Here is a 54,478-nt window from a genome sequence, read left to right on the forward strand (position 1 = left end):
GACGAGGAGCAGTTCCGCAAGGACGCCAAGGTCCTCGACGGCGTCGCACTGATCGGTTCCGGCACGGTCGCCGACCGCATCTGGGCCCGCCCCGCGGTCACCGTCCTCGGCATCGACTGCCCGCCGGTGGTCGGCGCGACCCCGTCGGTGCAGTCGAGTGCCCGGGCGCTGATCAGCCTGCGGGTGCCGCCGGGCGTCGACGCGGCCGAGGCGACGAAGCTGCTCCAGGCCCACGTGGAGGCGCACACGCCGTGGGGCGCGCGGGTGCGGACCGAGCAGATCGGCCAGGGCCAGCCGTTCAGCGCCGACACCACGAGCCCGGCGTACGCGGCGATGGCCGAGGCGATGGCGGTCGCCTACCCCGGCCAGGAAATGAATTACGCCGGCCAGGGCGGCTCCATCCCGCTGTGCAACACCCTCGCGTCGCTGTACCCGCGCGCGGAGATCCTCCTCATCGGCCTGAGCGAGCCGGAGGCCCAGATCCACGCGGTCAACGAGAGCGTCTCACCGGAGGAGCTGGAGCGTCTGTCGGTGGCGGAGGCCCTGTTCCTGCGCACGTACGCGGCGAGCTGAGCCGCGCGCTCCGCTCTCGGCAGAGGGCCTCGCCCGCCTGGTGGGGCCCTCTCCACGGTCGTCCCACGGACGTCGTCGCACTCATCCCCCGTCTGCACCTGCTGCGCTTCCCGGTCGGCCGGGCCCGTCCCCGCGACGGCGTCGACGGGTTGACGCTCTTCGACGCCGGACCACCCGGCTCCGGCCGCGCGATCGCCGACGCGGTCGCCGCCCTGGGGCACGGCCCGGCCGCCGTACGGCGTGCGGTACTCACCCACTTCCACGAGGACCACGAGGAGCACGCGGGCGGCGCGGCGGCGTGACGGTCATCCGAGGGGGACGCCGGCCTCCAGGTAGAGCGCGGCGCCCCGCTCCCGCGCCCGCAGGGCCCAGCGCAGCCGTTCGTAGCGGACCGGGGGCAGCAGGCCGGCGGCCTCCTCCTCGGTGGCGAAGCGCCAGCCCCGCAGTTCGGGGCCCGGCAGCAGCAGCCCCTCGGCCGCCGCGGAGTCGAGCCGGCCGCCGTCGAAGAGCAGGCGCAGCCCGCCGTATCCGGGAGGCGTCGGCCGCTCCCAGTCGACGACGAGCAGCCGCGGTACGTCGGCCAGCCGGACGCCGGTCTCCTCCTCCACCTCGCGCATGCCCGCGCGCGCGGGCGCCTCGCCCGGTTCCACGACACCGCCGGGGAACTCCCAGCCGGGCTTGTAGGTGGGGTCGACGAGCAGCACCCGGTCCCGCTCGTCGAAGAGGAGCACCCCGGCTGCCAGCGTCTCGGCGGTCGGTTCGGGGGTCTGCACGATGTCGCAGGCGGTCACCGCCCCGCTGCCGACCGCCTCCGCGATGCGCAGGGCGGTCTCGTACGGGGTGAGGTCGCTGGAGTCGACGGGGTGGGCGTCCGCGGTGAGCCAGCCGGCGAGGGCGGCGCGGTACGGCTCGATGTGGTCGTACGACCACTGCCGTACCCGTATCTCGCCGTCGGGGAGGCCGGGCGGGAGGTCCCGCCCGGCTATTCGTTCGCGCAGGATCGTTTCCGCCGGGGTCAGCAGCACGTGCCGGACGGCGATCCGGCGGGCGGCGAGGCCGCCGAAGATCTCGTCGCGGTACTCCTGGCGCAGCAGGGTCATGGGGACGACGAGGGTGCCGCCCAGTTCGCCGAGGAGCGCGGCCGCGGTGTCGATCACGAGCCGGCGCCAGATCGGCAGGTCCTGGAAGTCACCGACCTCGGCGAGGCGTTTGGGCGGCAGCAGGTGCGTGAGCGCCGCCCCCACGTCCTCGGGGTCGAAGAGCGTGCTGTTCGGGATCAGGTCGATCAGTTCCCGTGCGGCGGTCGTCTTTCCCGCGCCGAACGCGCCGTTGATCCAGACGACGGTCACGTCTCCCCCTCTGCTGTCGGCCCCCTGTGGCTTGCCCGCTCCACCCTGCCACGGAAACCACCTCCCGTTGAGGGCGCCCGGACGGCGCGGCGCCGGTCCCCGGGCGGTGGGGACCGGCGCCGTGACCGCGGCCGGAAGCCGTCAGCCGGTCCCGCCCAGGGCGTTCTCGTCGAGGGCCAGGCTGTCGTCGGCGATCGTGTGGTCGAGGCTGCTGAGGGTGTCCCCCACGTTCAGTCCGTCGAGGTCCTCACCGCCGGCACCGTGCGAGGGAGTGATCGCCGCGACGACGAAACCGGTGGCGAGGGAGGCGATGGCGAGCATGCTGCGCTTCTTCATGCCCTGATCAACTGCGCAGCCCGCGTGAGGTCACGCGCCGACCGCGATCCCTTCGCGGGCGGAGGGCGGGCACTCGAGAGGGAACGTTCCTCCTGGCCGTCCGTCCCGGGCTCCTCAGACCCCCGCCGCCGTCCTCTCCGGCCCGCTCGCCAGCGCCGCGGCGGCCGCTCCCACCAGCCCGGCGTCGGTGCCCATCTGGGCGGGCACCACGGTCAGCCGCCGTACGAAGGACAGCGTGGCGTAGTCGGCGAGGGACCGCCGCAGGGGCGTGAGGAGGACGTCGCCCGCCTTGCCGACGCCGCCGCCGATCACCGCGATGTCGATCTCGACGAGGGTCGCGGTGGCGGCGATGCCCGCGGCCAGCGCCTGGGCGGCACGCGCGAACGAGGCCACGGCGACGGGGTCGCCCGCGCGGGCGGCGGCGGCCACGGCGGCGGCGGAGGAGTCGCCGTCCGGGCCGGGCCGCCAGCCGTTCTCCAGGGCCCGCCGGGCGATGTTGGGTCCGCTGGCGATGCGCTCCACACAGCCGCGCGCACCGCAGGGACACGGGTCACCGTCGAGATCGACGCTGATGTGACCGATGTGACCGGCGTTGCCGGTGGGTCCGGGATGGAGACGGCCCCCCAGGACGAGACCCCCGCCGACGCCGGTGGAGACCACCATGCACAGGGCGTTGTCGTGGCCGCGGGCGGCGCCCTGCCAGTGCTCGGCGGCGGTGATCGCCACACCGTCGCCGATCAGCTCGACGGGGAGGTTCCCGGTGGCGGCCCGGACCCGCTCGACCAGCGGGTAGTCGCGCCAGCCCGGTACGTTGACCGGGCTGACCGTGCCGGTGGAGGCGTCCACCGGACCGGCGCTGCCGATGCCGAGGGCACGGGCGCGCTCCCACAGCGGCGAGGCCGTGAGGTCCCCGAGCACCTCCTCGACGGCCCGCATCACGGTGTCGCCGTCCTGCTGGGCCGGTGTGGGCCGCTGGGCGCGGACCAGGATCGTGCCGCCGCCGTCCACCAGCGCGCCGGCGATCTTGGTGCCGCCGATGTCCAGCGCGGCCACGAGGTCGGTGTGCATCAGTCTCGGTTCTCCCCGTCAACCATCGAAAAAAGGGCTGGCCGGTCCAGCGGTGGGGACGTGGGCCGGGATTGCGGTGGACAGTCTCCCCCGCATCTGACAACGTTGTCCAGGCCCTATGCTCGTCGGCACATCCTCAACCGCCTCCAGGGACGCCCGCACCGCACGCGTCTCCGTGGACAACAGGACAGGACCCGCCCCGTGCCCGAGACGCCCCGCCGCGCAGTCGGCATCTCCGCGAACCGCTACGGCAATCGTCCCACCATGAAGGACGTGGCGGCACGCGCGGGGGTGGGGCTGAAGACCGTCTCCCGCGTGGTGAACGGCGAACCGGGGGTCACGCCGGAGACGGAGCGGCGTGTCCAGGAGGCCATCGAGGCGCTCGGCTTCCGCCGCAACGACAGCGCGCGGGTCCTGCGCAAGGGCCGTACCGCCAGCATCGGCCTGGTCCTCGAGGACCTCGCCGACCCCTTCTACGGTCCTCTCAGCCGAGCCGTGGAGGAGGTGGCACGGGCCCACGGCGCGCTGCTCATCAACGGCTCCAGCGCCGAGGACCCGGACCGGGAACAGGAGTTGGCGCTGGCCCTGTGCGCGCGCCGGGTCGACGGGCTGGTGGTCATCCCGGCCGGCGACGACCACCGCTACCTGGAACCGGAGATCAAGGCCGGCGTGGCGACGGTGTTCGTCGACCGGCCCGCGGGGGGCATCGACGCCGACTGCGTCCTGTCGGACAACTTCGGCGGGGCCCGGGAGGGCGTGGCCCACCTCGTCGCGCACGGGCACCGCAGGATCGGCTTCATCGGGGACATGCCGCGCATCCACACCGCGGCCGAGCGGCTGCGCGGTTACCGGGCGGCGATGGAGGACGCGGGGATAGCCGTGGAGGACGCCTGGATGTCCCTGGGTGTCACCGATCCCGCACGGGTGCGCCGGGCGGCCCGGGAGATGCTCTCCGGGCCCGCCCCGGTCACCGCGGTCTTCTCGGGCAACAACCGGGTGACCGTCACCGTGATCCGGGTGCTCGCCGAGCAGAGCCGCCCCGTCGCCCTCGTGGCCTTCGACGACCTGGAGCTGGCCGACCTGCTCGAGCCGGGCGTCACGGTGGTCGCGCAGGACGCAGCCGCCCTGGGCCGTACCGCCGCCGACCGCCTGTTCCGGCAGCTGGACGGCACCCTGATCGCCCCGGAGCGCATCACCCTGCCCACCCGGCTCATCGCCCGCGGCTCGGGCGAACTGCCGCCGGCGGACTGAACCCGGCCCGGACGGACACACGGAGCACCGCGCCCGGAAGGCCAAGGACCCGGCCGAAGCGGCGCGGCGGCCGTCCGGTGACTGCGGCACGTCGCCTCTCGCGGGTGCCGGACGCCGGTGAGGCACTCTGCGGCACGGCGGGGCGGGACGGCCCCGGTACCGGTCGGTTCCGGTGATCGGCCGCGGACCCCCGAGCCGGCGGACACCGGCGGTGTGGCCGCATCGAGCCGGGACGGGGGCCCGGAAGCCTCTTCCTGGCTAGGATCGCCGTACGGCATCGCGTGTCGGTCACCGGCCGGGTGAGGCATGGAGGTGCCCGTGAGTTTGCCTTATGGAGGCATTCCACACATGTCAGTACAGCTGAACCACACGATCGTCCACTCCCGTGACAACCGGGAGTCCGCCGAGTTCCTGGCCCACGTCCTGGGACTCGAAGTCGGTTCCGAGTGGGGCCCGTTCGTCCCGGTCGGCACCGGCAACGGGGTCACCCTGGACTTCGCCACCGTCCCGGCGGAGTCCATCACCGTGCAGCACTACGCGTTCCTCGTCTCCGAGGAGGAGTTCGACGCCGCGTTCGGGCGGATCAGGGAAGCCGGGATCACGTACTTCGCCGACCCGCACGGAAAGCGGCCGGGTGAGATCAACCACCATCACGGCGGGCGGGGGCTGTACTTCATGGACCCCGCCGGGCACGGGATGGAGATCATCACCACGCCCTACACCTTCCCCGAGCAGCAGCGGAAGCAGTAGCAGTCGCAGGAGTAGTCACGGTCAGGACCTGAAGTCCTGCGGCCGGCCGGGGCACCCCTCCCCGGCCGGCCGTACCGCCCGCCCACTCGCTCGCCGCGGCTACTGCCCGGATGCCGTCAGGCCGCCCCGGCGCGGTGCCGCGAAGCCCTCCAGGGCGGTCCGTGTCAGCCCGGTGGCGGCGGTCACCTCGGCCGCATCGAGGGCGCCGCAGTCCAGACCGCGCAGGAGATGGCCGCTGAGGGCCTTGGCGGTCGCCGGCTCGTCCATCACATCGCCGCCGGTCCGGCCGGCGTACCGGGAGAGGCGCTCGGCGGCCTGCGCGAAGCCCTCGCGGTAGAAGGCGAAGACGGCCGCGTAGCGGGTCGGGAGGTGGCCGGGGTGCATGTCCCAGCCCTGGTAGTAGGCGCGGACCAGCGCGCGGCGGGTGAGGCCGTAGTGCAGGCGCCAGGCGTCGTGGACCTGGGCGGTGGGGCCCACCGGCAGGACGTTGGTGGACCCGTCGCAGACGCGTACGCCGGTGCCGGCGGCGGCGACCTGCATGACGGCCTTGGCATGGTCGGCGGCGGGATGGTCGGCGGCCTGGTGGGCGGCGGACACGCCGAGGCAGGCGCTGTAGTCGAAGGTGCCGTAGTGCAGTCCGGTGGCGCGCCCCTCGGCGGCCTGGATCATCCGGGCGACGGTGGCGGTGCCGTCGGCGGCGAGGACGGCCTGGCTGGTCTCGATCTGGATCTCGAAGCCGAGTCGGCCGGGGGTGAGCCCGCGCGCCCTCTCGAAGGCCTCCAGGAGCCGGACCATCGCGGTGACCTGCTCGGCGTAGGTCACCTTCGGCAGGGTCAGCACCAGCCCGTCGGGCAGGCCGCCCGCGTCCATCAGGCCGGTGAGGAAGATGTCCAGGGTGCGGATGCCCCGGTCGCGGACGCCGGCCTCCATGCACTTCATGCGGATGCCCGTCCAGGGGGCCGCCGTGCCCTTGGCGTACGCCTCGGCGATCAGCCGGGCGGCGCGGGCGGCCGCCTCGTCCTCCTCGGCGTCGGGGCGGGGTCCGTACCCGTCCTCGAAGTCGACGCGCAGGTCCTCGATCGGCTCACGCTCCAGCTTGGCGCGCACACGCGTGTACACGGGCTCGGCGAGTTCGCCGGGAAGGCCGAGGACGGCGGCGAGGGACGCGGCGTCGGGGGCGTGCTCGTCGAGGGCGGCGAGGGCGCGGTCGCCCCAGGAGCGGACGGTGTCGGCGGCGAAGGCGTCGCCGGGGACGTAGACGGTGTGGACGGGCTGGCGGGTGCCGGGGTCTCCGGGGTAGCGGCGTTCGAGTTCGGCGTCGACCGGGGCGAGGGAGGCGCCGATCTCCTCGCCGACGGCACCCGCGAGGCTCGTCGCCACGGTCTCCTGCTGGCCCTGGCCCATTCCCGCACCCTCCTGTTTTCCGCTGTACGGAATCAACAATCCGTTGAAGGAAGCTAACCGTGGGGCTTCCCCGGGGTCAACACCCTGTCCACGCCCTGGCACCTGTGCCCCCTTCCGCGGCGAGGCCCTCTTCCGTCCGCCCGTTCGTGCACTCACCCTGGCGTGAGGGCGGAAAGGGGGGCCACTTGGCGGACAACGCAGGACTCACGCGGCGTACGGGGCTGCGGACGGTGCTGGCCGCCGCCGTCGGCGTTCCCCTGATCGGGGCGGTCCGGGCCTCCTCGGCCGACCGGGCCCCCTCGGCCGGCACGACGTCGCTCAGGAGGGCCGCCGCCGTCCCGCGCCTGGAGGTCATGACCTTCAATCTCCGGTTCCCCAGCACCGAGGAACCCCACAGCTGGGCGGCCCGCCGTCCGGCGATGCGCGCCCTGCTGCGTGCGGCGGCACCCCATGTCATCGGCACCCAGGAGGGCGAACCACCCCAACTGCGGGACATCGAGGCCGACCTGGGACCCCACTACGACTGGATCGGCACCGGCCGAGGCGGCGGCGACGAGGAGTCGATGGCCGTCTTCTACGACACCCGGCGGCTCGCCCCGGTCGAGCACGCCCACTTCTGGCTCTCCGACACCCCGGCGGTGCGCGGCTCCAACACCTGGGGCGGAGCACATCCCCGGATGGTCACCTGGGTCCGTTTCCGTGACCTGAAGGCGTCCGGGCGCCAGTTCCGCCTCGTCAACACCCACCTCGACAACGCGGGTCAGTACGCCCGTGAACGTGCCGCCGCGATGATCGCCGAACGCCTCGCCGCGTTCGGTCCCGGCCTGCCCGTGCTGGTCACCGGCGACTTCAACGCCGCCGCCCGGCGCAGCGCGGTCCACGACACGCTGCTGGCCGCCGGTCTGGTCGACACCTGGGACACGGCGAGGTGGCGCGGTGCCGCGTACGGGACGTTCCACGCGTACCGGGGGCCGCAGCCGGGCGGGGACCGCATCGACTGGATCCTGGCGACGCCGGACGTCCCGGTCCACCGGACGTGGGCGGACACCTTCTCGCTCGACGGCCGGTACCCGAGCGATCACCTGCCGGTGTGCGCCTCGGTGTCCCTGGGATGAGCCGAGGCCCCCGCGACCGGTCCGGTCGTGAGGGCCTCGCACAGCGGCGGCCGGGGATCAGCCCTTGCGGGTGTTGATCTCCTCGGTGAGCTGGGGGACGACGTCGAAGAGGTCGCCGACGACGCCGTAGTCGACCAGGTCGAAGATCGGGGCCTCGGCGTCCTTGTTGACGGCCACGATCGTCTTGGAGGTCTGCATGCCGGCGCGGTGCTGGATCGCGCCGGAGATGCCGTTGGCGATGTACAGCTGCGGCGACACACTCTTGCCGGTCTGGCCGACCTGGTTGGTGTGCGGGTACCAGCCGGCGTCCACCGCCGCGCGCGAGGCGCCGACGGCCGCGCCGAGGGAGTCGGCGAGGGCCTCGATGAGTCCGAAGTTCTCGGCGCCGTTGACGCCGCGGCCGCCGGATACCACGATCGCGGCCTCGGTCAGCTCCGGGCGGCCCGTCGACTCGCGCGGGGTGCGCGCGATGACCTTGGTGCCGGTCGCGGCGGCGGAGAAGGTCACCGCGAGGGCCTCGACGGCGCCGGCGGCCGGAGCGGCCTCGACGGCGGCGCTGTTGGGCTTGACGGTGATGACCGGGGTGCCCTTGACGACCCGGGAGGTGGTCGTGAAGGACGCGGCGAACACCGACTGGGTGGCCACCGGGCCCTCCTCGCCGGCCTGCAGGTCGACGGCGTCGGTGATGATGCCGGAGGCGGTGCGCAGCGCCAGGCGGGCGGCGATCTCCTTGCCCTCCGCGGAGGACGACAGCAGCACCGCGGCCGGGGACACCGCCTCGACGGCGGCCTGGAGCGCGTCGACCTTCGGTACGACCAGGTAGTCGGCGTACTCCGGCGCGTCGTGGGTCAGGACCTTGACCGCGCCGTGCTCGGCGAGCACGGCGGCGGTCTTCTCGGCGCCCGCGCCCAGGGCGACGGCGACCGGCTCGCCGATCCGGCGGGCCAGGGTCAAAAGCTCCAGGGTGGGCTTGCGGACGGCACCGTCCACGTGGTCGACGTAGACGAGGACTTCAGCCATGGGAATGCTCTCCTGCGAAACGAAGGTGAAGGGGCGGTCGGCGACTGCGGGGCCTTAGATGAACTTCTGGCCCGCGAGGAAGGCGGCGAGCTGCTTGCCGCCCTCGCCCTCGTCCTTGACGATCGTGCCGGCGGTGCGGGCCGGACGCGCGGCCGCGGACTCGACCCTGGTCCAGGCGCCCTCCAGGCCGACCTCGTCGGCCTCGATGTCGAGGTCGGACAGGTCCCAGGACTGAACCGGCTTCTTCTTGGCGGCCATGATGCCCTTGAAGGACGGGTACCGGGCCTCGCCGGACTGATCGGTGACCGACACCACGGCCGGCAGGGAGGCCTCGAGCTGCTCGGAGGCGGTGTCGCCGTCACGGCGGCCCCTGACGGTGCCGCCCTCGACCGAGACCTCGGACAGCAGGGAGACCTGCGGCACGCCCAGGCGCTCGGCCACCAGGGCCGGGACGACGCCCATGGTGCCGTCGGTGGAGGCCATGCCGGAGACGACCAGGTCGTAGCCGGCCTTCTCGATCGCCCTGGCCAGCACCAGCGAGGTGCCGATGGCGTCGGTGCCGTGCAGGTCGTCGTCCTCGACGTGGATCGCCTTGTCCGCACCCATGGACAGGGCCTTGCGCAGCGCGTCCTTGGCGTCCTCGGGGCCCACCGTCAGGACAGTGACCTCGACGTCGTCGTCGGAGTTCTCGGAGATCTGCAGCGCCTGCTCGACGGCGTACTCGTCGAGCTCGGAGAGCAGACCGTCCACGTCGTCCCGGTCGACGGTCAGGTCATCGGCGAAGTGCCGGTCGCCAGTGGCGTCGGGCACGTACTTCACAGTGACAACGATCCTCAAGCTCACGCCGGCTCTCCTACTGCATCGTCAGTTCTGGCTGCCTTCTTTCAGGCAGCATAGGCGCCACAAGCGGCCGATCCCGATCGGGGCGGCCTGCGTCCCCGAACGAAATATTACTCACCAGTACACCCAGTTCCTGCCCGCTAAGCAAGCGCTTTGAACTGTGACCTCCGCAACGCAGCGTAATCGGAACCGGACGGCTCCGCGGGAGCGCCCGAAGGTGATCAGTCCCGCAGAGCCGTGAAGCGCCCCTGGTGGTAGAGCAACGGGCGGCCCGCGCCGGCGGGATCGCCCAGGACGACCTCGGCGAGGACGATCCGGTGATCGCCGGCGGGCACGCGCGCGACGACCCGGCACACCAGCCAGGCCAGCACGTCGTCGAGGACGGGAACGCCCTCGGGGCCCTCGCGCCAGGACGTCGGCGCGCCGAACCGGTCCGCGCCGCTGCGCGCGAAGGTGGCGGCCAGTTCGCGCTGGTGCTCGCCGAGTATGTGCACGCCGACATGGCCGGCTTCCGAGATCGCCGGCCAGCTGGAGGCGCCGGTGCCGATACCGAAGGACAGCATCGGCGGCTCGGCGGAGACGGAGGTGAGAGAGGTGGCGGTGAAGCCGACCGGTCCGGTCTCGCCCGGCGCCGTGATCACGGCCACACCGGCCGCGTGGCGGCGGAAGACGGAGCGCAGCAGGTCGGGGGAGGCGAGCCGGGGGGTGCGGAGATCGGGCGTGGCCGTCATGGAGTCGTCCTGGTCCTTCTGCCGGAGGTGAGGTGCGGATGCGTGGCTGCTCAACGGCCCGGACAGCGCGCGCTCGCGGTGCGGACGAGGTCGACGTGCACTCGTCCGTGGAGAAGGAGTTCCTCAGGCATACGGTCAGGCTGACGATAGGTGGCGCGTGCAGTCAAGTACGTCCCGGCATCCGGGAGCGGGCTCACAGCCGGCCGCACGCACTCACACCGCCTCGCCCAGGGCCGCGATGACGTCGGCCTTGCGGGGCTGTCCGCTGGCGCGGCGCACGACGTGGCCGTCGGCGTCCAGCACCAGTACGGTCGGGGTCTTGAGCACGGCGAGTTCCCGGACGAGGTCGAGATGCGCCTCGGCGTCGATCTCGATGTGGGTCACCCCGGGGACCAGGTCCGCCACCTCGCCCAGGATCCGGCGGGTCGCCCGGCAGGGGGCGCAGAAGGCGCTGGAGAACTGCACGAGCGTGGCCCGCTCACCGAGTTCGCCGCCCAGCCGGTCCGCCCCGAGCCGTTGTCCTTCGTCGCGCCCGCGCACGCGCACCCTCCCGCTCCGCCGCCGGTGCAGCACTCCGTAGGCGCTCGCCGCGGCGAGCACCGCCACACACACCATGAGTCCGGTCATCATCCGCACAAGCATTCATCAGACTGCAAAGATTCCCGCCTCCCCCCTCCCCCGTCGTTGCGGAATGCTTGATTCATGGACATAGATGCGAGAGGGCCGCGGTTCGGGGCGGCCGTCACGACCGTCGTGCTGGCGGTCGTACTGATCACCCGGAGCCCCTGGCTGCTGGCCTGGCAGACGCTGGCGTTCGCGCTCGGGGCGGCCGGCGGGGTCGGGCGTTCGCCGTACGGCTGGGCCTTCCGGGTGGCGGTCCGTCCGAAGCTGGGGCCGCCCACCGCCTTCGAGGCGCCGCAGCCACCGCGGTTCGCGCAGGCCGTGGGACTGGTCTTCGCGGGCCTGGGTCTGATCGGTTTCGCGCTCGGCCCGGAGTGGCTCGGACTGGCCGCGACGGGGGCGGCGCTCGCGGCGGCGTTCCTCAATGCCGCTTTCGGGTACTGCCTGGGTTGCGAGATGTACCTGCTCGTGCGGCGGGTCACGGTACGGGCGGAGTAAAGAAGATCTAAAAGCCCGAGGTGGACCACGGGGGGCGGACGTGACGAGAATCTCGCGGCCGACGGGCACCAGGACTGGCTACCCGGCCGTTCTTCGGGCACGATCTGCGAGATGCCGTAAACCTACGGCTGCGTAACTTTGCCGCCGGGGAGCCGCTCCCGGGCAGAGATCAGGAAGGGTTCGCGCCGCCCATGGCAGAGCTTGTCTACCGTCCCGTCGTCGGACTCGCCCAGACGCTGTTCAAGGTCTGGGATCTCAAGATCGACTGCAAGGGGTCGGAGAACATCCCGCGCTCGGGCGGAGCCGTGCTGGTGAGCAACCACATCAGCTACCTCGACTTCATCTTCAACGGTCTCGCGGCGCTCCCGCAGAAACGCCTCGTCCGCTTCATGGCGAAGGAGTCCGTCTTCCGCCACAAGGTCTCGGGCCCGCTGATGCGCGGTATGAAGCACATCCCGGTGGACCGCGAGCAGGGGGAGGCGGCCTACGCGCACGCCCTGGACTCGCTGCGCTCCGGCGAGATCGTCGGCGTCTTCCCCGAGGCCACCATCTCGGAGTCGTTCACGCTCAAGTCCTTCAAGTCGGGGGCCGCGCGGCTGGCCCAGGAGGCGGGCGTGCCCCTGGTGCCGATGGCCGTGTGGGGGACGCAGCGGCTGTGGACCAAGGGCCACCCGCGCAACTTCAAGCGCAGCCACACCCCGATCACCATGCGGGTCGGCGAGGCCCTGGAGGCGTCCCGCGACAAGTACGCGGGCGCCCTCACCCGGCAGCTGCGCGAGCGCGTCCAGGAGCTGCTGGAGGCCGCCCAGCGCGCCTACCCGGTCCGCCCCAAGGACGCGAGCGACACCTGGTGGATGCCGGCCCATCTGGGCGGTACGGCGCCGACCCCGGAGCAGGTCCGCGCGGCCGAGACCCGCTGACTCCCGCCCTCCCGCCGGAGACGACGACGGCGAGGACCGTCGGCCGCCGGACGCCGTCGCCCACCCCTCCCCGGCACACGCGCCGGGGAGGTCGGCGACCGCGACCTGCCGGGTGTGCGGCGGAGGTGTCACAGCGAGGTGGGGAGCGTCCTCCAGAGGTGGGGACGGTCGGGGGCCGCCTGGAGCGCGCGCAGGACGGGCGGGGGCGGGGCGGCGTACAGGACGGGGTGGTCGCGCTCACCGGCGGCGGTGTCGGGACGGAAGGCCAGCCGTTCGCCGTCCAGGGAGAACCGGGCGTCCACTCCGGGTCTGTTGCCGCGGGGGTCCTGGCGGTGCCAGGCGCCGTTGAAGCGGACGGCGACCAGTCCGTGGACCACGTCGAACGTCTGGTAGCACAGGGCGGTCGGGATGTCCTCGGCACGCAGCAGCGCGGCCAGCGCGTGGGCCTTGGCATAGCAGATGCCCGTGCGCAGCTCCAGCACGTCGGAGGCGCGCCAGGTGACCCGGAGATCACCGAAGTCCTGGGAGTGGGGGATGGTGTCCCGCACGAATTCGAAGGCCAGCCGCGCATAGGCATACGAGTCGTCCGCATCCTCGGCCAGCCACGCGGCGGTGTCCCGCACCAGGGGGTGGTGGTGGTCGATGACCTCGTCGGCGGCCAAGTAAGCGGACAGGTCGGGGTTCTCCTGGATCAGCTGCATGCCGGGAGAGCATAGGAACGCGATCACCCGAACGTCAATTATTTTCCAGGTGACCGCATACCTATGCGTCATGTGTGATCGCTGCCCAGCTCGCCCTATCGGGCCGTCTCCTCCTTGAGCGCCGCCAGGAACGCGTCGACGTCCTCCTCCGTCGTGTCGAAGGAGCACATCCAGCGCACCACGCCGGCCGGCTCGTCCCAGAAATAGAAGCGGAACCGCTTCTGGAGACGCTCGCTCACGTCGTTCGGCAGCCTGGCGAAGACGCCGTTGGCCTGGACGGGGTAAAGGATCTCCACCCCGTCCACCGCGCGCACGCCCTCGGCCAGCCGCTGCGCCATCTCGTTGGCGTGCCGCGCGTTGCGCAGCCAGAGGTCCTTGGCCAGCAGGGCCTCCAACTGCACCGACACGAACCGCATCTTGGAGGCGAGCTGCATGGACAGCTTGCGCAGGTGCTTCATGTGGGAGACGGCGTCCTGGTTGAGCACCACGACCGCCTCGCCGAACAGCGCGCCGTTCTTCGTCCCGCCGAGCGAGAGGATGTCGACGCCGACCGCGTTGGTGAACGTGCGCATCGGCACGTCCAGGGAGGCGGCCGCGTTGGCGATGCGGGAGCCGTCCAGGTGCACCTTCATGCCGTGCGCGTGGGCGTGCTCGCAGATCGCGCGGATCTCGGCGGGCGTGTACAGGGTGCCCAGCTCCGTGCTCTGGGTGATCGAGACGACCTGCGGCATCGCCCGGTGCTCGTCCTCCCAGCCGAACGCCTGCCGGTCGATCAGCTCGGGGGTGAGCTTGCCGTCCGGCGTCGCGACGGTGAGCAGCTTCAGGCCGCCCATGCGCTCCGGTGCGCCGCCCTCGTCCACGTTGATGTGAGCGCTCTCGGCACAGATCACCGCCCCCCAGCGGTCGGTGACGGCCTGGAGCGCGACGACGTTGGCGCCGGTGCCGTTGAAGACCGGGAACGCCTCCGCCGTCGGACCGAAGTGGCTGCGGACGATCCGCTGGAGGTTCTCGGTGTAGTCGTCCTCGCCGTAGGCGACCTGATGGCCGCCGTTGGCCAGGGCCAGGGCGGCCATCACCTCCGGGTGGGCCCCGGCGTAGTTGTCGCTGGCGAAACCGCGGACCTCCGGGTCGTGATGACGACGCGCGTCGGTCCTGGGTGGGTTCACGGCTTCTCGGTGAGCCACAGACGGTGTCCGTTCACTTCGGCGGCGGGCTTCTCCCAGACGCCGGCGATGGCCTCGGCCAGGTCCTTGACATCGGTGAAGCCCGCGAACTTCGCGTTGGGCCGCTCGGCGCGCATCGCGTCGTGCACCAGCGCCTTCACCACCAGGATCGCAGCCGCGGAGGTCGGCCCGTCGGGCCCCCCCGCCTTGCGGAAGTAGTCGGCCATCGACAGCGTCCACGCCTCGGCGGCGGCCTTGCCGGCGGCGTACGCGGCGTTGCCCGCGGTGGGCTTGCTGGCTCCCGCGGCACTGATCAGGACGTACCGGCCGCGGTCGCTGCGCTGGAGCGCCTCGTGGAAGGCCAGCGACGTGTGCTGCACGGTGCGGATCAGCAGCAGTTCCAGGAAGTCCCAGTCGTCGAGGCTGGTCTTGGTGAAGGTCTCGCTGCCGCGCCAGCCGCCGACGAGGTGCACGAGACCGTCCACCCGGCCGAGGTCCTTCTCGATCCGGGCGGCCCAGTCCTGGGTGGACTTCAGGTCGAGCAGGTCGACCGGTTCGCCCATGACGGTCGCGCCGCCGGACGCGTAGCTCGCCGCGTCGACGGCCTCCGCGAGCCGCTCCGGGTCGTTGTCCGCGCCCACCACGGTCGCGCCCGCCTCGGCGAGCCTGATCAGCGCCGCCCGGCCGGCGGGTCCGCCCGCGCCGGCCACCGCGATCACCGCACCGCTGAGAGCCCCGTTCCCCATGGTCTTCGCCTCCTGAGCAGTGTTCTCGGTACGCAGGTCGCTCACGCGGCGATCCGCTCGGCGGCGTCCGCCGTGATGCCCCGGGTGGAGGCGATCACGTTCTTCAGCTTCTTGGACAGCGCCTCATAGAACATGCTCAGCGGAAACTCGTCCGGAAGCACGTCGTCGACGAGCTTGCGGGGCGGCTGGGTCAGGTCCAGGGCGTCCGGCCCCTTGGCCCACCTGGAGCCGGGGTGCGGGGCGAGGTAGGTGGAGACCAGCTCGTAACCGGCGAACCAGTGGACGAGCTTGGGCCGGTCGATGCCGTCGCGGTAGAGCTTCTCGATCTCGGCGCACAGCTCGTTGGTGACCTGCGGGGCGCGCTGCCAGTCGATGTGCAGCTTGTTGTCGGTCCAGCGGACGACGTCGTGCTTGTGCAGGTAGGCGAAGAGGAGCTGGCCGCCGAGGCCGTCGTAGTTGCGCACCCGCTCGCCGGTGACCGGGAAGCGGAACATGCGGTCGAAGAGGACCGCGTACTGCACGTCACGGGCCTGCGGAACGCCGTCGGCCTCCAGCTTCACGGCCTCCTTGAAGGCGGTGAGGTCGCAGCGCAGCTCCTCCAGGCCGTACATCCAGAACGGCTGGCGCTGCTTGATCATGAAGGGGTCGAAGGGCAGGTCGCCGTGGCTGTGGGTGCGGTCGTGGACCATGTCCCACAGGACGAAGGCCTCCTCGCAGCGCTTCTGGTCGTGGACCATGGCGGCGATGTCCTCGGGCAGTTCCAGGCCCAGGACGCCGACCGCGGCGTCGGTGACACGACGGAAGCGGGCGGCCTCGCGGTCGCAGAAGATGCCTCCCCAGGAGAAACGTTCCGGCGCTTCGCGGACGGCGATGGTCTCCGGGAAGAGCACGGCCGAGTTGGTGTCGTAGCCGGCCGTGAAGTCCTCGAAGGTGATGCCGCAGAACAGCGGGTTGTCGTAACGGGTGCGCTCCAGCTCGGCCAGCCAGTCCGGCCAGACCATGCGCAGCACGACCGCCTCGAGGTTGCGGTCCGGGTTGCCGTTCTGCGTGTACATCGCGAAGACGACCAGGTGCTGGAGGCCGTCCGCACGGTTGGCGGCGGGCTGGAAGGCCAGCAGCGAGTCCAGGAAGTCCGGCACCTCGAAGCCGCCTTCGGCCCACCGGCGCAGGTCCTTCACCAGGGCGCGGTGGTAGTCGGCGTCGTGCGGGAGCAGCGGCGACAGCTCCTCGACCGCGGCGACCACACGCTGCACGGCCTGCTCGGCGTCGGCGCGCCCGGGGGCACCCTCGGCCGCGAAGTCGATCGATCCGTCCTTCGCCTGCCAGGGCCTGATCCGCTCCACGGCATCCTTGAGCACGGGCCAGGCCGGGTGCTCCACCACCCTGGCCACGGGGGGAACCCGCCCCTCCGAACCCACCTGCACAAGAATTTCCGTCATGTCCCATCCTCCACGGAGAACCTCACGTATGGACACCGTACGCATAAGAGGTTTCTTCCAGCAAGATGACCTTCGGGAAATTATCCTGCTCACCGCCATGGTCACCGCGTTTTTTCCTGTACGTCATCGGGCGGTCGGAGGCTTTCGGCGCGGGCCGCCGGGTAGGGGTTCCCGGGGTGCGCGCCGACCGCACCGGTCCGTCCAGGAAAGCGAGTCGTGACGTGAACGTCCCCACCATCGGCCACCGCGGAGTCATGGGCGTCGAGCCCGAGAACACCCTCAGGTCGTTCGTCGCCGCCGAGCGGGCCGGTCTGGACGCGGTCGAGCTGGATCTGCACCTGAGCAAGGACGGCGCGCTCGTGGTCATGCACGACGCCGATGTCGACCGCACCACGGACGGCAGCGGGCCGGTCGCCGACCACACCCTCGCGGAACTGCGCGCCCTGGACGCCGGACTCGGCGAACGGGTGCCGGTCTTCGAGGAGGTCCTGGCGGCGGTGTCGGTACCGCTCCAGGCCGAGATCAAGGATGTGCAGGCGGCGCGGGCGCTGGCCGAGGTGATGCGGGAGCGGGACCTGGTGGAGCGGGTGGAGGTGTCCTCGTTCCACGACGAGGCCGTCGCCGAGATCGCCCGGCTGGTTCCCGGCGTGCGCACCGCGCTCATCGACAGCCTCCACCCCGTCCGGGCCGACCCGAGCGGGCAGGCCCTCCACGGCCCCGGCATCGCGGAACGCGCGGTGGCCGCCGGCGCCGCCACCGTGTGCCTGAAGCTGCGGCGGCTCACCCTGGAGATCGTCGAGGAGGTCCGCGGGCACGACCTGCGGATCATCGGCTGGGTGGTCAACACCCCGGACCAGCTGCGCCTGGCACGGGCCTTCGGACTGGACGGCGTGACCACGGACCGGCCGGAGATCGCCGACGCCGGTCGGCTCGCGGGCAAGGACTCCGGCCGGCCCGGCAGCGGGGACACCGGCCGGCCGTAGCTCAGGCACCGACGGCCGGGCCGTGAGGGACGGGGACACCTGCGTCTGCGTCGCGGGAGCGGGGACATCGGCGGACCGCTGTTCGGGAACACCGGCCGGCCGGGGGTCGGGCACACCGCCGTTTCACGGCGTGAGGCTCAGCCGAGGGGCTTGACCAGCAGCTCGAACTGGAGGTCGTCGCGCTGCGGGACGCCGAAGCGCTCGTCGCCGTAGGGGAACGGCGTCATCCGGCCGGTACGGCGGTAGCCGCGCCGCTCGTACCAGGCGATGAGGTCGTCGCGCACCGAGATCACCGTCATGTGCATCTCGGTGACGCCCCATTCGGCGCGGGCCCGGCGCTCGGCCTCCTCCAGCACCGTCCGGCCGAGACCGCCGCCCTGGATGGTGGGGCTGACCGCGAACATGCCGAAGTAGGCGTACTCGCCGCGGTGTTCGAGCTGGCAGCAGGCGACGATCCGGCCCTCCCGCTCCACCGTGAGCACCCGGGAGTCGGGCGACTCGATGATCTCCCGGACGCCTTCGGGGTCGGTGCGCTGCCCTTGCAGGATGTCCGCCTCCGTGGTCCAGCCGGCCCGGCTGGAGTCCCCGCGGTAGGCCGACTCGACGAGCGCGACCAGCGCGTCCACGTCGGCGTCGGCGGCGTCACGGAAGCTGACATCGGTGGCGGTGGTGTCCATGCGGGGTTCTCCGGATCTGTGGCGCGGCTGGGCACCGCCGAGCCTAACCGTCGCCTACGCTCCGGATGCATGGTGCATGTACTCGGCAGTCGAATCCTGCTCCGCCCCACCGATCCCGAGCGCTCCCGCGCCTTCTACGGGGAACAGCTGGGCCTCGCCGTGTACCGCGAGTTCGGTACGGGCCCGGAACGGGGCACCGTCTACTTCCTCGGCGGCGGGTTCCTGGAGGTCTCGGGGCGGGCTCAGACCCCGCCGGACCCCGCCGTACGGCTGTGGATGCAGGTCCCCGACGCGGCGGCGGCCCACGAGGAGCTGACGGACGCGGGGGTGGAGATCGTCCGGCCGCCGGTGAGGGAGCCGTGGGGTCTGGTCGAGATGTGGATCGCCGACCCGGACGGGACGCCGATCGTGCTGGTGGAGGTGCCGGCGGACCATCCGCTGCGGTACCGGCCGGGCATCTGACCTCAGCGGATGCCGGGGAGCGGACCCGGGTCTAGCGTGCTGAGGGGGTGCTCCCTCTGCCGGAAGGAACGTCATGAAGCTCGACGTGCCCGTGCCCGGTGGGCCCTGCTGGGCCGAGCTGGGCACCGACGACCTGGCGGCCGCCCAGCGGTTCTACACGGAGTTGTTCGGCTGGCGGTGCGAGACCGACCCGAGGGAGGAGGCGGGCGGCTACACCGTCGCGCACCTCGGGAAGGCCGACGTCGCCGCGCTCAGCCCTCTGTACCAGAAGAGCCAGCCGGTGGCCTGGAACGTGTCCTTCGGGGTCTCGGACGCCGACGTCACCGCGCGGATGATCGAGGAGGCCGGGGGCAAGGTGCTGGTCGGCCCGATGGACGTGTTCGACATGGGCCGTTTCGTCGTCGCCCTCGACCCCGGCGGGGCCGCCTTCCAGCTGTGGCAGGCGCAGGCCTTCCCGGGGGCCGGCCTGTTCAACGCGCCCGGCTCGCTGGGCTGGGTGGAGCTGCTGACCCGCGACACCGCACGGGCGGAGGCGTTCTACACCACCGTGTTCGGATGGACCGTGGCCACCTCCGAGTACTACACGCGGTGGGGTGTCGGCGGCGTCGACTTCGGCGGCATGATCGCGATGGACGACAAGTTCCCGCCCGAGGTGGCGCCGCACTGGCTGCCGTACTTCGCGGTGGCCGACGTGGACGCCGCGGCCTCGACGGCCGGACGTGCGGACGGCACGGCACTGATGGCGCCGGCCTCGGTGGCGGACGGCCCGCGGATCGCGGTGCTGCGGGACCCGCGGGGAGCGTTGTTCGGCGTGTACCGGGCCGGCGACGAGCCCTGAGCCCGGCACGCCGCAGCGGGGTGTTCTCGGCGTCGGCTTGGACGTCGGCTTGGGCGTCGGCGTCGGCTTGGACGTCGACCTGGGCCTCGGCGTCGGCGTCGGCTTCGGCTTCGGCTTCGATCAGATCCGCAGCGCCTGCATGTGACCCTCCAGTCGGCTGAGCAACTCCCCCAGCAGGCCGGCGAGTTCGTCCTGCCGGTCGGTGTCAAGGGCGGACAGTACGGCACTCTCGTAGGCGAGTTGCTCGGGCATGATGCCGTCGACCAGCGCGCGGCCGGCCTCGGTGAGGCGGAGGTGGGCGACGCGGCGGTCCCGGGCGTCCCCGCGGCGTTCCACCAGACCCCGTTCGGTCAGGTGCTTGACGCGTTTGGTGACGGCGGCTCCGGAGGAGAACGTCTCCCGGACGAGTTCGCCGGGGGTCAGTTCGTGGTCGGTACGGCGCAGCGCGCCGAGCAGATCGAACTCCGCGCGGGTGAGCCCGGCACGCCGCAGCGGGGCGTCCTCGGCCTGCTGGAGGAGCGCGGCACAGCGGTTGACCCGCCCGATGATCTCCATGGGTCCGGTGTCCAGCTCGGGCCGCACGGCCCGCCACTGCCGCACCACGGAGGCGACGATGTCACCACGGGCCGCGGCCCCGCGAGGGGCGGCGGCCGGCTGGGCGGGGTCTCTTCGGGAGGCGGGGCGGCTCCGCGTGACGTCGGGCCCGGCGGATCCGGTTTCCGCGGCGCCGTCCCCGACGGCCCGGTCCCCGACGGCGCCGAGCCCGGCCGGCCGGTCACGGGCTGCGTCGTCGTGCGGTCCCGGCGTCGTCCCGTCCCGGCCGGCGGACCGCCGGGGGGCCGCGTCGTCCCCGACGTCGGGCTGCCGCCGGGCACCGGTCCCCGGACCGGCGGCGGGCCGCCGCGCGCCTGCCCGGGCCGGCGGCTCCCGCACGTCGGCGCCCTCACCGGCCGGCTCCCCCCGAGCGGCACCGGCCCCGGCGGGACCGGCGGGACGCCGTCGGGTCGCACCGGCACGGCCCCCGCCGGCCGGCCGGCCCCGTGTCCCGCCGTTCCCGCCGGTCGGCCCACCCGCGTCGTCCCCGTCCACAGGCTGTCCCTGCGTCGCCGTCATGGCCGTACGTCCTCCGGTCTCGCCTCGTTGTGCCCGGTCAGGTGGAGTCCCTGGCGCCGGACCGTCGCGGCGAGCGTACGGTGTCCGTTCTGCTCGGCTGCGACGACCCGCTCCTGCGGCAGGGCGCGCTGCCACCACTCGCCGCTCGCGGCGTCGGCGGTGGCGCGCAGATCGACCAGTGCGGCGGCGAGGCCACGGCGGGCGGACTCCAGCGCCGCCGGGGCGGGGTCCGGCCGGGCGAGGAGGCGGGCGGCGGTGTCACGGGCGCGCTCGGCGACCGCGAGGGCGTGTTCGAGGCGGTCGCCGGAGCGGCGGTTGGTGACGGCGACGGCGGCGACGAAGCCGACCAGCGCGCCGACGAGGGTGTCCACGACCCGTTCGGCGATCAGCGTGCCCGCGTCCTCGTACCGGGCGAACTCGGTGATGAGCAGTGCCATCGGGGTCACGCAGACGCTGCCGAGCCAGTAGTTGCGGCTGATCAGCGCCTCCGCGCCGAAGTTCAGGGCGAGGCAGGTGAGGACCAGGGCGGCCTGGTGGAGGTGGGCGAGCGGGACGATCGCGGCGAAGGCGAGGACGCCGACGAGGTTGCCGACGACGCGCTGGACGCCGCGGCTCCAGGTGAGGGTGACGTTGGCCTGGTAGAGGGAGGCGGCGGTGACCAGGGCCCAGTAGGGCCGGCCGACACCGAGTGCGAGGGAGGCGTAGCCGGCCAGGGCGCAGCCGAGGGCGGTGCGGACGGCGAGCGGGGAGAGGGGACCGAGACACCGCCACAACGGCGTTCGCGGTGCGGCCGGCCGGCTGTCCACTCCGAGGAACTCGTCGTCGTCCACCAGGTCGCCGGGGCGCGGGACGGCCCCCGTGCCGCGCAGTGCGCGGGCCCAGTCGCGCAGTCGTACCGGGTCGGTGTCGGCGGGCGCGGCGAGGGCCACCTCGGCGCGGACCACGAGCCGCTCCAGCGCGCGTCCGGTGTCCCCGTCGCGGGCCGACAGCAGCGTCTGCCACGCGGCGTGCACGGCGGCGGCCGCGGTGGCTCGGGTACGGGCGTGCCCCTCGCCGGTGCCGCGCGTGGCGGCGTACGCGGCGGCGGCGTTCAGTGCCTGCGCGGTGGCACGGCGCTCCGGGCCGTGCGGACGCAGCAGGCCCGGCGCCATGCCGACGGTCCAGGACCAGGCGCCCGCGACGAGCGCGAGACCCAGGTGGCCGGGGATCTGGCCGGCGGTCTGCGGCGCGAACAGCGCGGCGGAGCTGATGAAGGTGAGGATGACGTTGCCGGGGGGCCCGATCCGGGTGGCGTCGCAGAGTGTCTTCTGCGCGGCGGCGAGGAGGGCGCCGACGGTGACGAGGACGACGGCGTCGGTGGTGAGGGCGGCCGCGAGCAGCGCGACGGCGAGCCCGCCCGTCATGCCCAGCACCACCAGGGCCAGGACGCGGGCGCGGGCGGCGTAGGGGCGGTTGTGGGCGTACAGCGCGCACAGGGACCCGGCCATGGTGTACATCGCCAGGTCGAGGCGGCCGAGGGCGAGCAGGATCAGGTTGGGCGGGGCGACGGCGGCGACGACGCTGAACGCGGGCTTGAACCAGATGTCGGAAGGGCGTCCGAGTCTCAGCACCCCGGCCAGCGGGAGACGGACACGGGGGCCGCCCCGGTGGCGGGGACGGAGGGCGGGACGGGGGTGGTCGCCGGGTCGCTGGGGGGTCGTGCTGCTCGAACTCACTCTCATCAATTTAGCAGGTGTTTTACTTGTAAACGATATGCCGTGACACCGTCGGGGCACCTCTCTCACCCGCTGTGCTCCGTCGAATGCTCCCCGTGTACATCCTTGCGCTCGCGTGCGCACCGCGTGCCGCGGGCATCGCCTCCCTGGACCGTCCGTCGAGCGGGGAGGTACGCGTGCACGGACCGGCATCGCCCGGCTGGCTGCTGGTCGCCGTGTGCGCGGCCACCGGCGCCTACTGCCTGCTGCGGATGCGGAGCAGCGACGAGACCCAGCGCCGGGCCGCGGGCGACGAGGCACTGATGGGTTTCGGGATGGCCGTGATGGCCGTGCCGGGCACCGCGTTCACCCCACCGGCATGGGTCTGGCCGGTGTACGCGACGGTCTTCGGCGGGGCCGCACTGCGGGCCCTGTGGGCGGCCCGGACGGGCTCGCACCATCTGCACCACCTGGTCGGCGCCGCGGCCATGGTCTACATGGCGGCCGCGATGGCGGCGTCCCCCGCGGCAGGCCACGGGCACGGCGGCACCGGGGTGCCCGCGCTCACTGGCGGCCTGCTGGTCTACTTCGCGGCGTACGTCCTCGTCTCCGGAGTACGGCTGCTGCCGGCGGCCGGGGTGCCGGGCAGCGCCGGCACGGTCGCGGGGAGCGCAGCCGCGGGGCGTGCCGTGGCGTGGGGCGACCGGCCCGAGCTGGCACGCGCCTGCCGGCTGTCGATGGGGATCGGGATGCTGGCCATGCTGCCGGCCTTCTGAGGCGCCGGCCCTGCGGAGCGGGAGACCGCGGGCTGGGACACCGGAAGCTGAGGCACTGTGGGTTGGGACACCGCGGGCTGAGGCACCGTGGTCTGCGTCACTTGCCGACCGAGCCGTACCTCTGAGCGGCACGGCGCTCATAGGGTGCTCACCATGATGGTCCCCGCGGTGCTGCTGCTGCTCGGTGCGCTGACCGCCGTCGTCGCTCCGCGGCTGCTCGCGCGAGCGGACTGGCCGGACCGTGAGCCGGTGGTCGCGCTGTGGGTCTGGCAGTGCGTGGTGGCGGCGGTGCTGATGTGCTGCGCGCTGGCGATGACGCTGAGCGCCGCAGCCGCCTGGCAGGCGGTGCGCGGGCACGTCTTCGCGCCGGCCCCGCGCGCGGTCGTGGAGGCGTACGCCCTGAACGCGGCCGGTCCCTGGGCGGCGACGACCGCGGTGGCCCTGGCGGGTGCCGGGCTGTGGAGCGGGGCGATGCTGGTCCGCGAGATCGCCGCGGCGCGCACCAGACTGCGTCACCAGCGCCACGAACTGAGCCTGCGGGCGCCCCTGTTGCCGGGCGAGGAGCCCGCGGCCGGGCGGCTCGTGGTGCTGGAGGGTGAGCGGTCGGAAGCCTGGTGGCTGCCCGGCGGGACACCCCGGCTGGTCGTCACGACGGCCGCGCTGCGCCGCCTGAAGGGGCGTCGGCTGGACGCGGTCCTCGCGCACGAGCAGGGACACGTCCGGGCTCGGCACGACTGGCTGCTGCGCTGCTCGGCCGCGCTGGCCGCCGGTTTCCCGCAGGTGCCGGTGTTCGCCGCGTTCCGTGCCGAGATGCACCGGCTGGTGGAGCTGGCCGCCGACGACACGGCCTCCCGCCGCTTCGGCAGGCTGACGACCGCGCTCGCGCTGGTGGAGCTGAACGAGGACCGAGGCGTGTTCGGACCCGCCCCCGGCCCGCAGGCCCACGTCCCGCAGCGGGTGCACCGGCTGCTGACGGCCCCGGGCCGCCTCACCGCGGCCCGCCGGCTGCGACTGACGGCCGCGGCCTCGCTGGCCCCGGTGCTTCCGGTCCTGGTGACGCTGGTGCCGGCGCTGCGGGCACTCGGCTGAGGCAGCCCGGCCGACGGGTGGTTGGCTTGGCACCCCGCAGTTCGGCAAGGATCACTTCATGCACCGCCGATCCGTCGACTCCCCGTCCGCCCCGTCGCCGTACCGCACCGCGGTCCGTACGGCGATCGCCCTGGGCCTGTGCTCGCTCGTGCTGCTGATCCTGGTGGCCACCCGATGGCATCCCCTGATCTCCGCCGACGGAGACATCTCGCGCACGACCCACCGCTGGGCGGTCGCCGACCCCGACGTCACCCATGCCGGCCGTATCCTGACGGACTGGGTCTGGGACCCGCTGACGATGCGACTGCTGTGCGCGGCGGTGGCCGTGTGGCTGGTGTGGCGCCGCTCGGCGTGGTGGACGGCGGTGTGGCTGATCACGGTGTCGGCGGTCGGCACCGCTCTCCAGCAGGGCCTCAAGGCCGCGGTCGACCGTAAACGCCCGGTCTGGACCGACCCCGTCGACTCCGCCCACTACGCGGCCTACCCCTCCGGCCACGCCCTCACGGCCACCGTCGTCCTGGGTCTCCTCCTGTGGCTCCTGCACCGCCACGGCGCGGGCCCCGTCCTGTGGCGTACGGCGGTGGCGGTGGCCGTCGTCTCGGTGGTGGGCGTCGGACTGACCCGCGTCTGGCTGGGGGTCCACTGGCCCACGGACGTCCTCGGCGGCTGGCTCATGGGTGCAGCACTGGTGTGCCTGGCGATCGCGGCGCACGTGAGGTGGCGGCCATGAGCACGCCCCGGCTCCGCCACCGGAGATCAGCGCATGACCTCCACCGTGCTGTTCGACTTCTCCGGCACCCTCTTCCGCATCGAGTCCGCCGAGTCGTGGCTGCGGGCCGTGCTCGACGCGGCCGGTGCCGAACTGCCCGAGGGGGAACTGCGGGAAACGGCCCGGGCGCTGGAGGCGGCCGGTGCGCTGCCCGGCGGAGCCTTTCCGGTGCGGGTACCGGAGGAGCTGGCGGACCTGTGACAGGTACGCGACGAGAGTGCGGAGCTGCACCGGGCCGCCTGCACCGGGCTCTCCCGTCAGGTGCTGCTGCCCGACCCGGCCCTGCACGACGCGCTGTACGACCGGCACATGCGGCCGGCCGCCCGGGCGCCGTACCCGGACGCCCCGCACGTGCTGAGCACCCTGCGCGAGCGCGAGGTGCGGGTGGGTGTGGTGAGCAACATCGGGTGGGACCTGCGGCCGGTGTTCCGTGAGCACGGCCTCGACGCCTGTGTCGACGCCTATGTGCTGTCGTACGAGCACGGGGTGCAGAAGCCGGACCCGCGCCTGTCCGCGACGGCGTGCGAGGCGCTCGGCGCCGATCCGCGCGCAACGCTGATGGCCGGCGACAGCCGGCCGGCCGACGGCGGGGCCGCGGCGCTCGGCTGCTCGGTGTACCTCGTCGACCATCTGCCGGCCGCCGAACGGCCGGACGGCCTGCGGCCGGTAATGGACCTGGTGGGGTGAAACCCCCGCCGATCACCATGCCGCAGGCCACATGCCGCATGCCGCCGACTGACTACCGGCTACGCATACCGCATAACGCCCACCGACCACCGACCACCGACCACCGACCACGGTGCGTGGCAGGTCAGCCCCGGTAGCCCTCCACCTGCGACGAGGACCGCACCCGCGCCTCGTCCGGGTTCTCCCCGAACTCGGCCTTGGCGCGGCGTTGGCGCAGCAGGTCCCAGCACTGGTCGAGGGCGCGTTCCAGTTCGTTGAGCCGCTGGTGTTCGGTGGCGTCGTCGATCCGGCCGGCCGCCAGGTCCTCCCGCAGCCTGCGCTCGTCCTCGACCATCGTCGTGATCCGGGTGAGGATCTCCCGGTCCTGTCCGCTGTCGGCTGCCATGGCGTTGCGCCCTCTCCTCGGCTCGGCACTGCCGCCCACTGTAGGGACGGCCGGGGCGTGAGGCGACCGATGAGGCAGAGGGGTGCGCGGAGAGTACAGAACCGAGACCCGGAGCCGGAGGAACACGGAGCGGAGTGACGGCAGATGTGGAGGGGGAACCGAGGACCGAGACCCGCGAAAAGATGCCTCAGGAAACCATCGGGCGAAAAGTGCGCCCGCTCTGGACGATCCCCCGCGTCGCCCAGAGCAGGCGGCTCCCGGTACGCCTCAGCAACGGAGCCGACCGGGCTGCGTTGAGTATAGTTGGCTGGCAGCCAGTCAACGCAGGAGTTACAGGATGTCCCCGCGCAGCGCCTCGGTCAATGAAGAATTGCGTCGGCGTTCCCGGGAACGGCTCCTCCAGGCCGCCGTCGAGCTGGTCAGCGAGCGCGGGTACGAGGCGACGACGCTCGGCGACATCGCGGACCGGGCGGGATCGGCCCGCGGTCTGGTGTCCTACTACTTCCCGGGCAAGCGCCAGCTGGTGCAGTCGGCCGTGCACCGGCTGATGCACCGCACGCTGGAGGAGGCGCTGGAGCGCGAGCCGCGCGTCGAGGACGGCCGGGAGCGGATGGCGCGGGCCGTCGACGCGATCCTGGGGCTGGCCCGGGACCGGACGGTGCTGATGCGCCAGCACATGGCGGGACTGCTCCAGGCGGAGGGGTTCGTGCAGTGCCCCGAGCAACGGCGGTTGGCCGAACTGCTGCGGGACACGGTGGCCCGGCACGGCTCGCCGGACGTCGACGCCGATTACCCGATGCTGCGCTCCCTGCTAATGGGCGCGGTCTACGCCATGGTCCTGCCGAACGCGGGGATGCCCCTGACGCCGCTGCGGGCCGAACTGTTCACGCGGTACCGGCTGGACTGGGCCCAGGGGGTCCCGCCGGACACCGAGGCGCCCGGCGGGACGTGTGACACCGATTTCTCACGCTTCTTCGCGACGGACCGGCCGACCGCGTCCGGTCCGGGGCCCGGGAACCGGACGGGGCCTGCGGATCGGACGGGGCCTGCGGATCGGACGGAGCCCGGGGACGGGCCGAGAGCCGTGGATCAGTCGAAGTAGTCCGGCTGCGTCTGGACGTTCAGCTCACGCAGTCGCACATGCTTCGCCGGGTCCGTGCGCCGGTCGTTGATCTTCAGCACGTCGAAGCCCTTGGCGATGTCGTTCGAGTAGATGTAGCCGTTGTAGTAGTACGCCGACCAGGGGCCGGCGGTCGTCAGCCGCTCGGTGTTGACCGGGCCGCGCTCGAAGTAGGCGATCTCCTTCGGGTGGGCGGAGTCGGTGAAGTCCCAGACGGAGACGCCGCCCTGGTACCAGGCCTGGACCATGATGTCCTTGCCCTCGACCGGGATCAGCGAGCCGTTGTGCGCGACGCAGACCTCGGTGGGGGCCTGGGGACGGTCGATCTTGAAGTAGCTGCGGAAGACGAGCTTGCGCTTGTCACCCCTGCCGACGATGTCGTAGATGCCGTCGGCGCCCTTGTCCGGGCCGATCTCCGCGGTGCAGGTGGCAGCGCCGCCGCCGCCCAGCTCGTCGGTGAAGACGACCTTGTTCGCCTTCTGGTTGAAGGTCGCCGAGTGCCAGAACGCGAAGTTCACGTTGTCCTGGACCTGGTCGATGATCTTCGGGTTCTCCGGGTCCTTGATCGAGAACAGGATGCCGTCGCCCATGCAGGCGCCCGCCGCCAGGTCCTTCTCCGGCAGCACGGTGATGTCGTGGCATCCGGTCGTCTTGGAGACACCGGGGTTGGTGGGCCCGCCCGGGTTGCCGCCGCCGTCCGGCCCCTCCCCCGGGAACAGCACCGGGAAGTTCACGATCGCGGCCTTCTCCGGCGCCTTGCGCGGCACCTTGATGATCGAGATGCCGTCGTGCGGGGGCTGGCAGTCGGGGTAGGCCGCGTTGGGCGAGTACGACGAGACGTAGACGTAGACGTTCCTGCGCTCGGGCACCAGCGTGTGGGTGTGCGAACCGCAGGCGGTCTCGACGGCGGCGACGTACTTCGGGTTCGCCTTGTCGCTGATGTCGAAGACCTTCATGCCCTCCCACGAGGACTTCTCGGTCGCGGGCTGCGTGGTGCTGTTGCAACTGCTGTCGCTGCGCGAGGAGTCGGTGGACAGGAACAGCAGGTCGCCGGAGACGGAGATGTCGTTCTGCGAGCCGGGGCACAGCACCTGGGAGACCGTCTTCGGGGCCTTCGGGTTGCTGATGTCGAAGATGCGGAAGCCGTCGTAGTTGCCGGAGAAGGCGTACTTGCCCTGGAAGGCCAGGTCCGTATTGGTGCCGGGCAGCAGGTCCTTGGGGATGTTGGCGAGATGCTCGATGTTGGCGGAGTGGACGATCTCGTCCTGGCCGGGTATCTCGCCGTCGGCGATCGCCTCGGCCACGTCGGCCTGTGCCTTCCGGGACACTTCGCGCTCCACGGCCGGGCCGTCCCCCGGATCGGGGGTCGCGGCGGCCGGCACCGCCGAGAGCAGCGTGGCCAGGAGTCCGGCACAGGCCGCGACAACTCCCAGTCGTCTGTGCCGCGTTCGGGATTCGTTCAACAGGGTCACTGCGTCCTCCCTAGTCGCCGTTCGCAGGGAACGGTTCACGGTCCCCCGAAGTATCGTCTTCATCATGCACAGATCAACAGTCGGCAACGCACTTGTCATGAATGTTTTCGATCAGTGAGGCGCAGACTCGTACCAGGACGGTCCAGGATCGTCCGCTCACCCATGGCCGGTTCTGAACTCGCCAGCACCTGGAGGTCGTTGTGCCCGTCCGCCGTGCGCCCCTTGCCGCCGCCGCGCTGTTCGCCCTGGTCCTGACGGGCTGCGACGCCGGGTCGGACTCCGAGTCGGGCGCGGCCGCCGGGCCGTCGGTGATCGTGCCGGGGAAGCCGGGAGAGGCCAACCGGACACTCTCCGCCCAGGACGCGGCGGAGCAGCGCGTCGACGACGACACCCCCAACAGCGCGGACATCGACTTCGCCCGGATGATGATCGAGCACCACCGCCAGGCCCTGGAGATGACCGGACTCGCCCCGGAACAGGGCGAGTCGGCGAAGGTCAAGGCGCTCGCCTCCCGGATCACCGCCGCACAGGGCCCGGAGATCGAGGCCATGGAGAGCTGGCTGGCGACCTACGACAAGGACGGCAGCGGCGGCGCGGGTGGCGGACACGAGCACGCCGCGATGCCCGGGATGGCGACCGAGGCGCAGTTGAAGAAGCTGCGGGCGGCGAGCGGCAAGGCCTTCGACCAGCTCTTCCTGACCTTGATGATCACTCACCACGAGGGGGCCGTCACCATGGCCGCGGACGTCAAGGCGCAGGGGAACAACGTACGGATCGAGGAGATGGCCGACGACGTCGTCGCGGAGCAGACGACGGAGATCACGCGGATGCGCGCGATGCTCTGACGCACCCCCCTGGGCAACTCCTGCCGCACGGTGCGCCGGACGGGCCGAGGCGGCACGGGGGTCTCACCGGGGCGGGACGGGACGGGGCGAAACTCCCGGACCGGACCGGACCGAGCCGCGCTCCGCGGCGGGGCCGACGCAGATCGGTGTAGGGGACACACAGCGGCAACGTCCACGAAATCAACAAACTGTTCAAGCCTCGTACGGTCTCGTGCTGTCCGGATGCCGCCCCCGCTCCCCCGCCCTCCCGCTCCCCCCACGCCCCTCTCCCGTCTCCCGCCGCCCTGGAGTGCCCATGGCCACGACCACGCCCGTCCATCCCGTCGACGAGGTGCCGCCCGCACGGCAGTTGGCCGCCTTCGGCCTCCAGCACGTGCTCGCGATGTACGCGGGCGCGGTCGCCGTGCCGCTGATCGTGGGCGGTGCGATGAAGTTGTCACCCGCCGACCTGGCGTATCTGATCACCGCGGATCTGCTGGTGTGCGGCATGGCCACGCTCATCCAGTGCGTGGGCTTCTGGCGCTTCGGCGTACGGCTGCCGATCATGCAGGGCTGTACGTTCGCGGCGGTGTCGCCGATGGTGCTGATCGGGACGACGGGTGGCGGGCTGCCCGCGATCTACGGCTCGGTGATCGTGGCCGGGCTCGCGATCGTGCTGCTGGCACCCGTGTTCGGCAGGCTGCTGAGGTTCTTCCCGCCGCTCGTCACCGGCACGGTCATCCTGGTCATCGGCGTCTCCCTGCTGCCGGTCGCGGGCAACTGGGCTGCGGGCGGGGCCGGTTCGGCGGACTTCGGGGAGCCGAAGAACATCGCGCTCGCCGCGTTCGTGCTGGCGGTGGTGCTGGGCGTGCAGCGGTTCGCGCCGGCCTTCCTGAGCCGGATCGCGGTGCTGATCGGCATCGTGGCGGGTCTCGCGGTCGCCGTCCCGTTCGGTTTCACCGACTTCGGCGGGGTCTCCGACGCCGGCTGGGTCGGCATCAGCACGCCGTTCCACTTCGGGGCTCCCGTCTTCGAGGCGTCGGCGATCGCCTCCATGCTGGTCGTGGCGCTGGTGTCCATGACGGAGACAACGGGTGACTTCATCGCGGTCGGCGAGACGACCGGCCGCAGGGTCGACCCGCGCTCCCTCTCCGACGGCCTGCGCGCCGACGGCCTGTCGACCGTGCTGGGCGGCGTCTTCAACACCTTCCCCTACACGGCGTACGCACAGAACGTGGGACTGGTGGGCATGACCCGGGTGCGCAGCCGCTGGGTCGTGGCCACCGCCGGCGGCATCCTCGTCCTGCTCGGCCTGCTGCCCAAACTGGGCGCGGTGGTGGCGGCGGTTCCGGCGCCGGTTCTCGGCGGTGCGGGCCTCGTGATGTTCGGGACCGTCGCGGCGAGCGGGCTGCGGACGCTGGCCGAGGTCGAGTTCGAGGGCAACCACAACCTGACCGTGGTGGCCGTGTCGGTGGCGATGGGCGTGCTGCCGGTGGGCGTGCCGACGGTCTACGAGAAGTTCCCCGACTGGTTCCAGACGGTGATGAACAGCGGTATCAGCGCGGGCTGTGCGACCGCGATCGTCCTGAACCTGCTGTTCAACCACCTTCCCCGGAGCGGTGGCTCACCGCGCGCGCAGACGCCGGGCCTCGCGGCCGGCGGCGTCGAGGACGGCGTCGAGAAGCCCCGGGAAGAGGTCGTCTAGCTCGTCCTTGCGCAGGCCGTTCATCTTGGCCGTGCCCCGGTAGACCTGCCTGAGGACGCCGGCTTCGCGCAGCACCCGGAAGTGGTGCGTGGTGGTCGACTTGGTCACCGGCAGGTCGAAGTGAGAACAGGAGAGCTCGTCGCCGTCGGCGGCGAGCTCTCGCACGATCCGCAGGCGCATCTGATCGGAGAGCGCGTGCAGCACGGCTTCCAGCCGGATCTCCTCGCGCGCCGGATGCGGAAGATCACGGCTGCTCACTGCGGGGGTGGTCACGGCGGCTCCACTTCGTCGGGAATCCCCATGGTACGAGACCCATCGTAGTTTGACACTCGGCGTACTACGATGCCTATCGTACGAGTCGACCATCGGCCCCGTGACGAATGGAGTCCGCCGTGAGCGCGCTCTTCCAGCCCTACTCCCTGCGCGACGTGACGATCCCCAACCGGGTGTGGATGCCGCCCATGTGCCAGTACTCGGCCGCGCCCGAGGGCCCGCTGACCGGCGTCGCCACCGACTGGCACTTCGCGCACTACGCGGCCCGCGCGACGGGGGGCACCGGCCTGATCATCGTCGAGGCCACCGCCGTGTCCCCGGAGGGCCGCATCTCGCCGTACGACCTCGGCATCTGGAACGACACCCAGGTCGAGGCGTTCCGCCGGATCACCCGGTTCCTCGCCGCACAGGGCACCGTCCCCGCGATCCAGCTCGCCCACGCCGGCCGCAAGGCCTCCACCGACCGGCCCTGGAAGGGCGGGGCGCCCGTGGGACCGCGGGCGCACGGATGGCAGCCGGTGGGTCCGAGCCCGGTCCCCTTCGCCGAGACCCACCCGGTGCCGAGCGAACTGACCACCTCTGGGATCGCGCGGATCGTGGGCGAGTTCCAGGACGCGGCGCGGCGCGCTCTCGCCGCCGGCTTCGAGATCGCCGAGATCCACGGCGCCCACGGCTACCTGATCGGCAACTTCCTCTCCCCGCACTCCAACCACCGCACCGACGAGTACGGCGGCTCCTACGAGAACCGCACCCGGTTCGCGCTGGAGGTCGTCGACGCCGTACGGGCCGTGTGGCCCGACGACAAGCCGCTGTTCTTCCGCATCTCCGCGACCGACTGGCTGGAGGAGGACGGCTGGACCCCCGACGAGACGGTCCGCTTCGCCCGTGAGCTGCACGCGCACGGCGTGGACCTGCTCGACGTGTCCACCGGCGGCAACGCCTCGGGCGTGCGCATCCCGGTCGGTCCGGGCTACCAGGTCCCGTTCGCCGCGCGGGTGAAGGCCGAGACGCCGATGCCGGTGGCCGCGGTCGGCCTGATCACCGACGCCGGGCAGGCCGAGAAGATCCTGGCCAACGGCGAGGCCGACGCGGTGCTGCTCGGCCGCGAGCTGCTGCGCAACCCCTCCTGGGCACGACAGGCGGCCCGCGAGAGGGGCGCCGAGGTGCGGGTGCCCGACCAGTACCACCGGTCGGTGTGAGTCCCGGGCCCGGCCGGTCGGGTGCCGCGGCGCTCGCGGCACCCGGCGCCACGGCGGCGAAGACGCGGACCCGTCTCCCGGCGGCGAACAGCCTGACCACGTCGTCGGCCGCCGTGCGCACCTCGCCGTCCCGCCGGGGCGGGTCCCAGGTCGCGGCGACGCAACGTCGCCCGCCCGTTCCCCGCCCCGGAATTTCCGCGCCGCCCGCGGCGAGCGGCATCAGCCCAGCGCGCACTGCGTCCCGTTCAACGTGAAGGAGGAGGGCGCCCGGCTGTCGCCCGTATGGCTCGCCTGGTAGCCGAGGGTGACGCTCGCGTTCGGCGCGAGCGTGCCGTTGTACGACGCGTTCGTGGCCGTCACCGCCCCGGAGGCCGGGGTGTAGGTGGCGCCCCAGCCGTTGGTGACGGTCTGCCCGGCGGGCAGGGTGAAACCGAGCCGCCAGCCGTTCACCGTCGAGGTGCCGGTGTTGGTGAGCGTCACCGAAGCGGTCAGACCGGTGTTCCACGCGCTGGTGGACACGGTCACCCTGCAGGGGCCCGTGGGCTGGGGATCCGGTCCGGGCCCGCCGCCGGCGTCCAGGCCGAAGAAGGTGAGCACCCGGGCGGCCATGCCCCATGCGTAGAGGTTGTGGCCGACACCCTGGAGACTGATGGCCTCCACCGGGGCCCGGTCACCGGTGCCGCCGTAGCGGGTGCGGGTCCAGCCGGTCTGCGGCGAGTCGGTGGCGGACGGGGTCTGGCCGATCCCGCGCACCTCGGTCCACTGCTTGATCTCCTCGCCGAAGTTGGGGTAGCGCAGCACGTCGTCCTCGGTGCCGTGCCACAGCTGCATGCGCGGCCAGGGCCCGGTGTAGCCGGGATGGGCGCCTCGCACCAGGTCGCCCCACTGCTGCGGGGTGCGGACGACGGTGCCGCCGGAGCAGGCGCTGTTCCATTCGGAGCCGTCGGTGGTGGCGAAGCAGCCGAACGGGACCCCGGCGAACGCGGCGCCCGCCGCGAACACGTCGGGATAGTCGCCGAGCAGGACGTTGGTCATCATCGCGCCGGAGGAGATGCCGGTGGCGAACACGCGTGAGGTGTCGGCGGAGTAGGCGGCGCTCACCCAGTCGACCATCGACCTGATCCCGACGGGGTCGCTGCCTCCGTCGCGGCGGAGCGCCTGCGGCGAGGAGACGTCGAAGCACTTGCTGCTCCGGGTGACGGACGGGTAGACGATCACGAAGCCGTACCGGTCGGCGAGTTGGGCGTACTCGGTGCCCGAGTACATGGCCGGGCCGGAGCCCCCGCACCAGTGCACGGCGACGAGGACGGCGGGGTGGGCGGTGACGCCGGCCGGCGCGTACACGTACATCCGGAGGCCGCTGGGGTTGGCACCGAAGCCGGTGACCTCGGTGAGGGTGGCGGGCGGGACCGCCGCCGGCGCGGAGAGCGGCCGGGCGGAGGCGGTGGGGGCGGCGGCGAGCAGGGCGCCGGTGAGGAGGAGCAGCACCGCGAGTACCGAACGCAGCGCTCTCCTGAAGGAGTCGGGGGCGATCACGCTGGTCCCTTCTGTTGACGGCTCGTCGTGCACGGAAGGAGGGTTCAGCGGGCGGAGTTCGTCCGGACCTCGCATAGTGGCATGTACACGCTTTCCATGGAAGCGCTCCCACGGCCTCGCTCCACAGAGTTCCAGCGGCCGGCGGTCACGGCCGGACGACTTCCGCCGTCTTCTGCGTGAGGCGTTGACTAGAAAGCGCTTGCCCTCTACCTTCCGTTCAGAAGTGTGGACGAGCCGCTCGCCATAACCCGCGAGTGTCCACACCGTTCGAGCAGTGCGTTCAACATCGAGGAAAAAGTTCATATACGCGAATCGGTGATCGCCCTAGCGACGTCCGGCGCGACCACCGGAGAACTTCGACCATCCCCCACCTGGAAGAAGGCATCGGGACATGACTTCCCCAGCACCCACGCACCCTCGCGGGCGCGCCCTGACGGGCTCACTGGCCGCCGTCGGCCTCGCGGTTGGCATGATCATGACTAGCGGGGCGCTCACTCCGGCGAGCGCGGCCACCTGGCCCACCGCGAACGGCAGCGAGGGCGTCTCCGCCACCATCTCGGTCTCCGGCACCAAGGACTACGGGATGAAGCGCCTGTACGGCACGGGCGACCTGGGCAGCGGCAGCCAGGACGAGGACCAGGGCCCCATCCTGGAGCTGGCGGCCGGCGCGGTCCTCAAGAACGTCATCATCGGCGCGCCCGCCGCCGACGGCATCCACTGCAAGGGCAGCTGCACGCTCCAGAACGTCTGGTGGGAGGACGTCGGCGAGGACGCGGCGACCTTCCGCGGCTCCTCGTCGTCCAACGTCTACAACGTCGTCGGCGGCGGGGCGAAGGAAGCCAGCGACAAGGTCTTCCAGTTCAACGGCGCAGGGACGCTGAACGTCTCCAACTTCGCCGTCAAGAACTTCGGCACCTTCATCCGCTCGTGCGGCAACTGCTCCACACAGTACAAGCGGACGATCAACCTCAACACCATCGAGGTCACCTACAAGGGCAGCAAGCTCGTCGGCATCAACACCAACTACGGCGACAGCGCGACCCTGCGGGGCATCACCATCGTCGGGGACTCCAGCAAGAAGATCGTCCCCTGCCAGAAGTACATCGGCAACAACACCGGCAAGGAGCCGACGACGAACGGCTCGGGCCCCGACGGCACGTACTGCAAGTACTCCAGCTCGGACATCGCCTACAAGTAGGCCGAGCACCGCGCAGACCGGGCGTTCCCCCCACGGACGGCCGGAGGAGGCGACCCGCACGCGCCCCCTCCGGCCGTCACGCGCGTTCACGCGTGCGAGCCGTCACCTCCCGCTGGAACCCGGCGCGGGCGGCGCGCAGTGCGGCGCCGGGCCAGTGCGCCGACAGCAACTCGGGGGCAGGACGGGGGCAGAACGGCCCGGCGAGGAGATGGCGCGCGACGGCCGCGAAGGCGGTGAAGGCGGTGACGGCGGTGACGCGGTCGGCGGGCCGACCGGCCCGCTCGAGATGCGTGAGCAGGGCCCGGCCACGGACGTCCCGCTCCTCCGACGGCCGTGGAGAAGCCGCCGGTTCCTCGGCGGAGGTGTCCGGGGGCGGAGGTGTCCGGGCGGGCGGTGAAGTGACGGGTGACGGGCTCCGGTCCGGCCGGCCGGGGACGGCTCGGGGTCACGGGCGCAGTCGGACCCCCTCTCGCGGTCCCGCGAGCCGCGGACGCGTCAACCCGGTGCGCGGTCGGACCCGTTCGGCGGACCTCCGGCCGATGCCCGTCACCACGGCCGTCTCCCCGTAGCCGCTCCGGGGCCGGGTCGCCGGGTGAACGGCGTCGTCCTGCCGACGCCGGCGTTCCGGCAGAGCGGTCGCCGAGGCCGTACACGGAACCGGCGCGCCGCAGGCCGCCCGCCGTCACCGACCAGCCCCCGCCCCTGCCCCTGCCCCCCGTACGACGCTTCCGACGACGCGGCCCCGCTGGAGGGGTGCGGCACGAGGGTGCCGGGTGGGCGGGCGGACCTGCGCCGGCTCGGTCGGCGGGCCGGCGGTCCCGAGGCGCAGGAGCGGGGCGAACCGGCGAACCGGCACGAGCCGGTGCTCCGCACCCACGGCCGGTACGGCCACCGCGTCGACCAGGTCGGCTTCCGTCCCGTGCCGCAGGAACCGATGCGGGTCGCCGTCGCCGAGGGCCCGGCCGGAGCACCCTGGGCGGACGGCCGACCGTAGGGCCGTCGGCTCGTGGAACGCACGGCCCTCACCCTCCGGGCGCCCCTCGTGGTCAGGTACGCACCGCCCGCGGTCGCCGACGCCTTCTGCGCGACCCGGCTCGGCGGCGACCGGGGGTACTCCTTTGCCCCCTGCCCGACGGTGCCGACCCGGACGGGATCCCGGGGCGGGCACTGTCGCCCGTCGGCGGCCGACGAGGACACAGGTCACAGGGGCCGTGGAAGCTGCACGGAGCAACTTCAGTTAGAAGGTGTCACGGAAGCGATTGACACTCCCCTTCGCGTGAGTTAAAACTTATAACGAACACGAAAGCGCGTAACTCAACGGACCGCATGGAGGTCGTCATGAACGCCGAAGAACTCGTCGAGGTCGTCCTGCCCGGCAAGGTGGAGCCCGAGGGGCTGCAGCTGCGACACGGCGTCGTGCCCACCCCCGGCCCGGGACAGGTCGTCGTCCGGATGGAGGCGACCGGGATCTCCTTCGCCGAGCAGCAGATGCGGCGCGGCCGGTACTACGACCAGCCGCCGTTCCCCTTCGTGCCCGGCTACGACCTGGTCGGCACCGTCCTGGCGTCCGGCGCGGGCGTCGAACCGGGCCTCGCCGGCCTGCGGGTGGCCGCGCTGGTGAAGGTCGGCGGCTGGGCCAGCCACGTGCTCGTCGACGCGGCGGACGTGGTGCCGGTGCCCGCCGGGGTGGGCGCGGCGGAGGCGGAGACGCTCGTGGTCAACGGCATCACCGCCTGGCAGATGCTGCACCGCAAGGCACGGGTCCGCGCGGGCCAGACCGTTCTGGTGCACGGGGCCAACGGCGGTGTCGGCTCGGTGCTGGTCCAGCTCGCCCGGGCGGCGGGCGCCAGGGTGATCGGTACCGCCTCCGCCCGCCACCACGACGCCCTGCGGGAGAAGGGCGTGGAGCCCGTCGACTACCGCACCGACGACATCCCCGCGCGCGTCCGCGCCCTCGCCCCCGGCGGGGTGGACGCCGTCTTCGACCACGTGGGCGGCCCCGGCATCGTCGACTCCTGGCGCCTCCTCGCCCCGGGCGGCACGCTCGTCTCCTACGGCAGCGCCTCCACCCGGGACGACGAGGGCTCGGGCCAGGTCCCGGTACTCAAGCTGCTCGGCCGGGTGTGGCTGTGGAACGCCCTGCCCAACGGGCGCCACGCCTACTTCTTCAACGTGTGGGCCGGACGGGCCCTGTCCCGCGACCGGTTCCGGGCCCGGCTGCGCGCCGACCTCGCCCAGGTCTTCGCCGCCCTCGAGCGCGGCGAGGTCACCGCCCAGATCGCCGCCCGGCTGCCGCTCGCCCAGGTCGCCGACGCCCTGCGGCTGGCCGAGTCCGGGACCGTCGCCGGGAAGGTCGTACTCACCCCGTAGCCCGCCCCCGTTCCCGCCCCCGCGGCCGAGCGCCGCCGCCGTCCACCCGGACGGCACGCTCCACCGTCGCGCGACCGCCTCGCACACGCGGCGCCCCACCCGATCCACCGGACGAAGGAAACCCCGTGACCAGCACACGCTCCACGACCTCGACGAAGTCCCGGGCCCCGTTCCAGGACCAGCCCCCGTCCCCCGTCACGCGCTCCCGAAGGGGCTCGCGCCGGGCCGCCGCGATCGCCGTCCCGCTCGCCCTCGCCGGTGTGCTCGGGACGACGACCGCCCCGGCCGCCGAGTCCGCGCAGTCCACTCGGCCGGCCCCCGCCCGGACCGCGCACCAGGACGGGTGCCGCGGGCACGGCGTGGACGACTCCGCCCTGATCCGGTACGAGTCCGACATCGTGATCGACGCGTCGATGAGCACCGTGTGGAAGCTCCAGACCGACGTGGAGCGCTGGCCGTCCTGGCAGCCCCCCGTCACCGGCTCGGAGCGCCTCGACACCGGTCCGCTGCGCAGGGGCTCGCGGTTCCACTGGACGACGCCGGCGCCCGCCACCCCGACGACCCCCGCCACCACCCTCGGCATCACGTCCACCGTCCAGGCGATCCGGCAGGGGCAGTGCGTGCTGTGGCGCGGCCCGGCGGTCGGCGAGGGGCTGCGCATCGACGAGGGAGTCCACCTGTGGACCTTCACGAAGGTCGGGGGCGGCGTCCACGTCCACACCGAGGAGACCTGGACCGGCTCCCAGGTCGAGGCGGACGTGCCCACCGCCACCGCCGCTCTCGGCTGGGGACTGGAGACATGGCTGCGCGACCTCAAGACCACGGCCGAGGCGCGCTCCTGACGCCGGACGGCCCCGCTCAGCCCGCGGGCCGCCCCCGCACCGCGTCGAACAGGGCCCACTCCACGGCCCAGCGCTCGATCCGACGGCGCTCCAGCCGGCCGCGCAGGTACCGGCCGCCGGCGCACGGCAGGACCCCCACGGTCACGCCCGCCAGGCCTCCGACGAGCGAGGCCCGCACCCGGGCCTGGGCGGCGGTGGCGGGCTCCGTGACCAGACGGCCCCGGCGGTCGGTCCACACCGTCACCGTGGTGCCGACGGCGCTGCCCGGAGCCACCCTGACCTGACCCGTGCGGGCGGAGCCGTCGGGCCCGGTCCAGCCGGCCTCGGCCCAGACCCGTTCGCCGGAGCGCGCGGTGGCCTTTCCGGGCGCCCGCTCGGTGAGCCGTCCGGCGACCGGCCGCCACTCGGCGCGCTCCCTGGCCAGACTCTGCTCGACGGACCGGGTGGCCGTCCAGCCGGCCAGCACCCCGCACACGACGGTCAGCACCCAGGCGCCGAGCACGACCCACGCCTCCACCGTGTCGGAGCGCCGCTTGAGCGGATTGCGCCGCCAGCGCCACAGCCACACCCTCGGACCACGGAACGCCATCGAAGGTTTCCTCCTCATGAGCGCACGAACATCCCGGCCGCCCTCCCATACGGGGCCGGCGGTCCGGATGCTCAGGACGAGTCCTCCGTCCCGACGGTGCCACGGGCGCGGCGGGCGCGCGGGACTCCCGCCGAAGGCGGCCGACACCTTGCGGTCCCGGACCGTCGCCGCCGCGGTGACCTGCGGCGACGACGACTTCAGGGGTGACTGTCAGTGGCTGGGTGCAGACTGGCCGATGGTTGGGACAAGGACGTCACAGCACAGCGGAGGTGGCCGGAATGACCGAGGTACTGCTCGCCGTGGGCACGCGCAAGGGGCTGTTCATCGGACGGAGGCGCGGGGGCACCTGGGAGTTCGACGAATCCCCGTACTTCAACGCACAGGCGATCTACTCGGTCGCGATCGACACACGGGGCGGCCGCACGCGGCTCCTCGCCGGCGGGGACAGTGCCCACTGGGGCCCGTCGGTGTTCCACTCCGACGACCTCGGCAGGACCTGGACCGAACCGGCGAAGCCGGCCGTCAGGTTCCCCCAGGACACCGGGGCTTCGCTGGAGCGGGTGTGGCAGCTGCACCCGGCCGCCGGCGAGCCGGACGTGGTGTACGCGGGCACGGAACCGGCCGCGCTGTACCGCTCCGAGGACCGCGGGGAGAGTTTCGAGCTGGTGCGCCCGCTGTGGGAGCACCCGACGCGCTCCCGATGGGTGCCGGGCGGCGGCGGTGAGGGCCTGCACACGGTGCTCACCGACGAGCGGGACCCCCGGGCGGTGACGGTGGCCGTGTCCACGGCCGGAGTGTTCCGCACCACCGACGGCGGCGCGAGCTGGACGCCTTCCAACTCCGGTGTCTCCGCGGTGTTCCTGCCGGATCCGAACCCGGAGTTCGGCCAGTGCGTGCACAAGGTCGCGCGGGACGCGGCCGATCCGGACCGGCTGTACCTGCAGAACCACTGGGGGGTGTACCGCAGCGACGACGCGGGCGCCCACTGGACGGACATCGGCGCCGGCCTGCCGTCCACCTTCGGCTTCGCCGCCGCCGCGCACCCCCACCGCGCGGACACGGCGTACGTCTTCCCGATCAACGCCGACGCGGACCGGGTGCCCGCCGACCACCGCTGCCGGGTCTACCGCACGACGGACGCGGGCGAGAGCTGGGAGCCGCTGTCGGCCGGTCTGCCGCAGGAGGACCACTACGGCACCGTGCTGCGCGACGCGCTCTGCACGGACGACGCGGACCCGGCGGGCGTGTACTTCGGCAACCGCAACGGCGAGGTGTTCGCGTCGGCGGACGACGGCGACAGCTGGCGGCAGTTGGCCTCGCACCTGCCGGACGTGCTCTGCGTGCGGGCCGCGATGGTCGGATGAGTGCGGCGGGGAGAGCGTCTTCCACGGCCGCTGCGGCTTGACGACCTCGGTCTCGTACCGGCCGATCGTCGACTGCATCAGGGCCCGGAAGCGTTCCCTGCACGCCACAGACGAACCCATCACCGTACGGCTGCCGGAAGACGTCCTGGCGGCCGTGGCTGATGCTCTGGTGGGAAACGTCTTCCGGCACACGGCGCCTACCACCTCCTTCACCATCGAGGTACAGCGCACAGCCCACACCGTCGTCCTCACCGTGGACGACGTCGGCCCCGGCATCGAGGCGCCGCAACGCGCCCTCGCACGAGGTCAGAGCGGCACCTCTACCGGCCTTGGTCTGGACATGGCTCACCGTGCCGTCCTCACCTCGCAAGGTGATCTCCATATCGGCCGGGCCCCTACGGGCGGGGCCCGGATCCGGGTCGAGCTCCCCTTGTACGCCCAGCCGTCCGACAGCGTCGTTCGCGATCCTGGTGGCGGCGCTCCTCACATGACGGCAAGGTCCGCCTCTGAACAGGCTACGGCGGAGATGTCGCGGCGTTCCGCGGTCAACCCGTCGGGGTGTCAATTCCCTGGGAACGTAGAGATTCTGGTCATGCGGTCCGGTCCGCCTGATCGGTCTGGGGCATGCTTCTCGAACGGTCTTCCCGAACTGGTCGGGTGACTTCTCGTCGATCCCCTCGCAGCGTGGAGACGATCTCTGCGGCCAGTCCCTCGGCGAGGGTGGCCCGGCACGCGTGTTCGTAGCCGATCAGACTGTTGAAACCGCACACGTTGTGTAGCTGCCTGGTGTGGCGTCATCGAGATCAACGGTGAACAGAAGTACCTGTGGCGGGCCGTCGACCAGGACGGGACGGTGCTCGACCTCCTCGTGCAGAACCGGCGTGAAACCGCCGTGGCCAGGCACTTCTTGCGCTGTCCGCTGCAGGATACGAGTGCGGTGCCGCAGGCGACCGTCACCGACGAGCTCTGCTCCTACGGCGCGGCCACCACGCGGTCAGGCCCCCGTGGAGCACTGCCCGCTCAGGGACCCGGGCAACAGGACGGAGAACGGCCACCAGCCGGTCCGGCAGCGTGAACGGGCGGTGAAGGGCTTCCGCGAGGCTGGCGCAGCCCAGCGGTTCCTGTCCTCGTTCAGGGGATCCCGCGTTCAGGGGATCCCGCCCCACTTCCGACCTCGCCGTCATTTGACGGCCGTACCCGACCACCGGGCCGAAACGGCTCTCCGCTTTGCCCTCTGGGAGCAGATCACCGGCGTTGCCGGCCGGCCGTCATGGCCCGAGCACAGGCTCCGCACCGGGCTCACCCACGTCGCAACGCGCTGTGGAAAACCCATGCGTCCAACGACGTGACGACATCCGGCACCCCGGTCAGGAGGCCGTCACCCTCCAAGCCGTCACGCGCGCCATGCCCTACGGCAGTCGCCAGTCCACCGGCTGGGCACCCTGCTGCAGCAGCAGGTCGTTGGCTCTGCTGAACGGCCGGGAGCCGAAGAAACCCCGGTCCGCGGACATCGGAGACGGGTGCGCGGACTCGATCGCCGGAAGATCGCCGAGCAACGGCCGCAGATTACGCGCGTCACGTCCCCACAGGATGGACACCAGCGGCTTGCCGCGCGCCGCCAACGCCCGGATGGCCTGCTCCGTGACCTCCTCCCAGCCCTTGCCCCGGTGCGCCGCGGGCTTGCGCGGGGCCGTCGTCAACGCCCTGTTGAGCAACAGCACACCCTGCCGCGTCCACGGCGTCAGATCGCCGTTCGACGGCCTGGGCAGCCCGAGGTCGGAGTGCATCTCCCGGAAGATGTTCTCCAGGCTGCCCGGTAGCGAACGCACCTCCGGCGAGACCGCGAAACTCAGTCCGATGGCCATCCCGGGCGTGGGGTAGGGGTCCTGTCCGACGATCAGGACACGGACGTCGTCGAAGGGCTGCTGGAAGGCCCGCAGGACATTCGCCCCGGACGGAAGGTAGGTCCGGCCGGCCGCTATCTCGGCGCGCAGGAAGTCGCCCATGGCCGCGATGCGTTCGGCCGCAGGTTCGAAAGCCTTCGCCCAGCCGGCTTCGACGAGTTCGTGCAAGGGTCGTGGTGCCACGGCGCATCACTCTACCGGCACGCACAACCGCCCCGCATACGCGGGGAAGCCTCCGCCCACGGGCCGTCCCGCAGGCACTGCCCCACCTCCCCGTCGGGGTCTGCGAGCCGGTCGAGCAGATCACGCAGCCGGTCACCGGCGGATCGAGGAGGGGAGCTCGTTCCGTCCCGTGATCGAGCCACTCCGCCGCGGTCACCGCCCTCGGTCCGCCCTTCGTCCCCGAGACCCGGACCCCGGAACCCCCGCCCGTACGGAAGTCCGATGTCCGATACGGGTCGGGGCCCAGATGTGAACCGCTCCCGCCCGGCGAGGAGATCTGGCGCGGGCCGGCGATCGTCGGCTGCGCGGCGCCGCCTCCCTGGCCTCGACACCTACCGGTCAACTGTTCCGGGAGCGTCCGAGATGTGGCTGTCGGCCTCCTGCGGGAGCGTGGTCGGCGTCCTGTTGCGCGCAAGAACTCGCCGTCGGCACCGCCGGGGGCCGGTGACCCGACGCTGCTCAGGTGTGACTGCGCGGCTCCGTGGCGTGCCGGGCCATCGCGTCGAAGACCACCGCGATGAGCAGCACCCCGCCGGTGATCATGAACTGGATTGCGGACTCGACTCCCAGGAGCGCCATGCCCGAGGCGATCGACTGGATGATGAGCACCCCCAGCAGTGCGGACCAGGTCGAGCCACGCCCGCCGAACAGGCTGGTTCCGCCGATGACGGCAGCGGCGATGGCGTTGATCAGCAGCATGCCGGCGCCGGGCACCTGGGTAGCCGATGCGAGCCGCGACGCGACGAACAGTCCGCCGACCGCGGCCAGGGTCCCCGACACCAGGAACACCGAGATCCGCACGCGCGCCGCATCGACGCCGGCCCGCCGGGCCGCCTCCACACCGCCGCCCAGTGCGAGAACCTGCCGGCCGTAGGGCGTGCGGCGCAGGAGGAGATCCGAGGTGATGATGACCGCGAGGAAGATCAGCAGCGCCAGCGGCAGGCCCTCGAAGCGACTCAGCACGTGGACGACGGCGAACGAGACCACCGCGAGCAGGATCGTACGAACCCAGATCTGGCTCGTCGGCCGGCACGGCATCCCGGCGGCGCTGCGGCGCCTTCGATCGTGGTAGGAGACGAGCAGGTAAGCGGCCGTGCCGAGCGTCGCGAGGCCGTAGGTGGCGACGGCAGCGTTGAAGTGGCGGTCGGTCAGCTCGGCGACCAGCCCGTTCTCACCGAAATTGATGGAGCTCTCCGGTCCCAGCAGGTAGAGCATCAGTCCGTTCCAGGTCAGCAGGCCCGCGAGGGTGACGACGAACGCGGGTACTCCGGTAGTGGTGAAAACGAAGCCCTGGACGGCCCCGGCGGCTGCACCGCAGGCAACCGCGATGATCACGGCGAGCCATTCCGGCATTCCGTGGTTCACGTTCAGCGCCGCGAACAAGGCGCCCGACAAGCCGGCGAGCGAGCCCACCGAGAGGTCGATCTCGCCGATCAGCAGCACGAAGACGACGCCGACGGCGATCATTCCGGTTCCGACGATGTCCACGCTGAGGACGGACAGGTTGCGCGGCGAGAGGAAGTTGCCGTTGAGGCTCTGGAAGACCGCCCAGATCACGGCGAGCGCGAGCAGAGCCGGGGCGGGACCGAGTTGCACCTCGTGCAGTCTGCGGTGCACCGTGTCCGCGTACGCCCCGATACGTCCGCCGTACCACTGGCGTCCGTCGCTCCGCCGACCGGTGGCAGGCCCGTTATCGGCGCGCGTCCGGATCCCCCGTCCCCTCCATCTCCCCCTCACGGCCATGCCTCCTCCGGGCTGGTCGGGTGCTGGGGGGCGGAATTTTCCGCCGCACCGGTGATGGAGGCGATGATCTGTTCCTGAGGGGTGGTGCTCACATTGAAGAGGCCGTTGTTGCGGCCGAGACGCAGAACGGCCACCCGGTCGGCGACGGCCTTGATGTCCCCCATGTTGTGGCTGATGAGGAGCACTCCCGTGCCCCGGTCACGGAGCTCTTCGATGAGGTCGAGGAACTGATCGGTCTGCTGAAGGCCCAGGGAAGCGGTGGGTTCGTCGAGCAGGAGCAGCCTGGGCTCGCCGAGAAACGAGCGGATGATCGCGACGACCTGTCGCTGGCCGCCGGAGAGGGTGGCGAGCGGCGCACGCACGTCAGGGATGCTGATGGGCAGGGTTTTCAGCAGTTCGCGGGTCCGGCGCTCCATCTCCACCTCGTCGAGGATGCCGAATCGGTGGATCTCCCGGCCGAGGAAGAGATTGCCGACGACATCGAGGTTGCTGCACATCGCGAGGTCCTGGTACACGGTCGCGATTCCCAGGACCCGGGCGTCCTGGGGTCGCTTGATACGCACCGGACGGCCTTCCCACTCCATGACGCCCCTGTCGGGGGGCCCGACGCCCGAGATCGCCTTGATCAGGGTGGACTTGCCGGCGGCGTTGTCACCGACCAGGGCGACCACCTCCCCGGCCCTGATCTCCAGCTCGACGTCCACCAGCGCCTGGACGGCAGCGAAGTGCTTGGAGACGCCGTGCAACGCCAGCAGGGGCTGAACCACGGGCCACCTCTTTCCGCCTGCGGAGCAAGCTCATCGGGTGAGTCCGGCCTTGTCGCAGGCGGACCGGAGATTCGGGGGGCACACCTGATCCATGGTGTATATGCCATCTTTCACCAGGGAGCCCTTGATGTTCCCGACCGTCACCCCGACGGATGGCAGCAGGACCGCGGGGACGTTCTTGGTACTGGAGTTGTCGACGGTGCCGGTGGCCATGGACTTGACCGTTCTGCCGCGTCCCAGGGCGACGGCCATCTCGACGGCGGCGTCGGCCGCGGACTTGTACGGCTTATAGATGGTCATGTACTGATCACCCCTGATGATCCGCTGCACGGCCGCGAGGTCGGCGTCCTGGCCGGTCACCGGGGGCGGTGGCCTGACCCCGGCGGCGTCGAAGGCGGAGACCACAGCGCCGGCGAGGCTGTCATTGGCAGCCAGCACGCCGTCTACGTGGCCTGCACCCAGGTTGGCGATGGCGCCGATCATGTTGGTGTAGGCGTTCTCCGGCCGCCATCCGACGGTGTCGTACGACTTGCCGATCTTCACCTTGCCCTTGAGGACGGAGAGGGCTCCTCGCTTGAACCAGCTTGCATTGGGGTCGACCGTGGCGCCATTCATCATGACGATCTGGCCGCCGTTCGCCTTCGGGCCCATGGCCTTCAGGAGTGCCTCGCCCTGAAGCCTGCCGACCGTCGCACCGTCAAAGGTGACATAACCGGAGATGTGCCCCTGCGCGAGCCGGTCGTAGGCGACGACCGGGATGCCGGCCCGGTGTGCGGCATCGACCGACGAGCGCAGCGCCTCCGGGTCGACGGCGGCGACGATCAGGACGTCCACACCCCTGGTGATCATGGCGTCGATCTGCTGCCGCTGGACCGCTGGATCGGGGGTGGCAGCGACGATCGGTGCCGGGCAGTTCGGGCACAGTTGCCTCAGCTTCTTCTCGATCAGGGGCCTGTCGAACTGCCCGAAGCGAGAGGCCCCGCCGCCCGGGAGCAGTACGCCGACGCTGGGGCTGCCGTGACCGCTCGTGCCGCCTCCGCCACAGGCCCCGGCCAGGAGCAGGCCGACGGCAACCGCGAGCGCCACGGACGCGCGGGGGAAGGGCCTACGCTTCACGTCTGGACGGCTGACATCGCGATCCATCTTCGGCCCCTCAGGTGGTTTGCCGATCGTTTCCGTAATACCCGTAATGTGCGCCGGGTGCAAAGCGCGGCCAAGCCGTCAAGCCGATGACGACCGGCATCGGCCCGAGTCCGGCACCGAGCAGAGCGGTCGTACGCTGAGGGCGGCGCCACGGCCTCGAGTGTCACGCCCCCGGGCTTCAGGCTGACGGCGTCACCCCGGACCGGCTCGACGCGTGGGCCTCGTAGGCGATCAGCGCGCCGAGGCCGTGTCCGAACAGATCGTGGGGGGCGACGAACTCCGTCTCCGTGAGCAGGGCGCGCACCACGGTGTCCAGGTCGGTCAGAGCCGGCCGGTTCGCGGCGCAGCTGCTGCGTCCCGGCAGGCAGACGCCGTAGATCCGGGTGCCGGGCAGGTACCGGCCCCAGCTGACGTACTCGCCCGGGGAACCCGCCCGAGTGGGGGAAGCAGTACAGATGGCGTTCGGAGGTCGTCGTGGGGGGACGGCCGTTCAGTCAGGGGGTGCGCCGGGCAGGGGCACCGCCGAGGGACGGGGCGGGAAGGGACGTGGTCACGAGGTGGGGGTGCCCTTGGCCCGGGCGGGAGCACCGGCCGGCTCGACGGTCGACGGCTCGGCGGTCGTGGCCGGGGCGGCGACCGCGGGCGCGGACGTCGTCGAAGGGCTGCTGGAAGGCCCGCAGGACATTCGCCCCGGACGGAAGGCAGATCCGGCCGGCCGCTGTCTCGGCGCGCAGGAAGTCGCCCATGGCCGCGATGCGTTCGGCCGCAGGTTCGAAAGCCTTCGCCCAGCCGGCTTCGACGAGTTCGTGCAAGGGTCGTGGTGCCACGGCGCGTCACTCCACCGGCACACACAACCACCCCGCAGGCGCTACCCTTCCTCCCGTCGGGGTCTGCGAGCCGGTCGAACAGATCACGCAGCCGGTCACCGGCGGATCAAGGAGAGGAGCTCGTTCCGTCCCGTGATCGAGCCACTCCGCCGCGGTCACCGCCCTCGGTCCGCCCTTCGTCCCCGACACCCGGACCCCGGAACCCCCGCTCACGCGGTGGGCCTGTCCTTCCCGGTCGCACCCGAGGTACGGCCGCTGTCCGGCAGCCCCGTCGGCATCCACCGGGAGCTGCACCCCGACCTGGGGCTGCCCCAGCCGTCCAGCGGCGACCTGACACCGTGGGCGCGGCAGGGGGTGCTGCTGCTCGACAGGGCGCTCACCAGGGCCCCGCGCAAACCCGCGGCCCACCGCGGCAAGGGCTGGGAGGAGGTCACCGAGCAGGCGATACGGGCGCTCGCCGCCCGCGGCAAGCCGCTGGTGTCCCTCCTGTGGGGCCGCGATGCCCGCAACCTGCGTCCACTCCTGGGCGACCTGCCCTCGGTGGAGTCGGCGCACCCCTCGCCCATGTCGGCGGACCGGGGCTTCTTCGGCTCCCGGCCGTTCAGCCGGGCCGACGACCTGCTGATCCGGCAGGGCGGTCGACCCGTGGGCCGGCGCCTGCCGTGACCTCCCCCGCAGCTCCGGAACCCTCCCCCGGCGTCCTCGCCGTGGACTCGGGCGGCTCCGGACTGCGGGTGGCCCTCGCCACGACCGACGGCGGCGCGCCCGCCGTACGGTCGTCACGGATCCCCGTGCGCACCGGCGCGCGAGGTATCGAACCCGAGCATCTGATGGCACAACTGGTTCCCATGGTGCGGTCGTTGGTGGCGGAGACCGGGGTGTCCCGGCCGGTCACGGCGGTGGTCGGCGCCGCCGGTCTCGCCACCCTCGGCGGGGCGCTGCGGGCCGAACTGCCGGGCGCGCTGGCGCGGGAGTTCGGGGTCGTCACCACCGCCCTGGCCGCCGACGCCGTCACCGCCTACGCCGGCGCCCTCGGCACCGGTCCGGGCGCCGTGGTGGCCGCCGGGACCGGACTGATCGCGATCGGCACGGACCTGACGGCCTGGCAGCGGGCCGACGGCTGGGGCCACCTGCTGGGCGACTGCGGCGGCGGCGCCTGGATCGGGCGGGCCGGCCTGGAGGCCGCCCTGCGCGCCCACGACGGCCGGTCCGGCGGTTCCGCCGCCCTCCTGGCCGGCGCCGAGGAGCAGTTCGGGCCGATGCCGGGTCTGCCCGGCCTGCTCTACCCGCGCCCCGACCGCGCCGCCGTCCTCGCCTCCTTCGCGCCCCGTGTGGCCGCCTGTGCGCCGGCCGACCCGGTCGCCGCGGACATCCTGCGCGCGGCGGCCCGGCACATGGCCGACTCGGCCGCCGCGGTCTGCCCGCCGGACGCCGAACCCCGCCCCCGCGTAGCCGTCACCGGCGGCCTCGTGAAACTGGGTGCCCCCCTCCTGGTACCGCTGGCGGAGGAACTGGCGCGGCGGCTGCCGTACGCCCGGCGGGTGTCGGCCGCCGGCGATCCGCTGGACGGCGCCGTCCGCATCGCCCTCGCTCTCACGGCCGGCGCGCTCGGCCTGCCGGTCGACGGGACGATGCTCTGCGTGGCTCCGCGGGTGAACGGCGCGTCATGACGGAAAAGGGGAATTGAACCCTTCGCGGGCAAGTCACCCGGAAAACATGCTGATCGCTTCTGATCCGTACGTAACTCATCAGACAAAACCGGACGGATACCGCTCACCTGCACCCTCCCCGAACAGGGGAGCCCAGGAAGCCAGTAACATGCGGCGCCATGAGCTCCCCCACTGGGCCCGCGTCCGGCCTCCCTGTACGAATGCCGCGCCCCCGCCAGCCCGGGCGGCATCGCCGACCCGAGCCCCTGGCGGCTCCCGAGGGCGCGCCCGCGCTCGTTCTCGCGGTGCCGGGTACGCCGAGCGCCGCCACCCGCGGCCTCGCCGAGGAAGTCGTGAGCATCGCCCGCTCCGAGCTTCCCGGCCTCGACGCGCGCATCGGGTACCTCGACGGGGACGACGCCGGCTTCCCCAGCCTCCAGTCCGTCCTGGCACACGCCGCCGACGAGCGCACCGCCCGCTACGAGCAGGCCCTCGCCGCCGGGGTGGACGCCAAGGAGCCCGACGGCCCGGTCGCCGTCGTCGTACCGCTGCTGGCCGGTCCGGACAGCGCACTGCTGCGCCAGGTCCGCCAGGCCGTCATGGAGAGCCGCGTCGCGGCCGACCTGACCGACGCGCTCGGCCCGCACCCGCTGCTCGCCGAGGCGCTGCACGTGCGGCTCTCCGAAGCCGGTCTGGCCCGCGCCGACCGCGCCCGCCTGTTCACCGTCGCCACGGCCGCGGACGGCATCATCCTCGCCACCGTGGGCGGCGAGGAGGCCGTGCAGGCCGCCGGCATCACCGGGATGCTGCTCGCCGCGCGCCTCGCCGTGCCGGTGATGGCCGCGGCCCTCGACCAGGAGGGTTCCATCGCCTCCGTGGCCGAGCAGCTGCGCGGCTCCGGCTCCCAGCAGCTGGCCCTGGCGCCGTACCTCATCGGTCCGGAGATCGACTCGACGCTGCTGGAGGAGGCGGCCAGGGAGGCGGAGTGCGCGTCCGCCGACGCGCTCGGCCCGTACCCGGCCATCGGCAAGCTCGCCCTGGCCAAGTACACGACGGCGCTGGGGATCGCGCCGCAGCAGCCGCAGGGCACACCTGCCCGCCAGGCGTAAGCGACGCGGTCGCGAGCCCGTACGACCTGCACGGACGCCGAAAGGGCCCGCTCCCGACCGGGGAGCGGGCCCTTCGTCGTGCCTGCGGGCCGGGATGCGGAGCCCGGTGAGCTGGTCCCGCCGGGCTCCCGACGTGTTCGGGGACCAGGGTCTTCCGTGTGGATCAGGTGGATCACGCCGGACCCGCGAGCCCGGCACGATCCGAACGAGAGGCCCTAGCCGAAGACCACGCAGGACGCCGCCGGCACCGGGATCGAGCCGCAGCGCCGGGGCAGTCCGGTCGCCGGGTCGAGGGCGAACCAGGTCACGTCGCCGGAGCGCTCGTTGGCGACGTACAGGAAGCCGGCGGACTCGGTGAGCGCCCGCGGCCAGCGGCCCGCGCAGGGCACTGCGCCGATGAGGCGCAGTGCCTCTCCGCCGCCCTCGACGGCGAACACCGACAGCACGTCCTCGCCGCGGGTGGCCGTCCACACGAACCGTCCGTCGGGCGAGACGACGATGCCGGACGGGTAGGCGTCCCCGGTGGGCGCGCCCGGCAGCACGGGCACCTCCGCCAGCGGCTTCAGGGAGCCGTCCGGGGCGTTCCAGCGGCAGACGGTCACGGTCGGGGTGAGTTCGTTGACGACGTACGCGTGGCCGCCGTCCGGATGGAAGGCCAGGTGACGGGGGCCGGAGCCGGGGCGCAGGGCGAACTCCCGGTACAGGACCGGCCTGCCGTCGCGCAGGTCGCACACCCGCACCGAGTCCGTCCCGAGGTCCACGCTGACCAGGCGGCGTCCGCTCGGGTCCGCCTGGACGTGATGGGCGTGCGGCCCCTGCTGGCGCGGGGTGTGGGGGCCAAAGCCGCTGTGGTGGAGCACGCCGGAGGGCGTCGGGGCGAGGGTGCCGTCGGGCCGGACGGGGACGGCGGTGACACTGCCGGATCCGTAGTCGGCGGTCATGACGTGGCCGTCGAACACGGTGAGGTGGGTGGGACCGCCGCCGACCCGCACGGTCGGTCCGACCTGCTCCGGGACGTCCCCGGCCAGGCTGTACGCGGCCACCGCGCCCTCGGCGGTCTCACTGACGGCGTAGAGCGTGCCGCCGCCCGGTGACAGGGTCAGGTACGAGGGATCGGGAAGGCCGTTCACGCTGCTCAGGACGGTCAGCGCACCGTTGCTCGGGTCCACGGCCGCCGCCACGATCCCGTGCCCTCCGGCCGCCGTGAACGACCCGATGAACGCCCGCCGGGGCCGCCTGCCGACGTCTGCCATCGCTGTCCCCTCTCGTGCCGTCGCTGTCCGGGGTGACGGTAGCAGCCGATCAGACGCGGTCTAGACCAGGGCGGGGCGGGTGACACGGCAGCGTGCCGCGGGGTTTCGCCGGGCGACGCGAACCGTGTCCGAGCACGGAACGCCGACCGGCCGGGCGTGGCGGGCTTCGGCGGTGCCGCGGACGCTCAGGCTCCCACCAGGGGGGAGCCGGACGGGGTGCGCAGGGGGTGGGCCAGTTCCGCCAGGGCTCGTTCCAGGCCGTGCAGGTGGGCCAGGGCGGGTCCGGCCTCCGAGGGGTGCTCGGCGGGGGCGAGGTGTTCCGTGCCACCGTCGGTCAGGGCCTCCACCGCGGCCTGGACGCGCCAGCAGGCGGCGGCGAGGCGGGCGTCGTGGGAGGCCTCCGGGTCGGCGGCGACGGCGACGAGTCCGCGGATCTCGCGCGCGCAGTCGTCGAGCAGGCCGAGGACGCGGCGGGCGCGCGCCTTGCGGCCGAGCATGGGGTTCAGCGGGTGGGTGAGCGGGGCGACGGAGAGCCGGACCCGGCCGAGGAGCTGCTCGAGTTCGGCGACGCGTGCGCCGGGGTCTGCGGCGGGGTCGCCGGCGAGGCGGGCGGCGGCTTCGGCGGTGCCGGTGTGGACGCAGCGCAGCGCGCGCTGGATCCAGGCGTCGGTGACGGCATGGGTGGTGACGGGGAGCACGAACAGCACGGCCAGCCCCGCGCCGAGCGCGCCCACGCCGGTCTCGGCGAGGCGGACCGTCAGCAGGCCGGGGGTGAGCACGCCGAGGAGCCCGTAGAGCAGTTCGGCGAGCAGGGTCACCCAGAGCATCATCCAGGTGTAGGAGACGGCGGCCGTGTAGAAGATGCCGAATACGCAGACGGCGACGAGCGCGGCCGTGGGCGCGCCGGCGCCGTGCACGGGGACGGCGACGAGGAGGCCGAGGCCGATGCCGATCACCGTGCCGAGCACCCGGCGGAAGCCGCGTACCAGAGTCTCGCCGCGGGAGGTGGTGTTGACGAAGATCCACCACGTGGCGCCGACGGCCCAGTACCAGCGCTCCCCGGACACCGCCTGGCCCACGAGGAGCGCGAAACCCGCGCCGGCCGTCGCCTGGACGGCCTGCCGGGTGGTGACCCGGGCGAGGCCACGGCCGCCCGGCGGGGCGGGCGCGGCGGCCGGGGGCAGGCGGCGCTCGTAGCACCACAGGCCGAAGCGCACGGCCGCCGCGCCGAGGACGGAGAGGACGACGGCCGCGGCCAGCTCGGGGAGCCGTCCCCCGGTCGCGTGCAGGAACTGGGCGACGAAGAACATCATGAACGCGAACACGCCCAGACTGTGGCCGCGCGGCCCCCACCGGCGGGCGTACACGCCGGCGCCGGTGACGGCCAGGAAGGCCAGGTCGCGTGCCAGGGGGTGATCGTGCAGGAGGGCCGCGGCGGCCAGGACGGGCAGGCCGGCGGCGGGCAGCAGCGCGGTGGTGACCGCCTGGCCGCGCACGGTGGTGTCGGTGACGGTGAACAGGGCGAGCAGCGCGGCGAGCCCGCCGGTGACGGCACCGGCCAGGGAGTGCCCGGCCAGGCCGCAGACCACGACGGCCAGCCCGATGCCGAGGACGGCCCGCGCGGCGAACCGCAGCCGTACCCGCCCCGGATCCGGAGCCACGAACACCCTCTTCAGCACTTCTCGCCCCCAACGGTCACCCGTGAACACCGGCATGGAAAAGGCGCCGCGGGATCCGCAGCGCCATCGACGGTTCCATGACAGCACCCGTGCCGCCGCTGGCTCAAGTGGCCGGAAAGCGGCTGGTCCATTGGCCCACTGGCCGCTCTTCAGGGAGGGCCATGGAAGGGCCAACGGACCAGGAACGGCCGGTCCGCCCGGAATGCGCCCGCCTGGGCCATTGGTACAGTCGTCCGCGATCACCGATGAACACGAGGAGTCCGGGCACCATGGCCGTCGACCAGCTCGACACCCGCATCCTGCGCCTGCTGCTCGAGCAGCCCCGCACCAGCGTGCGGGAGTACGCGCGCATCCTCGGCGTGGCTCGCGGCACGCTCCAGGCCCGCCTCGACCGGCTGGAGCGCGAGGGCGTGATCATCGGCTCCGGCCCGTCCCTCTCCCCCGCCGCGCTGGGCCACCCCGTGCTCGCGTTCGTGCACATCGAGGTCACCCAGGGCCACCTCGACGACGTCGGTGACGCCCTGGCCGCCGTGCCGGAGATCGTGGAGGTGTTCTCGATCACCGGCGGCGGCGATCTCCTCACCCGGGTCGTGGCCCGCGACAACGCCCACCTGGAGGACGTGATCCAGAAGCTGATCAGCCTGCCCGGCGTGGTCCGCACCCGCACCGAGGTGGCGCTGCGCGAGCGGGTGCCGTACCGCCTGCTGCCGCTGGTGGAGTCGATCGGCCGCACGGCCGGCGGCTGACGGCTGACGGCTGACGGCGGCGACTCCCCGTCGGTCCCGTCCGCACCGGTTGACGCCCTGCGTCGCCCCCTCCACCGCCTGGTCGATCATCCGCACGCCGTCCGTCGGGCGGAGCGCGACCCTCGCGCCGTGACGCCCGGTGGCGCTACGAGCGGCGGCGGGGTCTGCCGCCGGTGCCGCGCCGGCCGCCGCCTCCCTTGGCGCCACCGGCGCGGCCCCGGGCGGCTCCGCCCGAGCCGGCCTTGCGCGGGCCGCCGCCGGTCCTCGTTTCGGGGCGCTCGGCCTTCGGCTCGGCCGACGGCTGCCGGTCCCGGCCACGGGTGCTGTTGACCGTGCGGCCGCGGACGATGCCGATGAAGTCCTCGACCAGGTCGGTGGTGGCGTCCTGCGGCCAGGCGAGGGCGACGCCGGACTGCGGGGCGCCGACGAGGGTGCGGTAGGTGAGGTCGCGGCGGTGGTGCAGCCGGGCCAGCGACTGGGGCACGACCAGCACGCCGATGTTCGCCGCGACCAGCTCGATCGCGTCGGCCGTGGTCGCCGGGCGCTCGAAGGCGGGCTCCCCCGGGAGCCGTTCCCAGTCGAGGACGTCGTCCAGCGGGTGGACCACCACCTCGTCGGCGAGGTCGTCGAGGATCACCTCGTCGGCCGCCGTGATCACGTGGTCCTTGGGGATTACGACGACCGTGGTCTCGGTGTAGAGGGGGATCGCGCTGAACACCGTACGGTCCACCGGGAGCCGGACGAAGGCCGCGTCGGCGGTGCCCTCGCGCAGCATGACGGGGGCCTCGGCGGGCGCCGTCTGAAGGAGGACGAGGGGTACGTCGGGCAGGCGCTCCTGCCAGGTCCGCGCCCACTTGGCGGGGGTCACTCCGGGGACGTACGCGAGCCGGAACGAGGGGGAATCCGCCGAGTCGGTCATCCCGCCAGGTTACCGGCTGTGGTCGGC

General features: G+C 72.6%; 54 protein-coding genes and 4 pseudogenes (1 of these 58 cut by a window edge). 29 read left to right on the forward strand and 29 right to left on the reverse strand.

Annotated elements, in window-relative coordinates; all coding sequences use genetic code 11:
* Both ACIP5W_RS18485 and ACIP5W_RS18490 read left to right on the forward strand, forming a co-directional pair.
* On the forward strand, window positions 1-573 hold the final stretch of the coding sequence (locus ACIP5W_RS18485) for a dipeptidase (RefSeq protein WP_401474101.1). Its footprint begins 783 nt before the window's first position; 573 of the gene's 1,356 nt are visible here — the last part of the coding sequence; the start codon falls outside the window, past its left edge; its stop codon occupies window positions 571-573.
* 149 nt (window positions 574-722) lie between these two features.
* Window positions 723-875, forward strand: coding sequence for an MBL fold metallo-hydrolase (locus tag ACIP5W_RS18490; RefSeq protein WP_401474104.1), 153 nt, complete (start codon window positions 723-725; stop codon window positions 873-875).
* A 3-nt stretch (window positions 876-878) separates the two neighbouring features.
* Here the strand turns inward: ACIP5W_RS18490 and ACIP5W_RS18495 are convergent, their stop codons facing one another.
* The 3 genes from ACIP5W_RS18495 to ACIP5W_RS18505 all read right to left on the reverse strand — a co-directional run bounded on the left by ACIP5W_RS18495 (window position 879) and on the right by ACIP5W_RS18505 (window position 3,326).
* Window positions 879-1,922, reverse strand: a complete 1,044-nt coding sequence (locus ACIP5W_RS18495) for an NUDIX domain-containing protein (protein WP_401474107.1) — start codon at window positions 1,920-1,922, stop codon at window positions 879-881.
* Window positions 1,923-2,063: 141 nt separating this feature from the next.
* Window positions 2,064-2,258 carry a hypothetical protein gene (locus ACIP5W_RS18500; protein WP_401474110.1) on the reverse strand — a complete coding sequence of 65 codons (195 nt, stop codon included), beginning with the start codon at window positions 2,256-2,258 and terminating at the stop codon, window positions 2,064-2,066.
* A 114-nt stretch (window positions 2,259-2,372) separates the two neighbouring features.
* Window positions 2,373-3,326 carry an ROK family protein gene (locus tag ACIP5W_RS18505; RefSeq protein ID WP_401474113.1) on the reverse strand — a complete coding sequence of 318 codons (954 nt, stop codon included), beginning with the start codon at window positions 3,324-3,326 and terminating at the stop codon, window positions 2,373-2,375.
* Between the two features lie 201 nt (window positions 3,327-3,527).
* On the opposite strand from ACIP5W_RS18505, the gene ACIP5W_RS18510 reads away from it, so the two are divergent.
* Both ACIP5W_RS18510 and ACIP5W_RS18515 read left to right on the forward strand, forming a co-directional pair.
* The gene (locus tag ACIP5W_RS18510; RefSeq protein WP_401474116.1) at window positions 3,528-4,577 is read left to right on the forward strand and encodes a LacI family DNA-binding transcriptional regulator; all 1,050 of its coding nucleotides are present in this window, start codon (window positions 3,528-3,530) and stop codon (window positions 4,575-4,577) included.
* Between the two features lie 348 nt (window positions 4,578-4,925).
* Window positions 4,926-5,327, forward strand: coding sequence for a VOC family protein (locus ACIP5W_RS18515; protein WP_401474119.1), 402 nt, complete (start codon window positions 4,926-4,928; stop codon window positions 5,325-5,327).
* 99 nt (window positions 5,328-5,426) lie between these two features.
* On the opposite strand, the gene ACIP5W_RS18520 is transcribed toward ACIP5W_RS18515, so the two are convergent.
* Window positions 5,427-6,731, reverse strand: a complete 1,305-nt coding sequence (locus ACIP5W_RS18520; protein WP_401474122.1) for a DUF6986 family protein — start codon at window positions 6,729-6,731, stop codon at window positions 5,427-5,429.
* A 185-nt stretch (window positions 6,732-6,916) separates the two neighbouring features.
* On the opposite strand from ACIP5W_RS18520, the gene ACIP5W_RS18525 reads away from it, so the two are divergent.
* A complete protein-coding gene (locus ACIP5W_RS18525; RefSeq protein ID WP_401474125.1) occupies window positions 6,917-7,846 on the forward strand; it encodes an endonuclease/exonuclease/phosphatase family protein in 930 nt (309 codons plus the stop codon).
* A 57-nt stretch (window positions 7,847-7,903) separates the two neighbouring features.
* Here the strand turns inward: ACIP5W_RS18525 and ACIP5W_RS18530 are convergent, their stop codons facing one another.
* The 4 genes from ACIP5W_RS18530 to ACIP5W_RS18545 all read right to left on the reverse strand — a co-directional run bounded on the left by ACIP5W_RS18530 (window position 7,904) and on the right by ACIP5W_RS18545 (window position 11,064).
* Entirely contained in the window at window positions 7,904-8,866 is a 963-nt protein-coding gene (locus ACIP5W_RS18530; RefSeq protein WP_401474128.1) for an electron transfer flavoprotein subunit alpha/FixB family protein, read from the reverse strand.
* A gap of 54 nt (window positions 8,867-8,920) precedes the next feature.
* Complete coding sequence (locus ACIP5W_RS18535; protein WP_401474131.1) at window positions 8,921-9,709, reverse strand: electron transfer flavoprotein subunit beta/FixA family protein; 789 nt, start codon at window positions 9,707-9,709, stop codon at window positions 8,921-8,923.
* Window positions 9,710-9,927: 218 nt separating this feature from the next.
* Window positions 9,928-10,437, reverse strand: coding sequence for a flavin reductase family protein (locus ACIP5W_RS18540; RefSeq protein WP_401474134.1), 510 nt, complete (start codon window positions 10,435-10,437; stop codon window positions 9,928-9,930).
* Window positions 10,438-10,650: 213 nt separating this feature from the next.
* Window positions 10,651-11,064, reverse strand: coding sequence for a thioredoxin family protein (locus ACIP5W_RS18545; protein WP_366058457.1), 414 nt, complete (start codon window positions 11,062-11,064; stop codon window positions 10,651-10,653).
* Window positions 11,065-11,139: 75 nt separating this feature from the next.
* Between ACIP5W_RS18545 and ACIP5W_RS18550 the strand changes: the two genes are divergently transcribed.
* Window positions 11,140-11,556 carry a DUF4395 domain-containing protein gene (locus tag ACIP5W_RS18550; protein WP_401474137.1) on the forward strand — a complete coding sequence of 139 codons (417 nt, stop codon included), beginning with the start codon at window positions 11,140-11,142 and terminating at the stop codon, window positions 11,554-11,556.
* Window positions 11,557-11,747: 191 nt separating this feature from the next.
* Window positions 11,748-12,476, forward strand: a complete 729-nt coding sequence (locus ACIP5W_RS18555; protein WP_392242929.1) for a lysophospholipid acyltransferase family protein — start codon at window positions 11,748-11,750, stop codon at window positions 12,474-12,476.
* 128 nt (window positions 12,477-12,604) lie between these two features.
* Here the strand turns inward: ACIP5W_RS18555 and ACIP5W_RS18560 are convergent, their stop codons facing one another.
* The 4 genes from ACIP5W_RS18560 to ACIP5W_RS18575 all read right to left on the reverse strand — a co-directional run bounded on the left by ACIP5W_RS18560 (window position 12,605) and on the right by ACIP5W_RS18575 (window position 16,525).
* Complete coding sequence (locus tag ACIP5W_RS18560; RefSeq protein WP_401474140.1) at window positions 12,605-13,177, reverse strand: transglutaminase domain-containing protein; 573 nt, start codon at window positions 13,175-13,177, stop codon at window positions 12,605-12,607.
* A gap of 95 nt (window positions 13,178-13,272) precedes the next feature.
* Window positions 13,273-14,343, reverse strand: coding sequence for a threonine aldolase family protein (locus ACIP5W_RS18565; protein ID WP_401474143.1), 1,071 nt, complete (start codon window positions 14,341-14,343; stop codon window positions 13,273-13,275).
* The gene (locus ACIP5W_RS18570) at window positions 14,340-15,086 is read right to left on the reverse strand and encodes an SDR family NAD(P)-dependent oxidoreductase (protein ID WP_401474448.1); all 747 of its coding nucleotides are present in this window, start codon (window positions 15,084-15,086) and stop codon (window positions 14,340-14,342) included. Before ACIP5W_RS18570 ends, ACIP5W_RS18565 begins: the two co-directional genes overlap by 4 nt.
* Window positions 15,087-15,127: 41 nt before the next feature.
* The gene (locus tag ACIP5W_RS18575; RefSeq protein ID WP_401474146.1) at window positions 15,128-16,525 is read right to left on the reverse strand and encodes a DUF6421 family protein; all 1,398 of its coding nucleotides are present in this window, start codon (window positions 16,523-16,525) and stop codon (window positions 15,128-15,130) included.
* Window positions 16,526-16,746: 221 nt separating this feature from the next.
* On the opposite strand from ACIP5W_RS18575, the gene ACIP5W_RS18580 reads away from it, so the two are divergent.
* Window positions 16,747-17,508, forward strand: a complete 762-nt coding sequence (locus tag ACIP5W_RS18580) for a glycerophosphodiester phosphodiesterase (RefSeq protein WP_401474149.1) — start codon at window positions 16,747-16,749, stop codon at window positions 17,506-17,508.
* Window positions 17,509-17,645: 137 nt separating this feature from the next.
* Here ACIP5W_RS18580 and ACIP5W_RS18585 read toward each other — a convergent pair whose 3' ends face one another.
* On the reverse strand, window positions 17,646-18,185 hold the full coding sequence (locus ACIP5W_RS18585; RefSeq protein ID WP_401474152.1) for a GNAT family N-acetyltransferase: 540 nt from the start codon (window positions 18,183-18,185) through the stop codon (window positions 17,646-17,648).
* Window positions 18,186-18,254: 69 nt separating this feature from the next.
* Here ACIP5W_RS18585 and ACIP5W_RS18590 point away from each other — a divergent pair, with 69 nt between their 5' ends.
* Window positions 18,255-18,647: a VOC family protein gene (locus ACIP5W_RS18590; protein WP_401474155.1), complete on the forward strand. Its 393-nt coding sequence runs from the start codon at window positions 18,255-18,257 to the stop codon at window positions 18,645-18,647.
* A 73-nt stretch (window positions 18,648-18,720) separates the two neighbouring features.
* A complete protein-coding gene (locus ACIP5W_RS18595) occupies window positions 18,721-19,485 on the forward strand; it encodes a VOC family protein (RefSeq protein WP_401474158.1) in 765 nt (254 codons plus the stop codon).
* A 120-nt stretch (window positions 19,486-19,605) separates the two neighbouring features.
* On the opposite strand, the gene ACIP5W_RS18600 is transcribed toward ACIP5W_RS18595, so the two are convergent.
* Entirely contained in the window at window positions 19,606-20,100 is a 495-nt protein-coding gene (locus ACIP5W_RS18600) for a MarR family winged helix-turn-helix transcriptional regulator (protein ID WP_401474451.1), read from the reverse strand.
* Between the two features lie 494 nt (window positions 20,101-20,594).
* Complete coding sequence (locus ACIP5W_RS18605; RefSeq protein WP_401474161.1) at window positions 20,595-22,319, reverse strand: FUSC family protein; 1,725 nt, start codon at window positions 22,317-22,319, stop codon at window positions 20,595-20,597.
* A gap of 170 nt (window positions 22,320-22,489) precedes the next feature.
* Here ACIP5W_RS18605 and ACIP5W_RS18610 point away from each other — a divergent pair, with 170 nt between their 5' ends.
* From ACIP5W_RS18610 to ACIP5W_RS18625, 4 genes and pseudogenes are all read left to right on the forward strand, one after another.
* Window positions 22,490-23,068 carry a DUF5134 domain-containing protein gene (locus tag ACIP5W_RS18610; protein ID WP_401474454.1) on the forward strand — a complete coding sequence of 193 codons (579 nt, stop codon included), beginning with the start codon at window positions 22,490-22,492 and terminating at the stop codon, window positions 23,066-23,068.
* A 153-nt stretch (window positions 23,069-23,221) separates the two neighbouring features.
* A complete protein-coding gene (locus tag ACIP5W_RS18615) occupies window positions 23,222-24,157 on the forward strand; it encodes a M56 family metallopeptidase (protein ID WP_401474164.1) in 936 nt (311 codons plus the stop codon).
* A gap of 58 nt (window positions 24,158-24,215) precedes the next feature.
* Window positions 24,216-24,887, forward strand: coding sequence for a phosphatase PAP2 family protein (locus ACIP5W_RS18620; protein WP_401474167.1), 672 nt, complete (start codon window positions 24,216-24,218; stop codon window positions 24,885-24,887).
* Window positions 24,888-24,920: 33 nt separating this feature from the next.
* A pseudogene (locus ACIP5W_RS18625) lies at window positions 24,921-25,613 on the forward strand (HAD family hydrolase).
* A 124-nt stretch (window positions 25,614-25,737) separates the two neighbouring features.
* Here the strand turns inward: ACIP5W_RS18625 and ACIP5W_RS18630 are convergent.
* A complete protein-coding gene (locus ACIP5W_RS18630; RefSeq protein ID WP_401474170.1) occupies window positions 25,738-25,998 on the reverse strand; it encodes a DUF2630 family protein in 261 nt (86 codons plus the stop codon).
* A 337-nt stretch (window positions 25,999-26,335) separates the two neighbouring features.
* Here ACIP5W_RS18630 and ACIP5W_RS18635 point away from each other — a divergent pair, with 337 nt between their 5' ends.
* Complete coding sequence (locus ACIP5W_RS18635) at window positions 26,336-27,100, forward strand: TetR/AcrR family transcriptional regulator (RefSeq protein WP_401474172.1); 765 nt, start codon at window positions 26,336-26,338, stop codon at window positions 27,098-27,100.
* Here ACIP5W_RS18635 and ACIP5W_RS18640 read toward each other — a convergent pair.
* Window positions 27,088-28,590: an LVIVD repeat-containing protein gene (locus ACIP5W_RS18640; RefSeq protein WP_401474175.1), complete on the reverse strand. Its 1,503-nt coding sequence runs from the start codon at window positions 28,588-28,590 to the stop codon at window positions 27,088-27,090. The genes ACIP5W_RS18635 and ACIP5W_RS18640 overlap by 13 nt on opposite strands.
* 200 nt (window positions 28,591-28,790) lie before the next feature.
* Here ACIP5W_RS18640 and ACIP5W_RS18645 point away from each other — a divergent pair, with 200 nt between their 5' ends.
* Window positions 28,791-29,435: a DUF305 domain-containing protein gene (locus ACIP5W_RS18645; protein ID WP_401474177.1), complete on the forward strand. Its 645-nt coding sequence runs from the start codon at window positions 28,791-28,793 to the stop codon at window positions 29,433-29,435.
* Window positions 29,436-29,730: 295 nt separating this feature from the next.
* Window positions 29,731-31,119, forward strand: coding sequence for a nucleobase:cation symporter-2 family protein (locus ACIP5W_RS18650; RefSeq protein WP_401474180.1), 1,389 nt, complete (start codon window positions 29,731-29,733; stop codon window positions 31,117-31,119).
* On the opposite strand, the gene ACIP5W_RS18655 is transcribed toward ACIP5W_RS18650, so the two are convergent.
* Window positions 31,039-31,392 carry an ArsR/SmtB family transcription factor gene (locus ACIP5W_RS18655; protein WP_401474183.1) on the reverse strand — a complete coding sequence of 118 codons (354 nt, stop codon included), beginning with the start codon at window positions 31,390-31,392 and terminating at the stop codon, window positions 31,039-31,041. The two genes, ACIP5W_RS18650 and ACIP5W_RS18655, sit on opposite strands and share 81 nt — an antisense overlap.
* Window positions 31,393-31,511: 119 nt before the next feature.
* On the opposite strand from ACIP5W_RS18655, the gene ACIP5W_RS18660 reads away from it, so the two are divergent.
* Window positions 31,512-32,591 carry an NADH:flavin oxidoreductase/NADH oxidase gene (locus tag ACIP5W_RS18660; protein ID WP_401474186.1) on the forward strand — a complete coding sequence of 360 codons (1,080 nt, stop codon included), beginning with the start codon at window positions 31,512-31,514 and terminating at the stop codon, window positions 32,589-32,591.
* 219 nt (window positions 32,592-32,810) lie between these two features.
* On the opposite strand, the gene ACIP5W_RS18665 is transcribed toward ACIP5W_RS18660, so the two are convergent.
* A complete protein-coding gene (locus ACIP5W_RS18665) occupies window positions 32,811-34,160 on the reverse strand; it encodes a PHB depolymerase family esterase (RefSeq protein WP_401474189.1) in 1,350 nt (449 codons plus the stop codon).
* Window positions 34,161-34,518: 358 nt separating this feature from the next.
* Between ACIP5W_RS18665 and ACIP5W_RS18670 the strand changes: the two genes are divergently transcribed.
* From ACIP5W_RS18670 to ACIP5W_RS18685, 4 genes and pseudogenes are all read left to right on the forward strand, one after another.
* Window positions 34,519-35,325, forward strand: coding sequence for a pectate lyase (locus ACIP5W_RS18670; protein WP_401474192.1), 807 nt, complete (start codon window positions 34,519-34,521; stop codon window positions 35,323-35,325).
* Window positions 35,326-35,932: 607 nt separating this feature from the next.
* Window positions 35,933-36,316 (forward strand): annotated as a pseudogene (locus ACIP5W_RS18675) (hypothetical protein); the annotation flags it as partial.
* A gap of 347 nt (window positions 36,317-36,663) precedes the next feature.
* On the forward strand, window positions 36,664-37,695 hold the full coding sequence (locus ACIP5W_RS18680; protein WP_401474195.1) for a medium chain dehydrogenase/reductase family protein: 1,032 nt from the start codon (window positions 36,664-36,666) through the stop codon (window positions 37,693-37,695).
* A gap of 233 nt (window positions 37,696-37,928) precedes the next feature.
* Window positions 37,929-38,537 carry an SRPBCC family protein gene (locus ACIP5W_RS18685; protein WP_401474457.1) on the forward strand — a complete coding sequence of 203 codons (609 nt, stop codon included), beginning with the start codon at window positions 37,929-37,931 and terminating at the stop codon, window positions 38,535-38,537.
* A 16-nt stretch (window positions 38,538-38,553) separates the two neighbouring features.
* Here ACIP5W_RS18685 and ACIP5W_RS18690 read toward each other — a convergent pair whose 3' ends face one another.
* Window positions 38,554-39,126, reverse strand: coding sequence for a hypothetical protein (locus tag ACIP5W_RS18690; protein WP_401474198.1), 573 nt, complete (start codon window positions 39,124-39,126; stop codon window positions 38,554-38,556).
* Window positions 39,127-39,404: 278 nt separating this feature from the next.
* Between ACIP5W_RS18690 and ACIP5W_RS18695 the strand changes: the two genes are divergently transcribed.
* The 3 genes from ACIP5W_RS18695 (at window position 39,405) to ACIP5W_RS18705 (ending at window position 41,565) form a co-directional block, all read left to right on the forward strand.
* Entirely contained in the window at window positions 39,405-40,490 is a 1,086-nt protein-coding gene (locus tag ACIP5W_RS18695; protein ID WP_401474201.1) for a WD40/YVTN/BNR-like repeat-containing protein, read from the forward strand.
* A gap of 154 nt (window positions 40,491-40,644) precedes the next feature.
* On the forward strand, window positions 40,645-41,151 hold the full coding sequence (locus ACIP5W_RS18700; protein WP_401474460.1) for an ATP-binding protein: 507 nt from the start codon (window positions 40,645-40,647) through the stop codon (window positions 41,149-41,151).
* A gap of 192 nt (window positions 41,152-41,343) precedes the next feature.
* Entirely contained in the window at window positions 41,344-41,565 is a 222-nt protein-coding gene (locus ACIP5W_RS18705) for a hypothetical protein (RefSeq protein ID WP_401474204.1), read from the forward strand.
* A gap of 334 nt (window positions 41,566-41,899) precedes the next feature.
* Here the strand turns inward: ACIP5W_RS18705 and ACIP5W_RS18710 are convergent, their stop codons facing one another.
* The 6 genes and pseudogenes from ACIP5W_RS18710 to ACIP5W_RS18735 all read right to left on the reverse strand — a co-directional run.
* Window positions 41,900-42,577, reverse strand: a complete 678-nt coding sequence (locus tag ACIP5W_RS18710; RefSeq protein WP_401474207.1) for a uracil-DNA glycosylase — start codon at window positions 42,575-42,577, stop codon at window positions 41,900-41,902.
* 498 nt (window positions 42,578-43,075) lie between these two features.
* Window positions 43,076-44,359, reverse strand: a complete 1,284-nt coding sequence (locus ACIP5W_RS18715) for a sugar ABC transporter permease (RefSeq protein WP_401474210.1) — start codon at window positions 44,357-44,359, stop codon at window positions 43,076-43,078.
* Window positions 44,350-45,126, reverse strand: coding sequence for an ATP-binding cassette domain-containing protein (locus ACIP5W_RS18720; RefSeq protein WP_401474213.1), 777 nt, complete (start codon window positions 45,124-45,126; stop codon window positions 44,350-44,352). The genes ACIP5W_RS18715 and ACIP5W_RS18720 overlap by 10 nt, the downstream gene beginning before the upstream one ends.
* A 30-nt stretch (window positions 45,127-45,156) precedes the next feature.
* Window positions 45,157-46,269, reverse strand: coding sequence for a sugar ABC transporter substrate-binding protein (locus tag ACIP5W_RS18725; protein ID WP_401474216.1), 1,113 nt, complete (start codon window positions 46,267-46,269; stop codon window positions 45,157-45,159).
* A 178-nt stretch (window positions 46,270-46,447) separates the two neighbouring features.
* On the reverse strand, window positions 46,448-46,726 hold the full coding sequence (locus tag ACIP5W_RS18730) for a thioesterase domain-containing protein (RefSeq protein ID WP_401474463.1): 279 nt from the start codon (window positions 46,724-46,726) through the stop codon (window positions 46,448-46,450).
* 187 nt (window positions 46,727-46,913) lie between these two features.
* Window positions 46,914-47,096, reverse strand: a pseudogene (locus ACIP5W_RS18735) (uracil-DNA glycosylase); the annotation flags it as partial.
* Between the two features lie 201 nt (window positions 47,097-47,297).
* On the opposite strand from ACIP5W_RS18735, the pseudogene ACIP5W_RS18740 reads away from it, so the two are divergent.
* From ACIP5W_RS18740 to ACIP5W_RS18750, 3 genes and pseudogenes are all read left to right on the forward strand, one after another.
* A pseudogene (locus tag ACIP5W_RS18740) lies at window positions 47,298-47,762 on the forward strand (uracil-DNA glycosylase); the annotation flags it as partial.
* Window positions 47,759-48,766, forward strand: a complete 1,008-nt coding sequence (locus tag ACIP5W_RS18745) for an N-acetylglucosamine kinase (protein ID WP_401474219.1) — start codon at window positions 47,759-47,761, stop codon at window positions 48,764-48,766. The pseudogene ACIP5W_RS18740 and the gene ACIP5W_RS18745, both read left to right, overlap by 4 nt.
* 158 nt (window positions 48,767-48,924) lie before the next feature.
* Window positions 48,925-49,854, forward strand: a complete 930-nt coding sequence (locus ACIP5W_RS18750) for a sirohydrochlorin chelatase (protein WP_401474222.1) — start codon at window positions 48,925-48,927, stop codon at window positions 49,852-49,854.
* A 215-nt stretch (window positions 49,855-50,069) separates the two neighbouring features.
* On the opposite strand, the gene ACIP5W_RS18755 is transcribed toward ACIP5W_RS18750, so the two are convergent.
* On the reverse strand, window positions 50,070-51,107 hold the full coding sequence (locus tag ACIP5W_RS18755) for a lactonase family protein (protein ID WP_401474225.1): 1,038 nt from the start codon (window positions 51,105-51,107) through the stop codon (window positions 50,070-50,072).
* 185 nt (window positions 51,108-51,292) lie between these two features.
* On the reverse strand, window positions 51,293-52,786 hold the full coding sequence (locus ACIP5W_RS18760) for an FUSC family protein (protein ID WP_401474228.1): 1,494 nt from the start codon (window positions 52,784-52,786) through the stop codon (window positions 51,293-51,295).
* 269 nt (window positions 52,787-53,055) lie between these two features.
* Here ACIP5W_RS18760 and ACIP5W_RS18765 point away from each other — a divergent pair, with 269 nt between their 5' ends.
* On the forward strand, window positions 53,056-53,532 hold the full coding sequence (locus ACIP5W_RS18765) for an Lrp/AsnC family transcriptional regulator (RefSeq protein WP_401474231.1): 477 nt from the start codon (window positions 53,056-53,058) through the stop codon (window positions 53,530-53,532).
* Window positions 53,533-53,677: 145 nt separating this feature from the next.
* Here the strand turns inward: ACIP5W_RS18765 and ACIP5W_RS18770 are convergent, their stop codons facing one another.
* A complete protein-coding gene (locus ACIP5W_RS18770; protein ID WP_401474234.1) occupies window positions 53,678-54,451 on the reverse strand; it encodes a LysR family substrate-binding domain-containing protein in 774 nt (257 codons plus the stop codon).
* Window positions 54,452-54,478 lie beyond the last annotated feature (27 nt).

It is taken from the genome of Streptomyces sp. NPDC088766 (assembly GCF_044750845.1).
GTDB lineage: Bacteria > Actinomycetota > Actinomycetes > Streptomycetales > Streptomycetaceae > Streptomyces.

Excerpts from the sequence above, each read along its gene's own strand:
- ACIP5W_RS18500 (WP_401474110.1), bottom strand. The coding sequence starts at position 2,258 with ATGAAGAAGCGCAGCATGCTCGCCATCGCCTCCCTCGCCACCGGTTTC.
- ACIP5W_RS18505 (WP_401474113.1), bottom strand. The coding sequence starts at position 3,326 with ATGCACACCGACCTCGTGGCCGCGCTGGACATCGGCGGCACCAAGATC.
- ACIP5W_RS18515 (WP_401474119.1), top strand. The coding sequence starts at position 4,926 with ATGTCAGTACAGCTGAACCACACGATCGTCCACTCCCGTGACAACCGG.
- ACIP5W_RS18520 (WP_401474122.1), bottom strand. The coding sequence starts at position 6,731 with ATGGGCCAGGGCCAGCAGGAGACCGTGGCGACGAGCCTCGCGGGTGCC.
- ACIP5W_RS18530 (WP_401474128.1), bottom strand. The coding sequence starts at position 8,866 with ATGGCTGAAGTCCTCGTCTACGTCGACCACGTGGACGGTGCCGTCCGC.
- ACIP5W_RS18540 (WP_401474134.1), bottom strand. The coding sequence starts at position 10,437 with ATGACGGCCACGCCCGATCTCCGCACCCCCCGGCTCGCCTCCCCCGAC.
- ACIP5W_RS18545 (WP_366058457.1), bottom strand. The coding sequence starts at position 11,064 with ATGACCGGACTCATGGTGTGTGTGGCGGTGCTCGCCGCGGCGAGCGCC.
- ACIP5W_RS18550 (WP_401474137.1), top strand. The coding sequence starts at position 11,140 with ATGGACATAGATGCGAGAGGGCCGCGGTTCGGGGCGGCCGTCACGACC.
- ACIP5W_RS18555 (WP_392242929.1), top strand. The coding sequence starts at position 11,748 with ATGGCAGAGCTTGTCTACCGTCCCGTCGTCGGACTCGCCCAGACGCTG.
- ACIP5W_RS18560 (WP_401474140.1), bottom strand. The coding sequence starts at position 13,177 with ATGCAGCTGATCCAGGAGAACCCCGACCTGTCCGCTTACTTGGCCGCC.
- ACIP5W_RS18570 (WP_401474448.1), bottom strand. The coding sequence starts at position 15,086 with ATGGGGAACGGGGCTCTCAGCGGTGCGGTGATCGCGGTGGCCGGCGCG.
- ACIP5W_RS18575 (WP_401474146.1), bottom strand. The coding sequence starts at position 16,525 with ATGACGGAAATTCTTGTGCAGGTGGGTTCGGAGGGGCGGGTTCCCCCC.
- ACIP5W_RS18585 (WP_401474152.1), bottom strand. The coding sequence starts at position 18,185 with ATGGACACCACCGCCACCGATGTCAGCTTCCGTGACGCCGCCGACGCC.
- ACIP5W_RS18590 (WP_401474155.1), top strand. The coding sequence starts at position 18,255 with ATGGTGCATGTACTCGGCAGTCGAATCCTGCTCCGCCCCACCGATCCC.
- ACIP5W_RS18595 (WP_401474158.1), top strand. The coding sequence starts at position 18,721 with ATGAAGCTCGACGTGCCCGTGCCCGGTGGGCCCTGCTGGGCCGAGCTG.
- ACIP5W_RS18605 (WP_401474161.1), bottom strand. The coding sequence starts at position 22,319 with ATGAGAGTGAGTTCGAGCAGCACGACCCCCCAGCGACCCGGCGACCAC.
- ACIP5W_RS18615 (WP_401474164.1), top strand. The coding sequence starts at position 23,222 with ATGATGGTCCCCGCGGTGCTGCTGCTGCTCGGTGCGCTGACCGCCGTC.
- ACIP5W_RS18620 (WP_401474167.1), top strand. The coding sequence starts at position 24,216 with ATGCACCGCCGATCCGTCGACTCCCCGTCCGCCCCGTCGCCGTACCGC.
- ACIP5W_RS18630 (WP_401474170.1), bottom strand. The coding sequence starts at position 25,998 with ATGGCAGCCGACAGCGGACAGGACCGGGAGATCCTCACCCGGATCACG.
- ACIP5W_RS18635 (WP_401474172.1), top strand. The coding sequence starts at position 26,336 with ATGTCCCCGCGCAGCGCCTCGGTCAATGAAGAATTGCGTCGGCGTTCC.
- ACIP5W_RS18650 (WP_401474180.1), top strand. The coding sequence starts at position 29,731 with ATGGCCACGACCACGCCCGTCCATCCCGTCGACGAGGTGCCGCCCGCA.
- ACIP5W_RS18670 (WP_401474192.1), top strand. The coding sequence starts at position 34,519 with ATGACTTCCCCAGCACCCACGCACCCTCGCGGGCGCGCCCTGACGGGC.
- ACIP5W_RS18680 (WP_401474195.1), top strand. The coding sequence starts at position 36,664 with ATGAACGCCGAAGAACTCGTCGAGGTCGTCCTGCCCGGCAAGGTGGAG.
- ACIP5W_RS18690 (WP_401474198.1), bottom strand. The coding sequence starts at position 39,126 with ATGGCGTTCCGTGGTCCGAGGGTGTGGCTGTGGCGCTGGCGGCGCAAT.
- ACIP5W_RS18695 (WP_401474201.1), top strand. The coding sequence starts at position 39,405 with ATGACCGAGGTACTGCTCGCCGTGGGCACGCGCAAGGGGCTGTTCATC.
- ACIP5W_RS18715 (WP_401474210.1), bottom strand. The coding sequence starts at position 44,359 with ATGGCCGTGAGGGGGAGATGGAGGGGACGGGGGATCCGGACGCGCGCC.
- ACIP5W_RS18725 (WP_401474216.1), bottom strand. The coding sequence starts at position 46,269 with ATGGATCGCGATGTCAGCCGTCCAGACGTGAAGCGTAGGCCCTTCCCC.
- ACIP5W_RS18750 (WP_401474222.1), top strand. The coding sequence starts at position 48,925 with ATGAGCTCCCCCACTGGGCCCGCGTCCGGCCTCCCTGTACGAATGCCG.
- ACIP5W_RS18755 (WP_401474225.1), bottom strand. The coding sequence starts at position 51,107 with ATGGCAGACGTCGGCAGGCGGCCCCGGCGGGCGTTCATCGGGTCGTTC.
- ACIP5W_RS18765 (WP_401474231.1), top strand. The coding sequence starts at position 53,056 with ATGGCCGTCGACCAGCTCGACACCCGCATCCTGCGCCTGCTGCTCGAG.
- ACIP5W_RS18770 (WP_401474234.1), bottom strand. The coding sequence starts at position 54,451 with ATGACCGACTCGGCGGATTCCCCCTCGTTCCGGCTCGCGTACGTCCCC.